The sequence below is a fragment of the Nocardia ignorata NBRC 108230 genome (assembly GCF_001612905.1).
GTDB lineage: Bacteria > Actinomycetota > Actinomycetes > Mycobacteriales > Mycobacteriaceae > Nocardia > Nocardia ignorata.
Map to the genome: position 1 here is coordinate 1 of NZ_BDBI01000036.1, position 41,744 is coordinate 41,744.

At 64.5% G+C, this 41,744-nt stretch carries 55 protein-coding genes, 7 tRNA genes and 1 pseudogene; 60 read left to right on the forward strand and 3 right to left on the reverse strand.

Going from position 1 to position 41,744, the window contains the following annotated elements:
- From NI2_RS27240 to NI2_RS27315, 19 genes are all read left to right on the forward strand, one after another.
- Positions 1–324: phosphatase domain-containing protein (locus NI2_RS27240; protein WP_443093648.1), on the forward strand; the 324-nt coding region annotated here is incomplete at its 5' end.
- A complete protein-coding gene (locus tag NI2_RS34040) occupies positions 311–712 on the forward strand; it encodes a hypothetical protein (protein WP_133734262.1) in 402 nt (133 codons plus the stop codon). The genes NI2_RS27240 and NI2_RS34040, both read left to right, overlap by 14 nt.
- Entirely contained in the window at positions 712–1,047 is a 336-nt protein-coding gene (locus tag NI2_RS27250) for a hypothetical protein (RefSeq protein WP_067496495.1), read from the forward strand. The genes NI2_RS34040 and NI2_RS27250 overlap by 1 nt, the downstream gene beginning before the upstream one ends.
- Complete coding sequence (locus tag NI2_RS27255; RefSeq protein WP_067496498.1) at positions 1,037–1,504, forward strand: hypothetical protein; 468 nt, start codon at positions 1,037–1,039, stop codon at positions 1,502–1,504. Before NI2_RS27250 ends, NI2_RS27255 begins: the two co-directional genes overlap by 11 nt.
- Positions 1,497–1,814, forward strand: a complete 318-nt coding sequence (locus NI2_RS27260) for a hypothetical protein (RefSeq protein WP_067496501.1) — start codon at positions 1,497–1,499, stop codon at positions 1,812–1,814. The genes NI2_RS27255 and NI2_RS27260 overlap by 8 nt, the downstream gene beginning before the upstream one ends.
- Entirely contained in the window at positions 1,814–2,146 is a 333-nt protein-coding gene (locus NI2_RS27265; RefSeq protein ID WP_067496502.1) for a hypothetical protein, read from the forward strand. Before NI2_RS27260 ends, NI2_RS27265 begins: the two co-directional genes overlap by 1 nt.
- On the forward strand, positions 2,139–2,360 hold the full coding sequence (locus NI2_RS27270) for a hypothetical protein (protein ID WP_067496505.1): 222 nt from the start codon (positions 2,139–2,141) through the stop codon (positions 2,358–2,360). Before NI2_RS27265 ends, NI2_RS27270 begins: the two co-directional genes overlap by 8 nt.
- The gene (locus NI2_RS27275) at positions 2,357–2,572 is read left to right on the forward strand and encodes a hypothetical protein (protein ID WP_067496508.1); all 216 of its coding nucleotides are present in this window, start codon (positions 2,357–2,359) and stop codon (positions 2,570–2,572) included. The genes NI2_RS27270 and NI2_RS27275 overlap by 4 nt, the downstream gene beginning before the upstream one ends.
- On the forward strand, positions 2,562–2,717 hold the full coding sequence (locus NI2_RS34045; RefSeq protein ID WP_157104684.1) for a hypothetical protein: 156 nt from the start codon (positions 2,562–2,564) through the stop codon (positions 2,715–2,717). The genes NI2_RS27275 and NI2_RS34045 overlap by 11 nt, the downstream gene beginning before the upstream one ends.
- Complete coding sequence (locus tag NI2_RS27280) at positions 2,710–3,642, forward strand: phage Gp37/Gp68 family protein (protein WP_067496510.1); 933 nt, start codon at positions 2,710–2,712, stop codon at positions 3,640–3,642. Before NI2_RS34045 ends, NI2_RS27280 begins: the two co-directional genes overlap by 8 nt.
- Positions 3,635–4,231 carry a hypothetical protein gene (locus tag NI2_RS27285; RefSeq protein WP_133734261.1) on the forward strand — a complete coding sequence of 199 codons (597 nt, stop codon included), beginning with the start codon at positions 3,635–3,637 and terminating at the stop codon, positions 4,229–4,231. Before NI2_RS27280 ends, NI2_RS27285 begins: the two co-directional genes overlap by 8 nt.
- Positions 4,228–4,779, forward strand: a complete 552-nt coding sequence (locus tag NI2_RS27290) for a hypothetical protein (RefSeq protein WP_067496516.1) — start codon at positions 4,228–4,230, stop codon at positions 4,777–4,779. Before NI2_RS27285 ends, NI2_RS27290 begins: the two co-directional genes overlap by 4 nt.
- Positions 4,776–4,910 carry a hypothetical protein gene (locus NI2_RS35345; RefSeq protein ID WP_255284042.1) on the forward strand — a complete coding sequence of 45 codons (135 nt, stop codon included), beginning with the start codon at positions 4,776–4,778 and terminating at the stop codon, positions 4,908–4,910. Before NI2_RS27290 ends, NI2_RS35345 begins: the two co-directional genes overlap by 4 nt.
- Before the next feature lie 219 nt (positions 4,911–5,129).
- Positions 5,130–5,744, forward strand: coding sequence for a pyrophosphohydrolase domain-containing protein (locus tag NI2_RS27295; protein ID WP_084476881.1), 615 nt, complete (start codon positions 5,130–5,132; stop codon positions 5,742–5,744).
- Between the two features lie 532 nt (positions 5,745–6,276).
- Positions 6,277–6,350 (forward strand) — tRNA-Leu (locus NI2_RS27300).
- Positions 6,351–6,714: 364 nt separating this feature from the next.
- Positions 6,715–6,788 (forward strand) — tRNA-Trp (locus tag NI2_RS34050).
- A 40-nt stretch (positions 6,789–6,828) separates the two neighbouring features.
- Positions 6,829–6,910: transfer RNA gene (locus NI2_RS27305), tRNA-Leu, on the forward strand.
- A 6-nt stretch (positions 6,911–6,916) separates the two neighbouring features.
- A tRNA-Met gene (locus NI2_RS27310) sits at positions 6,917–6,990 on the forward strand.
- Positions 6,991–7,228: 238 nt separating this feature from the next.
- Complete coding sequence (locus NI2_RS27315) at positions 7,229–7,423, forward strand: hypothetical protein (protein ID WP_067496523.1); 195 nt, start codon at positions 7,229–7,231, stop codon at positions 7,421–7,423.
- A 245-nt stretch (positions 7,424–7,668) separates the two neighbouring features.
- Here the strand turns inward: NI2_RS27315 and NI2_RS27325 are convergent, their stop codons facing one another.
- Positions 7,669–8,538: a hypothetical protein gene (locus NI2_RS27325; protein ID WP_067496529.1), complete on the reverse strand. Its 870-nt coding sequence runs from the start codon at positions 8,536–8,538 to the stop codon at positions 7,669–7,671.
- Positions 8,539–9,005: 467 nt separating this feature from the next.
- Between NI2_RS27325 and NI2_RS27330 the strand changes: the two genes are divergently transcribed.
- From NI2_RS27330 to NI2_RS27415, 21 genes are all read left to right on the forward strand, one after another.
- Positions 9,006–9,998: a lipase family protein gene (locus tag NI2_RS27330; RefSeq protein ID WP_067496531.1), complete on the forward strand. Its 993-nt coding sequence runs from the start codon at positions 9,006–9,008 to the stop codon at positions 9,996–9,998.
- Complete coding sequence (locus NI2_RS27335) at positions 9,995–10,189, forward strand: hypothetical protein (protein WP_067496534.1); 195 nt, start codon at positions 9,995–9,997, stop codon at positions 10,187–10,189. Before NI2_RS27330 ends, NI2_RS27335 begins: the two co-directional genes overlap by 4 nt.
- The gene (locus NI2_RS27340; RefSeq protein WP_067496537.1) at positions 10,183–10,431 is read left to right on the forward strand and encodes a glutaredoxin domain-containing protein; all 249 of its coding nucleotides are present in this window, start codon (positions 10,183–10,185) and stop codon (positions 10,429–10,431) included. Before NI2_RS27335 ends, NI2_RS27340 begins: the two co-directional genes overlap by 7 nt.
- A complete protein-coding gene (locus tag NI2_RS27345) occupies positions 10,415–10,696 on the forward strand; it encodes a hypothetical protein (protein ID WP_067496540.1) in 282 nt (93 codons plus the stop codon). Before NI2_RS27340 ends, NI2_RS27345 begins: the two co-directional genes overlap by 17 nt.
- 3 nt (positions 10,697–10,699) lie before the next feature.
- Positions 10,700–10,933 carry a DUF7427 family protein gene (locus NI2_RS27350; RefSeq protein ID WP_067496543.1) on the forward strand — a complete coding sequence of 78 codons (234 nt, stop codon included), beginning with the start codon at positions 10,700–10,702 and terminating at the stop codon, positions 10,931–10,933.
- Positions 10,930–11,100, forward strand: coding sequence for a hypothetical protein (locus NI2_RS34055; protein ID WP_157104685.1), 171 nt, complete (start codon positions 10,930–10,932; stop codon positions 11,098–11,100). The genes NI2_RS27350 and NI2_RS34055 overlap by 4 nt, the downstream gene beginning before the upstream one ends.
- Before the next feature lie 49 nt (positions 11,101–11,149).
- Positions 11,150–11,647: a sigma-70 region 4 domain-containing protein gene (locus tag NI2_RS27355; RefSeq protein ID WP_067496547.1), complete on the forward strand. Its 498-nt coding sequence runs from the start codon at positions 11,150–11,152 to the stop codon at positions 11,645–11,647.
- Positions 11,644–12,999: a PBSX family phage terminase large subunit gene (locus NI2_RS27360; protein WP_243750134.1), complete on the forward strand. Its 1,356-nt coding sequence runs from the start codon at positions 11,644–11,646 to the stop codon at positions 12,997–12,999. Before NI2_RS27355 ends, NI2_RS27360 begins: the two co-directional genes overlap by 4 nt.
- 83 nt (positions 13,000–13,082) lie before the next feature.
- A complete protein-coding gene (locus NI2_RS27365) occupies positions 13,083–13,310 on the forward strand; it encodes a hypothetical protein (protein WP_157104686.1) in 228 nt (75 codons plus the stop codon).
- Positions 13,307–15,241, forward strand: coding sequence for a Hint domain-containing protein (locus NI2_RS27370; RefSeq protein ID WP_067496553.1), 1,935 nt, complete (start codon positions 13,307–13,309; stop codon positions 15,239–15,241). The genes NI2_RS27365 and NI2_RS27370 overlap by 4 nt, the downstream gene beginning before the upstream one ends.
- A gap of 76 nt (positions 15,242–15,317) precedes the next feature.
- Entirely contained in the window at positions 15,318–16,937 is a 1,620-nt protein-coding gene (locus NI2_RS27375) for a phage portal protein (RefSeq protein ID WP_067496556.1), read from the forward strand.
- The gene (locus tag NI2_RS27380) at positions 16,937–18,673 is read left to right on the forward strand and encodes a phage minor capsid protein (RefSeq protein WP_067496559.1); all 1,737 of its coding nucleotides are present in this window, start codon (positions 16,937–16,939) and stop codon (positions 18,671–18,673) included. The genes NI2_RS27375 and NI2_RS27380 overlap by 1 nt, the downstream gene beginning before the upstream one ends.
- The gene (locus NI2_RS27385) at positions 18,670–18,939 is read left to right on the forward strand and encodes a hypothetical protein (RefSeq protein WP_067496562.1); all 270 of its coding nucleotides are present in this window, start codon (positions 18,670–18,672) and stop codon (positions 18,937–18,939) included. The genes NI2_RS27380 and NI2_RS27385 overlap by 4 nt, the downstream gene beginning before the upstream one ends.
- An 8-nt stretch (positions 18,940–18,947) precedes the next feature.
- Positions 18,948–19,021, forward strand: a tRNA-Gln gene (locus NI2_RS34060).
- Between the two features lies 1 nt (position 19,022).
- Positions 19,023–19,096 (forward strand) — tRNA-Gln (locus NI2_RS27390).
- Between the two features lies 1 nt (position 19,097).
- Positions 19,098–19,182 (forward strand) — tRNA-Ser (locus NI2_RS34065).
- A 145-nt stretch (positions 19,183–19,327) separates the two neighbouring features.
- A complete protein-coding gene (locus NI2_RS35765; protein ID WP_067496565.1) occupies positions 19,328–20,077 on the forward strand; it encodes a hypothetical protein in 750 nt (249 codons plus the stop codon).
- A gap of 14 nt (positions 20,078–20,091) precedes the next feature.
- Positions 20,092–21,012, forward strand: coding sequence for a major capsid protein (locus NI2_RS27400; protein WP_067496569.1), 921 nt, complete (start codon positions 20,092–20,094; stop codon positions 21,010–21,012).
- Between the two features lie 72 nt (positions 21,013–21,084).
- On the forward strand, positions 21,085–21,369 hold the full coding sequence (locus NI2_RS34690; protein WP_067496572.1) for a hypothetical protein: 285 nt from the start codon (positions 21,085–21,087) through the stop codon (positions 21,367–21,369).
- A 3-nt stretch (positions 21,370–21,372) separates the two neighbouring features.
- Positions 21,373–21,792, forward strand: coding sequence for a hypothetical protein (locus tag NI2_RS27410; RefSeq protein ID WP_067496574.1), 420 nt, complete (start codon positions 21,373–21,375; stop codon positions 21,790–21,792).
- Positions 21,792–22,157: a hypothetical protein gene (locus NI2_RS27415; RefSeq protein ID WP_067496577.1), complete on the forward strand. Its 366-nt coding sequence runs from the start codon at positions 21,792–21,794 to the stop codon at positions 22,155–22,157. The genes NI2_RS27410 and NI2_RS27415 overlap by 1 nt, the downstream gene beginning before the upstream one ends.
- Positions 22,158–22,160: 3 nt before the next feature.
- Here the strand turns inward: NI2_RS27415 and NI2_RS35770 are convergent, their stop codons facing one another.
- Positions 22,161–22,712: an endonuclease VII domain-containing protein gene (locus NI2_RS35770; RefSeq protein WP_208115423.1), complete on the reverse strand. Its 552-nt coding sequence runs from the start codon at positions 22,710–22,712 to the stop codon at positions 22,161–22,163.
- Between the two features lie 84 nt (positions 22,713–22,796).
- Here NI2_RS35770 and NI2_RS34080 point away from each other — a divergent pair, with 84 nt between their 5' ends.
- From NI2_RS34080 to NI2_RS27450, 8 genes are all read left to right on the forward strand, one after another.
- Positions 22,797–23,258 (forward strand): hypothetical protein, encoded by a 462-nt coding sequence (locus NI2_RS34080; RefSeq protein WP_133734259.1) that lies wholly within the window; start codon positions 22,797–22,799, stop codon positions 23,256–23,258.
- Positions 23,258–23,629, forward strand: a complete 372-nt coding sequence (locus NI2_RS27425; protein ID WP_067496580.1) for a phage tail termination protein — start codon at positions 23,258–23,260, stop codon at positions 23,627–23,629. The genes NI2_RS34080 and NI2_RS27425 overlap by 1 nt, the downstream gene beginning before the upstream one ends.
- 84 nt (positions 23,630–23,713) lie before the next feature.
- Positions 23,714–24,628: an IPT/TIG domain-containing protein gene (locus tag NI2_RS27430; protein WP_067496583.1), complete on the forward strand. Its 915-nt coding sequence runs from the start codon at positions 23,714–23,716 to the stop codon at positions 24,626–24,628.
- Positions 24,629–24,746: 118 nt separating this feature from the next.
- Positions 24,747–24,899, forward strand: coding sequence for a hypothetical protein (locus NI2_RS34085; RefSeq protein ID WP_157104687.1), 153 nt, complete (start codon positions 24,747–24,749; stop codon positions 24,897–24,899).
- A gap of 27 nt (positions 24,900–24,926) precedes the next feature.
- Entirely contained in the window at positions 24,927–25,313 is a 387-nt protein-coding gene (locus NI2_RS27435) for a hypothetical protein (RefSeq protein ID WP_067496586.1), read from the forward strand.
- A gap of 128 nt (positions 25,314–25,441) precedes the next feature.
- The gene (locus tag NI2_RS27440; RefSeq protein WP_067496589.1) at positions 25,442–25,750 is read left to right on the forward strand and encodes a hypothetical protein; all 309 of its coding nucleotides are present in this window, start codon (positions 25,442–25,444) and stop codon (positions 25,748–25,750) included.
- Between the two features lie 16 nt (positions 25,751–25,766).
- Positions 25,767–31,223, forward strand: a complete 5,457-nt coding sequence (locus NI2_RS27445) for a transglycosylase SLT domain-containing protein (protein ID WP_067496592.1) — start codon at positions 25,767–25,769, stop codon at positions 31,221–31,223.
- An 8-nt stretch (positions 31,224–31,231) separates the two neighbouring features.
- Positions 31,232–32,158, forward strand: a complete 927-nt coding sequence (locus tag NI2_RS27450) for a hypothetical protein (protein ID WP_067496595.1) — start codon at positions 31,232–31,234, stop codon at positions 32,156–32,158.
- Here NI2_RS27450 and NI2_RS33305 read toward each other — a convergent pair.
- Complete coding sequence (locus tag NI2_RS33305; RefSeq protein ID WP_084476885.1) at positions 32,155–32,721, reverse strand: NUMOD4 motif-containing HNH endonuclease; 567 nt, start codon at positions 32,719–32,721, stop codon at positions 32,155–32,157. The two genes, NI2_RS27450 and NI2_RS33305, sit on opposite strands and share 4 nt — an antisense overlap.
- Before the next feature lie 69 nt (positions 32,722–32,790).
- On the opposite strand from NI2_RS33305, the gene NI2_RS27455 reads away from it, so the two are divergent.
- From NI2_RS27455 to NI2_RS27510, 12 genes and pseudogenes are all read left to right on the forward strand, one after another.
- Entirely contained in the window at positions 32,791–34,497 is a 1,707-nt protein-coding gene (locus NI2_RS27455) for a Gp37-like protein (protein ID WP_133734258.1), read from the forward strand.
- Positions 34,498–34,512: 15 nt separating this feature from the next.
- Positions 34,513–35,232 (forward strand): phage gene 29 protein family protein, encoded by a 720-nt coding sequence (locus NI2_RS33310; protein ID WP_084476886.1) that lies wholly within the window; start codon positions 34,513–34,515, stop codon positions 35,230–35,232.
- A pseudogene (locus tag NI2_RS35355) lies at positions 35,229–35,879 on the forward strand (DUF1906 domain-containing protein); the annotation flags it as partial. The gene NI2_RS33310 and the pseudogene NI2_RS35355, both read left to right, overlap by 4 nt.
- A 57-nt stretch (positions 35,880–35,936) precedes the next feature.
- Complete coding sequence (locus NI2_RS35360; RefSeq protein WP_067496627.1) at positions 35,937–37,001, forward strand: N-acetylmuramoyl-L-alanine amidase; 1,065 nt, start codon at positions 35,937–35,939, stop codon at positions 36,999–37,001.
- Between the two features lie 40 nt (positions 37,002–37,041).
- Entirely contained in the window at positions 37,042–37,383 is a 342-nt protein-coding gene (locus NI2_RS27475) for a phage holin (RefSeq protein ID WP_067496602.1), read from the forward strand.
- 27 nt (positions 37,384–37,410) lie between these two features.
- A complete protein-coding gene (locus NI2_RS27480; protein ID WP_133734257.1) occupies positions 37,411–37,710 on the forward strand; it encodes a hypothetical protein in 300 nt (99 codons plus the stop codon).
- Positions 37,711–37,735: 25 nt separating this feature from the next.
- Positions 37,736–38,401: a hypothetical protein gene (locus NI2_RS27485; protein ID WP_067496607.1), complete on the forward strand. Its 666-nt coding sequence runs from the start codon at positions 37,736–37,738 to the stop codon at positions 38,399–38,401.
- A gap of 9 nt (positions 38,402–38,410) precedes the next feature.
- Positions 38,411–38,728 (forward strand): hypothetical protein, encoded by a 318-nt coding sequence (locus tag NI2_RS27490; RefSeq protein ID WP_067496610.1) that lies wholly within the window; start codon positions 38,411–38,413, stop codon positions 38,726–38,728.
- Positions 38,725–39,978, forward strand: coding sequence for a hypothetical protein (locus NI2_RS27495; protein WP_067496612.1), 1,254 nt, complete (start codon positions 38,725–38,727; stop codon positions 39,976–39,978). The genes NI2_RS27490 and NI2_RS27495 overlap by 4 nt, the downstream gene beginning before the upstream one ends.
- A 20-nt stretch (positions 39,979–39,998) precedes the next feature.
- Positions 39,999–40,307 carry an LtfC-like domain-containing protein gene (locus tag NI2_RS27500; RefSeq protein ID WP_067496615.1) on the forward strand — a complete coding sequence of 103 codons (309 nt, stop codon included), beginning with the start codon at positions 39,999–40,001 and terminating at the stop codon, positions 40,305–40,307.
- Positions 40,308–40,313: 6 nt separating this feature from the next.
- On the forward strand, positions 40,314–40,667 hold the full coding sequence (locus tag NI2_RS27505; protein WP_067496618.1) for a phage tail fiber protein: 354 nt from the start codon (positions 40,314–40,316) through the stop codon (positions 40,665–40,667).
- Position 40,668: 1 nt separating this feature from the next.
- Positions 40,669–41,739 (forward strand): hypothetical protein, encoded by a 1,071-nt coding sequence (locus tag NI2_RS27510; protein ID WP_067496620.1) that lies wholly within the window; start codon positions 40,669–40,671, stop codon positions 41,737–41,739.
- Positions 41,740–41,744 lie beyond the last annotated feature (5 nt).

A 41,744-nucleotide genomic window follows, 5' to 3' on the forward strand; every position in this document is an offset into this window, starting at 1 on the left:
CCGATCAAGCACACGATCGAGGTGGTGCGGAAGCTGGCGGAGGATTCGGCGATCATTGTCCTGTCCGGCCGTGATTCGGATTGCATGACCGAGACCGCTGACTGGTTGCTCAACCACGGCGTGACATTCACCGAACTGCACATGCGCAAAGCAGGCGACAAGCGGCCGGATTTCCGGGTGAAGTACGAGATTTTCGACGAGAAGATCCGCAACCGCTTTCATGTCCTCGGTGCCTTCGATGATCGGCTGCAGGTGTGCCGTCTGTGGCACCGGTTGGGCGTCCCGTTGCTGCGGTTGGGGGTGCCCGATCATGACGACTTCTGAGCTGGTTGGTTCCGAGTGGGAGTCGAAGGACGGTACGCGCGGGCTGGTCGTCCTGAGTGAGGAGCCAGCGTGGTGCGGTGAACGCCAGTTCATGGTGAAAGGCACTGTCGGGTCTACGCGTCGGCGGGTGATCGGGTACCGCGGTCTTCTCGCGAAGTACCGGCGGCTCGACGATCCGCCGCCGACTGTCGAAGCGTTGCAGGCGCGGGTCGCCGAGTTGGAAGCGTTCGTCACCGACCTCGCTGGGCATGGCCTCCGGTTCGACCTGAATCCGACGATGCAGATGGGTGACGTCGGGCAGCTGTACGTCGGGTTCGCCAATTACCTGGTCCGCGCGGACGAATCGATCCGGCAGCGCGCGGCCGAACTTCTTCCCGAGGAGTCCTGATGCAGTTCATGCGCTACACCGAGACCAACGACCATGAGGGTGAGACCTGGACTTTCTGGCTCCAGGTCGACGGCAACGAACAACCGTTGACTTGGCTGGCTGAGTTCCTGACCGCGATCAACGCGGAGGAACTGGACCCCCAGTACGAGTTGTTCCCCGCAGACGTGATCTCCGAAGAACACGTTGATGTGCTCGTGGAGTGGGGCGGTAGTGGCTATATGTCGTTGCACAACAAGGTCGTTGGGCGGCTGACGATCCCTGCGAAGTTCTCGCCCGGCGACCTGTACAAGGGACGCGTCAAGAACCTGTTCACGGTGGTGCCCGATGGCGAGTGACCGCGACCTGGTGGCCGATGCCCGCGCCATGACCGACCGCCTCCGCGCCGACGACATCGATCCCCGCGACCGTGTCGTCTCGGCAGCGCGCAACCTGCTGACCGCGCTGGCCGACGAGATCGAACGACTCCGCAACGAGGTGAACAAACTGGACGTGTCGTGCGCCGCCCACCGCCGCGAGTACCACGACCTCCACGTCAGCTGCGAACAGCGCGTGATGGAACGCAACGACGCCCGCGCCCAGCTCGACAAGGTGCGTGAGCACATCGATCAGCGGCCGGAATACGTCACCGCCTGTCGAGAAGCGGCCCCGAGCGCCGACCACGACTACTACCGCTGGCAGGGCGGCGCGGAAGCCCGCCGCCAGCTCGCCCAGAAGCTCGGCTGGACCGTGCCCTATGAGCCCGGCGAGAAGACCGGCCCGAAGCCCACCACCGAGGAGGCCCGCGATGAGTGACCGCGACACCCTGGCCGACATCCTGCGCCGCATCGTTGGCATCGACCTCTGCGCCGCCCGTGAGGGGGCCGAGCGAATTGTCCGCGCGGGCTGGCGTCCACCCGCCCGCGAGATCACCGACCGGGCCGAGCTGGACGCGCTGCCAGTCGGGTCGATCGTCGTGGACTTCTTCGAAGCCGGGTGCACACGGATCAGCACCGAGCCTCCGTACGGCTGGGTGCGGGCGTCCAGCGCACTCACGATGGGTCGCCAGTACGGCGTGCCACACCTCCCCGCCACCGTCCTGTACGTCCCCACCGAGGAGGCCTGATGGCGATCCGTGAAGTGACCATGCATCAAGGCGTGTGCGACGGCTGCGACAAGACCATGGCGGACATGGGCTCCGACTACTGGGCATGGACGGACGAGTCCAGCGTCCTGGAGGACATGGACTCGTCGGACTGGGTCACGCCTGGTGCGGGCCGAGCGGTCACGGTCGCGGGCCCGCACCTGTGCCCGTCGTGCGCTCCCGATGCCGACGAGGACCCCGACTGCCCGCACGACAGCCGTAGCGGTGATGCCGGCGGGCGGTGGCGGTGCGACCAGTGCGGTACCGACTGCGGACCGAACACCTACCTCAGCGAGGAGGAGAGCCGTGGCTGACCGCGTCGAGCATTGGACCGAGACCGCCGATCGGGTTTTCTGTGACACGCCGTTCCTGCTCGGAGAAGGCGAGGACGGCCGCTGGTACGTGCGGCAACTCCACGGGGGCCGCTACCGGCGCGTCAGCCGATGGCACCCGCTGTACTGGCTCGCCTATCTGGGATCGCGAGTCACGCACCGGTTGGTCTGGCTGGAGCAGGAGGCCGGTCGATGAGCATGAAGTACGTCCGCGACTACTACGCCGTACCAGCGAAGCGCGGCGGCCGTGTCCGGTACACGGGCGACGGAGCCCCGCGGCTCGGCACCATCACATCTGCTCGCCACGGCGGCCTCCGCATCCGCCTCGACGGCGACAAGCACCCGCTGCCCTTCCATCCGACATGGGAACTCGAATACCTGACCGAGGAGACCACCGATGCCCACTGACCCCCGACTCGCTGAACTGCTCGCGTCCGGTGACCCGTTCGCCGACATCGACATCCTCGTCGACCGCGACCCGCTCGCCGTCCGCGACCTCCTGGAAGCGGCCGTCTCGGAGCTCCTGACCAGAGATCGGTCCGACCGTGGGTAAGACCTCGATCGAATGGACCGACCAGACATGGAATCCGATCACTGGCTGCGACAAGGTCTCTCCGGGCTGCGACAACTGCTACGCGGAGGGGATCGCGCACCGGTTCGCGGGCACACCGCAGTTCCCGAACGGGTTCGGTGTGACGTTGCGCCCGGAGCGTTTGGGTGAGCCGTTGCGGTGGCGGAAGCCGCGGCGCGTGTTCGTGAATAGCATGTCGGACCTGTTCCACGCTGGCATCCCGGACGAGTTCATCGCGAAGGTGTTCGGGGTGATGGCGCACGCGGAGCAGCACACGTTCCAGGTGTTGACGAAGCGGCCCGGTCGGATGCGTTCACTGCTGGGATCGGATGCGTTCCGTGAGTTGGTGTTCAAGTCGGTTGAGCTTGAGTTGCCGGATGTGATGGGCGATGCCTGGCCTCTCCCGAACGTGTGGCTCGGCGTCTCCGCTGAGGACCAGAAGTGGGCAGACGTTCGAATCCCGGTCCTGCTCGACACACCTGCGGCTGTCCGGTTCGTTTCGGCTGAACCGCTTCTCGGGCCGATCGACCTTGCGCAGTACCTTGAGCCGCTGGAAGACCCAAGTGCCTGCGGCGACGAAGACCATTGCTCGCCATGGTCGCGAATCGAGTGCCTCGACTGGGTGATCGTCGGCGGCGAGTCAGGTCGGGGCGCCCGGCCGATGCACCCGGATTGGGTGCGCTCCCTCCGCGACCAGTGCGTTCAGTCCGAGGTCGCCCTTCTTTTCAAACAGTGGGGCGAGTACGTGACCCCCAACCAGATGACCGAGGACGCATTCCGGTCCTGGGACTGCTACCACGCGGGCGAAAGCCGCGACGAGTACTGGCGCCTCGGAAAGAAGGCCGCTGGCCGTGAACTCGACGAAGAGACGTGGGACGAATACCCGAAGGAGGCCGGTCGTGGCTGACCGATTCTCAGACCGTCATCTCGCGCAAGTCACTCGCGATCGCGACCGGGCCAATGTGGTCCTTGCGCACATCGTCGAAAGCCTTGGCGCATCGGAAGATACCGCTTGGGAGCATTTGCCAGAGGTTGTTCGTGCCTTGCGCGACCGCGCCGACGCGCTGGAAGCCGAACGCTCACAACTCGCTGGGCCCGACCTGTGTGTCGCCTGCGGCACAGCCCTGGACCAGCTTCGTGTAGCCGCTGAACGCGGCGTCGAGCCGCCCGGTGAAGTTCGCCCACCGATCACGCCGGAGGAGTGCGGTTCAGCCCACTACGGCGTGCATCTGTTCTCACACGAGGACGACTGGGGTTGGACCGCTTACGGTCACCCGGAGACCCGCCGCCTGGTCGCTGCGATCAGCGCTGAGGCTCGCGAGAACGGTGGGCGTGACGAACTGTGCGATTACGTGGGAGCCCTGCCCGATCTCATTGCTGGTGTTGAACGCAAGTGGGCTACCAACTTTCGAAGCGGCCCGTCGTTTGACATCGAGTGGGACTGGTGCGACGAGGGCACACCCGGTGCGGTGCCGATGACGCAGGTGATCCCGTGACCGACTCCTTCACCACCAAGCAGTTGGAGAACCTGGCCGCGACCCCGTTCCAGCCGGGCCGTGACACCATCGCGCGCCTCGCCGCCGAGCTGCTGACCGAACGTGCCCGCGTGGCCGACCTGGAGGGGTGGCAGTCACGGGCGTTCCAGCAGGCCCGTCGTGCAGCCGATGACACCGATCGGTGGAACGCCCTCTGGCAGGCTGCGGACGGTAAGTCCACGGAGTTGGCGGACATGATCGACGCCGTCCTCGATCAACGTGACGACGCCCGCGCTCGGGTCGACGAACTGGAGGCCGAGATCCGCGAACTGCGGACCGACTGCACCAATTACACGCAGGTCGTCGACGAACTGATCCGGGACCGGGACGCTGCCGAACGGGAGCCGCTCGGGTACGCCGCCCTCGTTCAAGCCAACAGCTACACGCAGCTCATTCCGATGGACCTGACCCGGGGGAAGGCGGAGCAGTCTGCGGATTGGCACAACGAACTCACACCCGGCATCGCCCGCGTGGTCGCGCTGCACGAACCGAACGAGGTGGCCGAGTGACCGCGGTGATGCTCGTGCTGTGGCTGCTCGTCGGCGTTGTGGTGCTCGGGTTCCTGATCGTGGGCGGGCTGGTCGTGTTCGGCCTGCTGCATCTCGTCCGGGAAGCGAACGCGGAGCGTGACCGTGGCTAACCCGAAACCTCCACGCTGCCAGAAACGCAAGTACCCCACCAAGACCGCCGCGACTCGTGCGCTACGAGGCCACAACCCGTCACTGGGTGGCCCGATCCGCGTGTACCGGTGCGGCAAACACAACAGCCCCACATGGCACCTCACCCACACAGCCCGGAAGTAGGACCTGATGCGGGCGATGACGTACCTGGATGACCAACTGACTGAGGAGGTTTCACGATGAGCGACCTATGGAACGACGTCCGACAGTTCAATGCCGCCTGTGGTGTGCGTCTGCGGGAGACGCCGGGCTGGGTGACCGACGACGAGATCGCGCTCGCTGTGCGACTGATCGAGGAAGAACGCGACGAACTCCTGTTCGCGCTCGCGGCCCGCAACCTAGTCGAGGCGGCCGACGCGATCGCCGACAGCTTGTACGTGCGCGCCGGCCTGCTGCTGCGGCTCGGCCTGGCCCGCACTTACATCCACGACCTGCTGCCGACCGCCGTCGACGGCCCGCATTGGGCTGATTTCGATGCGACACACACAATGGCCTACATCGGTGACGAGCTCGAGCGGGCAGACGAACGTATCCGCAAAGCCATCGTCGACCAGAATCTAATCGAGGTCGATGCCGCCACGCACCACTCGATGTACCAGCTGGCCGGTTTGGCGATCATGCTGCACCTGCCGATGGACCGCGTGTGGGCGGAGGTGCAGCGGTCGAACATGTCGAAGCTGGTCGACGGCAAAGTGATCCGCCGCGAGGACGGCAAAATACTCAAACCTGCGCATTGGGCGCCTCCGAATATCGCGGGTGCGCTCGGTGTGGATGTGATCGAGGACGCGGCATGAGTCGTGCGCAGGATGCTCGCCCGTTCGGTCAGTGTCGGTATTGCAACAAGCAGGCGTATCAGTCTCGGAAGGACGCGCGCCTCGCTGGGAAGCGGCGTTTCAAGGGCGAGCATATCCAGGCGTACAAATGCCCGCATATCCTTGGCGGCTGGCATATCGGTCATTCTGCTTCCGAGGTTGTTGCGGGTCAGTACACGCGTGATGAGTTCTATGGGCCGAATGGTGCGGGTAGGGCGATTCATCGGCGTAAGCCTGCTGAGCGTGTGAGGGATGCGGCGTGAATAGGCGTCGGCGAATGTTATCGAATTGTGATAATGAAAGCCGGAAACTGTGTCCGCCGGATGCTATTCTCAGTCTCGTGCATTTCGTGTGCCCAAAACCGGATCGGTAGCCCGATCGCGTAGCACACAACCTGCCCAGCCGAGATGCACCGGCTGGCGCTGACAACTGAACAGTCCTCGGCTAGCTCATCGTTAGAGCGCCCGCCCAAACGCGGGAGGAACCTGGTTCAATTCCAGGGCGCGGGGGCTTTGCCCTTCTGACCCAATTGGCAGAGGTGCCGGATTCAAACCCCGGATGTTGCTGGTTCGACCCCAGCGGAGGGCACAAAGCGTCGGTTTAGCGGCCGACGCTGGTGGTGACAGAGTGAGCGGCTACCGCGCGATCGGGCCGCGAATGTGTGCGATGTCGGCAACCTGACGGGCAAGTGCCTGAGGGAAGGCGTAGCTGCCGGAAACCGATGCCTCAGCGGGCAAATCGCAGCACCGGGTACTAATCCTTACGGTCCGTGCCCCGGTCGGAGTCTAGGCAACTCCCCACCCACTAACTTCGCCTCGGGCCTCGCGGGCTTCGGCCTCCTCCTGAGGACACGGGAATTGCCGCGCACAGGATGCGCGGAGCAGGGCGAAAGCCCCAGTACGCTTCGGCGGGCGACTACATGGCAGAACGCCCGGCAGGGCGCCTGCCGCATTGGGACGTGGGCTGTTGGTCGCCCAGGCGGTCTCCAAAACCGCTGTTTCGGGAGTTCGATTCTCCCCGTCCTGGCAATCGATCAGCCCGCCCTTTCGGGTACGGGCTGGTTTTCGCGCGAGTGGCGAAACTGGTATACGCACTGGATTTAGGTTCCAGCGGCTTCGGTCTTGTGAGTTCGACTCTCACCTCGCGCACGTCAATGCGGTGTGGTTGCAGTTGGTAGCACGCTGGGCTCATAACCCAGAGGCCGCCGGTTCGAGTCCGGCCACCGCATCTAGGACGGAAAGTTGCGTCGTCGAGACGTGGACGCCGTCCGCCCGCCCGCCCGTGGGGATCGGCTGCTGCCATCCGCCCACCCACGGATCCGCCCGTCAACGCGAGAAACGCGAAACCGCCGCCTGGCGCGACGAACACGGCCACGAAGACGACGCCGACGTGAATCTGGGCTGCGTCATCGACGGTTTGCGCTGCATGTGTCACGACCCCGTGTGCGAGACCCCGGAAGGCCCCTGGTGGAGAACATCTGGAAGCGCGAAGAACTGCCCGGAGTAACGATCCGCTGCGTCACGGAGGCGGTCGGAATCCACCTCAGTCTCGAAGACCCCGACCACATCGACGGGTTCGTGTCCGAGATCGACCGGACGCTCGCCCCGTTGTACCCAGACGTCGCGCTCGCCTACGCCCAGTACGTCGCCGAATCGACCTAACTGTGGCGCGGATGCTCGGCGCATCAGGTGGGCGGCCTACCGTGTACGGCCGCGGCACCCGAGCCACGAAGAAGTGCTTCGGCTGCCTCGAAGGCTGCGGCTACCAACCGGATAAGCAGACCCAGCGCACCCGCGAGAAGCGTGAATTGCTGCGCTGGGCCGACGAATACGAAGACCCCGCCGAGGTTGAAGACCGCGCGTGTCCGAAGGGTGGCACGGACTGCGGCTGCGGACGAGACGTCGACTTAGAGGCCTAGCCTTTCCAGTTCGTCAATGACAGATTCCACCGCCTCGTACATCCCTTGTAGGGTCTCGGTCAACGGGGGCTCACGCGGGATGGTCAATGGCTCACCAACGTGGAGATTGGTCTCCGGCACATAGTTCGGCAGACGCAGCACCAGTGGGAACTTGACGGTAAGTCCGGTCAAGAGGTTTTGGCGTTCAGCATCTGCGATCTCCCTCAGCTTTCGAAACGGGAGCCGCAAGATGGGCCGCCCGATCTCGACCTTCCCATTGTTATACTGCACGCGGTTCGCGATGAACTCGACGCAATTTTGAGTTGTGATCCCGGATACGTGCAGGTCAGCCATACCCGGTATGACAGCCTCGTGTTTGTCGTAGTTGACGAACTCGCGCAGGAGTGCCAGATGACGAATCTTGGGATCCGTTGACTGCCAGTCCTTCTCCAGGTCGTGGATACTCACTACGAAGGAATGAACTTTTGGTGCGAGGAATTTGGCACTCGCATCCAGGCTTTTTTGTGTTCTCGCGAGGGGAAAATAGAGGTTGCGGCGTTCCGTATCGGTTAGCGCTCGCTTCTTGTTCGACGCCAGTGTTGTGCATGCATGGCCGTACACCGAGTGATCGAGTGCGGCGCGCAGGTTCGTAAAACAGTCACCGAGCTTCGCAGGAAGGTCTGCGTTTGGTTCGCCCCACTTGGTGATGCTGATGGCGTAGACGAGTTCAGTCGGCGTCTCTTCGGCGGAGAGCCAGTCAGCCTTGATCCCATGCGGGTCGGACTGCTCGAAGGCCTCGACGTCAGCCATGACAGAGGTGATGTGGTGCTTTGCACGCTTGAGCTTCACCCGCGCGCTCGCGATTCCGGTGGTCCGCATCCCGGAATCCTACTGGCGCGACCCCTTGGCGAGCCACGGAATTTAGGGCTCGAGCAGATTGCCCACCCAGTCTTAACTGCGCGTATTGGCGTAGTGCGACCTCGCTGAGCGGGGTAACGCAATCGGTAGTCGGTGTCTGCCAGGAGAATCCCCACCGCAACGCTTACATGGCGAAGCCCCCGCGCGCTTGCTCGGCAGAGGCGACGCCGCATGCAGGGGCAGAGGCAGCGATAACACGGGGGCGTTCAGCTCCCGAATATAGCCGCCCGCCACAAATTTCGCCACCACCCTCGTGCCCCATTCCGCATCCGGGGCCGCCGCGCCATCTCACGAGCGCTGGCCGTAGGGCTTCTCAGGTGGCGGGGCCGCTGGCAGCGTTTACGCGCCGCGGCCCGCCCGCCGGACCGGTTTTCGCTACCTGGGAGTCCGGCGGGCCCAGCTTCACTACGAGCGGCCGGGAGGCCCCTATGTACACCGGCACCCGACTCGCCGCCACCCTGATCAGCGCCGCCACCGTATTCACGCTCGGCCCACTGGTATTCGCCACCGGCACAGCTTCGGCGGCACCAGACTGCCGTCCGATCGTGATCGGTGTCGGCGGCAACGGCGAACGCTACGCCGACAGCAAGGGCGCTGCGACGGTGATGGGGGAGATCCTCGCCGACCAGGCCGCCCAAGGCAACCGTGTTGTCGAAGCCGACTACACCTCGAGTGTGTGGCCGACCGGCCCCTGGGTCAAGGACTACAGCGTCCTCGACGGCCGCGCCGCCCTCGACCGCGAAATCGCTACTTACCGTGCCGAATGCCCCAACGGGCACGTGACCGTCATCGGCCACTCCCTCGGCGCCGAAGTCATCGACCACCCCGCCGCCGACCGCACCATCGTCCTCGGCGACCCCCGAACCAGCAACGGCATCTACTCAGCGCTCCCCGGGGTGTTCCCCGGCGCCGCGAACCCCGGTCCCCGCGACGCCGCGGCCGACGGAGTTGTGTCGGTGTGCCGCGAGTTCGACGCCATCTGCGATTCGCCCGCCCCCTGGTCCGATCCCGCGAAGTTCGTGCAGGGCGTCGCCGGTTTCCTCGGCGGCTACCACGGTATCTCCACCGACGAGGTCAACCAGTACGCTGACGCCGAGCCGGGGGAGTACATGATCGACGCCCCGCCGCCGATCCCGTGGCTACCCGAGTCAACCCCGACCGGCATCCCCGAAGCACCCGCGTGGAGCCTGCCCGAACTGCCGATCCCGGCACCGCTGCCATCGGCCGAGGACTTCTACCCGCTCGAGCAGCTCGGCCAGCCATACCAGCCGACCCCGCTCGCGGAATACGTGCCCGAATGGGTGGAACCCGTTGCACCGCAGGAAGTGCTGGCCTACGTGCCTCCGCCGCTGCCGGTGATCGAACTCCCGCCCGCGCCCGCCCTGCCACCGCTGCCCGACCTCGGGATCCGGCTCCCATGAGCAGCCGCATCGAAGAGGCAGAGAAGCGCGCAGCCGACGCCAGCCGACGTGTACGCGAAGCCCTCGTCGCGAGCGAAGCCGCCCGAGGCGACCTCGAAGCCGCCCGCGACAACATGAACCGCGCCCTCGACGACCTCGCCGCCGAACTCGGCATCGTCGACCACAACTCCATAGGACCTGACGAATCTTGATCACCGTGTACAGCCGCCCCGACTGCCAGCCCTGCAAAGCAACGAAACGAAAGCTGGAGCAGCTCGGCGCGGAGTACACGGTGATCGACGTCACCGAAGACCCGGACGCACTCACCCTGATCCGTGACCTCGGCTACCTGCAGGCACCCGTGATCGTGGTCCGCGACGGCGACGAGGAAACCCACTGGGGCGGATACGCACCCGACAAGCTGAGGTGGGCGGCGAATGCCACGAACCCCTGAACAGCGCGAAGCTGACGAAGCGCTCACGGCGGCTATCGATGCCGTCTGGGCTGCCTACATCGACGACGACGATCCCGGTTTACTCACCGACTACATGGTGATCGGGGTCCGCCGGGGCTACGACGACGAGGGCGACTCGTGGTCGCAGGTATGTCGATTCTCTCGCGACGATTCCGTCCCCGAGTACGTGCTCCTCGGCCTGCTCGAGCAGACCCGCAGCGCGATGACTCGCCCCGACATTGTGGTCGTCGACGACGAGGAGTGAACGGTGTGGCGGACAAGGATTCGGGCCGGGCACCTGTGGCTCGTGCTCGCCGGCGCGGTTACTGCGCTTGAAGTTGTCGCCCCCGAGGGCGAACTGCTCTCCGAGGGCGTTGACCGAGGTTTGGAGCAGCACCCGCTGCTCGTGCGCACCGCGATCATCATCACCGCCGCGCACCTACTGAACCTTCTCCCCGAGAAGATCGACCCGTACGCCCGACTCCCGAGAGTGTGGAAATGACCATCACCTCCGGCGACATCGTTCACCGAGTCGACCACCCCGGTACCTACCGGGTGCTCAACACACGCGGCGGGCTGGCATTGATCCAGCTCGCCGACAGCAAGAACGGCACCCGCGTGGTGCCGATTTCCCGGCTCGCCCAGGTGGCAGCCGTCCCCACCACCTAGAACGCGAGTCCGGCCAGGAGCCCGCCGCGCCCTGGAGGTCCTGCCGACTATGGCACGCAAGAAAACCACCCCCGTCGAAACCCTGGTCGAGACGCAGCAGAAACGTAACCGCGCGCTCGAACTTCGCATCGAAGGCAAATCCCAAGCTGAAATCGCCCAGGAACTGGGTGTATCCAGCTCCAGCGTCTCCCGCTACATCACCCAAGCGGTCAAGGACATCACCCGCGAGAACGCCGAAGAGTACCTGCAGCTCGAGCTGAACCGGCTCGACGCCATGCTCGCCGCGATCTGGCCCAAAATCATCCACGCCGAGGAAGGCCAGACCTGGTTCATCGACCGCGCCCTGGCCATCATGGACCAACGCGCCAAGCTCACCGGCAGCTACAAAGCCGCCGAGCTGAAAGCGATCGCCGAAGCCAAGGGCGGTGTGTCCGCCGAGGCCACCTCAATGGTCGGCAACTTCATGGGCCGCCTCGAAGAACTCGTCGCCGCGGACGCCCTCGCCGCCCGCACGGAGGACGAGGACGAGGACGGCGGCATCGAGTGAACGCCACGGCCAACCTGCTCGACGGGTTGCCACTGTCGCGCAAACAGATCGTCAGCATCGTCGAATCCCGCCGATACCGCATCTCAATCTGGTCCGGCGCCGTCCGCTCCGGCAAGACCATCGCGAGCATCCTCGCGTTCTACGACGCGGTCGCACACGCCCCCGACTCCGGTCTGATCGTGATCGCCGGCCGCACCCTGCAAACGATCGAACGCAACATCCTCGAGCCGATGCAAGACGAGACAGTGTTCGGGCCGTGGGCGAAGGAAGTGCACCACACACGCGGCTCGAACACCGCGGTCATCTTCGGCCGCATGGTCTGGCTGATCGGTGCGAGCGACGTCCGGTCCGAAGGCAAACTGCGCGGCCTCACAGCGTGTTTGGCGCTCGTCGACGAAGCAACCCTGCTCCCGGAATCGTTCTGGACGCAGCTGCTGGCCCGCCTGTCGGTGCCCGGCGCCCGCTGCCTCGCGACGACGAACCCAGACAACCCCGCACACTTTCTGAAGGTCAACTTCATCGACCGGGCCGACGACCCGGACATGGACCTGCGGGCATGGAACTTCACCCTCGACGACAACCCCACCCTGTCGCCCAAATACATCGCGTCGATCAAGGCCGAGTTCACCGGTCTCTTCTATTTGCGCAACATCCTGGGCCGCTGGGTCGCCGCCGACGGGGCAATCTTCGACATGTACGACCCGGAACGTCACGTAATTCCGTGGGCCGAGTTGCCGGAGATGCGGTGGATCACGGGTGTGGGTGTCGACCACGGCACGACCAACCCCACTCATGCGGTCATGGTCGGCCACGGTGTCGATGACGTCCTGTACTGCATGGACGAATGGCGGTACAAGGCGTCCGACAAATCAGCGCGGTGGACGAATGTGCAACTGTCGCAAGGGCTCCGGGATTGGATGGAACGCCCACACCACCCGAAAGACGGCGACGAAGGTTCCGGTTTCAACGGGTACGTGATCGTCGACTCCTCGGCCACCGACTACAGGATGCAGCTCAAGCAGGACGGCGTGAAGAACCTCGTCCTGGCCAAAAAGGACGTGCTGTACGGCATCCGCACTCTGACAGCACTGGTATCGGCTGGGCGGCTCAAAATCACCGACCGATGCCCGGAACTGCTCAAGGAAATACCCGGTTACGTGTGGGACACCAAAGCGACCGAAAAGGGCAAAGACGAGCCGATCAAACTGAACGACCACGGCATCGACGCCTTGCGGTACTGCATCATCACCACTGAACGTAAATGGCGGCGCCTGATCAAGCTCAACGAACTCCCGATCCGGGTCGACGAACAGACCGAAATCGAAGAAGTCGATGCCCGCTTCCCCGGCTAGAAACTGGCGGTTTGCCAACCTCAATACGATTGGTGTAACCGATCTTGGAGGCTGGAATGTCATTCGCTGATGACGCTTTCGAATTGCGGCAGCGAACCCGCAAATCCCGACCCTGCAACACGGGGGCTTGGCTGGCCTCGCTCGATGATCGCGATCGGCAGGCGCTCGACGCGCTCCTCGCGGACGGGCATCCCGTCGCGCACGTGTGGCGGCTCGCGGTGAAATACGGGCTCGATGCAGCCGAAACGCGCTTCCGAGTGCATTTCCGCCGCGACTGCGGATGCTTCGCCAACGTGGAGGTTGCTGCGTGACTCTCGCCGCCGACGCCGCTAACCTCACCAGCCGCGACCCGATCAACAAAGGCTCGATCGACGTCACCAGTGACGGCGCGACCGTCAACAACGTCGTCGTCGACGGGCCGATCAACGATGACTGGACCGCGGTGTTCGCGCTGTTCAATCTGAACGCGGCCGAATTCGAAGTCGTCGATGACACAGTCCGTATGTCGACGTGGCAGCAGTCCAAAGCCACCGAGGACGGCACCCGCGACGCCATCCAGCTGTACTCCTACAGCGCACGTTTTCGCCGCCGCAAGTCCAGCGACATCGCTCCGGAGACACTCACCGCCTGGCGTGACGCGCTACGCGCGCACCCGCTACCGACCCCCGCGCCGCGACGCCACGGCAGTACCTACGTGATCCTCGTGGCCGACCCCCAACTCGGGAAGAAGGGCACCGAGGAAGCGGTCGCGAACTGGCGCCGCGGCGTCGAAGCGCACCTGACGCTGGCGCGGTTCCTGGCACCCGAACTCGCCGCCGTGCATGTTGCGTTCATGGGCGACGAAACCGAAGGCGTCTGCAACAACTACTGCGTTGGCGCCGACGAGTTGGTTCTGACGAAGGACATGCGGTGGGTGCCCGCTGGAACGCTCCAAGCGGGCGATGAGCTGTACACCGTTGAAGAAGAACGGAAGTCGGCAGCCGGTCGCCGCTACGAGACTGGACGCGTGCTCGCTAACGAGGTCCGCGACCTCCCTAGCGTGCGCGTGCATTTCTCCGATGGCACTTCGCTCCTGTGCACCGCCGAGCATCCTGTTCTCGCCCGCACGGGCAAGTCAGGGCGTTGGAAGTGGGTCCGAGCGGACCGGCTGATGGACTACGACTACGAAGTGTCGAAGCTCGCCGATCCGTGGGAAACTGCCGAGTCGTTCGAAGCTGGCTGGATGTCAGGGCTTTTCGACGGCGAAGGCTGTCTGCAGGCTGCGGCAGGACGTGAACCCTGGCACTTGAACGTCTCACAGCTCCCCGGCCCCGTGCTTGAGAAGGCCAAGCGCATCCTGAGCGACCACAAGTTCGCGTTCCGCGAGGACACGAACTCAAAATCTCAGGTCGCGACGCTGCACCTTCTCGGCGGCTATGCCGAGGTTCTGCGTGCGCTCGGAACGTTCCAGCCGGTTCGGCTACTGCCGAAGGTTGGGCATCCGTACGTGCGGACCATGAACAACGTTCAGGTGATGAGCGTCGAAGAGGCCGGAGTCCTGCCGATCGCGGTGATGGGCACGACGTCTCGGACCTACATTGCGAACGGCATCGTGTCTCATAACACGAACCAGCCGCACACGGTCGAACTGAACATGTCGCGCCAGCTCGAGCTGGACTTCGACCTGCGCGTGTGGACGATCAAGGAAGCCGCCTCGCTCGGCTTGCCACTGTCGGTGTCCTCGGTGATCTCCAATCATGGTGAGTGGACCCGCAACGGCTCCAAAGACCCTGTAACAACGCAGGGCGACAACGCATCCACCCACATCGCCCGCCAAACGCGGAAGCTGTTCGACGAGCTCGCCGAACACGGCGCCGCCCCTGCCATCGACTGGCACATCGGCGCCGGCGACCCTGCCGTGACGCTGCGCCTGTCCGGTGTGGATTGCTATTTCAGCCACGGCTACATCGAGAAGGGTCGCGGCTCCTCATCGGAGACCCGCACCCGCAACGCGATCGAACGCCAAATCCTCGGCCGAACCGGAGAACTCGGCGCGACGTCGCTGTTCTTCACCGCCCACTACCACCACTTCTACTCCCAGGAATTCGAAGGCCGAACCCTTTTCGGTTGCCCGGCCCTGGAAGCGGAACGCTCGTCGGAATACATGCTGAACCAGTACGGCGTGTGGTCTCCGGCCGGAATGCTCGGCCTGATGGTCGGCGCACACAATTCGCGCGGCTGGTCGAACGTCAACGTGTTCTGACCGTTCCCTCCGCAACTCCCTCAACTTCATAGCGTTCGCCCGAGATTCGGCGCGCTGACACCCATTTGGAGGTGGCATGCCGCTGCCCGAATTCGCTGGCCAATTCCCGCCGAAACCCTGGGACACCGCCCAAGAGGGCTATGCGACTCACAGCGCTTGGTGGGAAGGCAACCCCGAAGCGCTGGAAGAGATCTACCGGCACACCGCGTTGGCACCGACCCCACGGGCATCACAACTGCGCGGTGGAATCGTCGGCCGTCTGGCTCGGTTCTGGTGGGGACGCCCTGTCATGCAGGACACCAAACGCCTGCACATCCCCGCACCCGCTGACGTTGCCACCACCAGCGCTGACCTGTTGTTCGGGCAACCGCCGAGCTGGTTGTTCAACGACGGCGACGCCACCAATCTCGAAGCGGCGCAGGACAGGCTGAATCAACTCCTCGACGGCGCTGATGTCGTCGCGACCTTTCTCGAGGCCGCCGAGATTCAGGCCGCGCTCGGTGGGGTTTTCCTGCGCCTGTGGTGGGACCAAGACGCCACCGACAAGGTGATGATCGGCGCGGTCGCCCCCGATTGCGCCATCCCGCAATGGCGGTACGGCGAACTCGCCGCGGTCACGTTCTGGACCATCGTCGGCAAGGACAAACGCGGCACCTGGCGCCACCTCGAGCACCACGAACCCGGTCGCATCGAGCACGCCCTGTTCTGCGGTGACGACTCCGACATCGGCCGCCGCATGCCGCTGGCCGAGATGGACGCCACCGCCTGGGCCGCTGAACTCGTCGACGAAGAGTCCTCGATCGCCACCGGCGTGACCGGGCTGACCGCCTGCTACATCCCGAACGTCCGACCAGCACGCAGGTGGCGCAACGTCCCCACCCTGTCCCCGTTGGGACGCAGCGACTTCGAAGGCGTCGAGCACCTCTTCGACGCGCTCGATGAAGCGTGGTCGTCGTGGATGCGTGACCTCGACCTCGCCAAAGGCCGCCTGTTCGTCTCGAACGAACTCCTCGACGACCACGGCCCCGGCCGCGGTGCATCCTTCGACCGGGAACGCGACATCTTCACCGGTGTCCCCGCCGACACGATGGACGAGCAAACCCGCCCGCTGGTGCAGGCCGAACAGTTCGAAATCCGCGTCGAGGAACACGCCAAGACCTGCGAGAAACTGCTCAAGCAGATCCTGCGCGCCTGCGGCTACAGCGCGGCTGACTTCGACGACGGCGAAGCTGTCGCTATCACCGCCACCGAGGTCTCGGCCCGCAAAGACAAGTCCAACCAGACCCGCAACCGCAAAATCCTGTACTGGCAGTCCGCAGTGCAGCCGCTCGCCCGCACGATGCTCGAGCTCGACCGGATCATCTACCCCGGCACCAGCTTCGAGCTCCTCGCCGAGCCGGAGATGAAGTTCCCCGTCCGCGTCGACCAGGACCCCGTCCAACTGTCAACCGCGATCGCGAACATGCGCGCCGCACAGGTCATGTCCCGCGAAACCGCTGTCCGGGAACGACACCCGAACTGGTCCAACGATGAAGTCGCCGACGAAGTGCAACGCCTCGCCGACGAATTCGACGTCCTCGTGCCCGATCACACCGGCGACTTCGGCCCCGCGATCGACAGCGAGGACGCACACAGCGACCTGCAGCAGGACAACCCCGCCCCGACGAAGAAGCCGGACGACGACGCGGAGGTCTGATGCCTCTCACCCCGTCCAACGGTGACCGCCACGCCATGCCGCTCGTCCGCCTCTACAAGGCGCTCGAGCTGGCTTTGTGGCGGTGGATCGCGAAGGTACTCGGCCTCGACGGCTTCGGCCGCCGATGGCTGATGCGGATCCTGATGAACATCCCGAAGTTCCGGGCCGGGGTCAGCAAACTCGTCGACGACGCCGGCGACCGCGCGCCCGCCCTGGTGCGGGAAGCGATCACCCGAGGATGGGCCGACGGCACCGCCGCAGCCCGCACCGATACCGGCAGCCACCGGTCACACACCGACGACCGGATCACCAACCGCCTGGTCGACCGTGTCCTCGACGCACTCGACGCCGCGAACAGTGGTCTACCCGCCGCCACCGAGGCAGTCCTCCGCCGCGCCGTCGACCACACCACGACAGCGGAAACCGCCCAGCAGCACCGGGAAGCGCTCGAACGGTCCCTGCAGCGCGACGCCCGACAAGGGTTCACCGCGCTGGTCGACACCCACGGCCGCCGCCGCGAGCTCGTCGCCTACGTCGAAGCACAGATACGCAACGCCGTATCCACTGCCGAAATCGAGGGCTACACACAGCAACTCGCCACCGACGGGCACGACCTGTTCGTCGTCTCCGATGTCCCCGGCTCCTGCGAAACGTGCCGACCGTTCGAAGGCAAAGTCATCTCGATCAGCGGTTCCACCGTCGGCGCGATCACCCGCAACACCAGCACCGGGAACACTGTCGCCGTCCACGTGATGTGCTCGCTGCGCGAAGCTCTCGACCGTGGCCTGTTCCACCCGAACTGCCGCCACACCATCCGAGTATGGACACCGGACAATCCGGCGCCACCGCGCGCCGTCCGCGTCAGCGAAACACGCCGCACTGCCCGCCGGGCAGCCGCTGCACAGCAGCGTGCCAACCGCGTACGCCAGCGCGTCGCGGTCGCGGCTGGTCGCACAGCCGAGGTGCCGCGCATGGCGCGCCGCGGCGACAGCAGCAACCCGCAACCCCAACCGGGCCCACGGACCCCACCATCGCCATTCGACAACGCCACCACACCTCTGGAAGTCGGCCAGATACTGCAACTGCGACACGGCCTTCCGGTAGAGGGATTCGATCTGCCCGGCCTGTCACTGGAAGTGGTGCAGGAATACGCACGAGCCGTCGACGACATGATGACCCGCTACCCGCAGATGCGCCCGAACCGCATCCTCATCGGCCCCGTCATGTCCCCGGACCCAGACCGAGTGTTCGGCGAAGCACCGAACCGTAAGCCCAAGGGGCAGCCGAGGACCGTCGACCATGTCGTCCTCAACTACCTGCACGCAGGCAACCCGGCCGTGTACCGGGAAGCGATGGAAGCTGACGTCGCAGACCACTACCACTCACCAGGGTTCGAGCAGCGCCCCGTCTACGCGGTCATCGTGCACGAGTTCGGCCACGTCCTCGACGTCGCCGGGCAACTCGAAGGCCGACGCGCAGCCGACGACGCACTCGACGCACACTTCCGAACGCACTACCCGAGGCGCACCGGCGAATCCCACGACGACTTCGCTGCTCGCTACGACAGCTGGCTACGCCAGCTGCCCGGCTACTGCTTCGACCTGGACGGCAACTTCTTCGCCCGCGAGGCGATCGCCGAAGCGTTTGCCGAGGTAGAGCTGCGCGGCGACAATGCCAGTGAACCCGCGAAAGTGCTGCACAAGCTGCTAGTAGACAAGTCGAGGAGTGCCCCGTGAGGACAGGCGCCCGCCGGCCCACCGATGACGAGCTCCGTACCCGATTTGAGTACGCGCTCGCCGCAGCCCGCGACCAGGGTGTCGACCTCACCGATCACCCCCTCGATACAGACACCGCGGACGCCCTGTCGGCCGTGGCAGAGGCGTACCCAAACCCGCCGGCTGAACTGATCGATGCGGCCGAGCGTGCGTTCCAGGGTTTGCTCGACGGCACCAACGGTGCCCGGCGGGCCGCATCGGCGCGAGCCAGGTTGCTCGGCGACTGACAATTCGTAGGCTCGTGATGTAACGACAGCATTCCGGATTTTGGCTCCGGGCGTTCAGGTTTGAATCCTGGCGAGCCTGCCACCGGCCTGTAGTGCAACGGCAGCACGTCTGACTCTGGTTCAGAAGGTTCAGGTTCGAATCCTGGCAGGCCAGCCAAGGAGATTTAACCGCCATGGTGGCGGGACCGCCTTGAAAGCGGCGCGGCCCCTCACGGGGCAGGGGTTCGATTCCTCAAATCTCCGCTCAAATAATTGAAGACTTCCCGCCCATTTTGCGCGGGTGCAAATAACCCCCAGTTCCGGCCATCTGGCCCTGGGGGTTTCGTCATTCCAACACCCCGTTCGGCCTGGTGCCACGGGTGTTTTCACGTGTCCAGGAGGCACATTCATGGCCGACGAAGCCAACACCCCCGCAACACCCACAACTGAAAACAGCACCCCCGTCGACACGGCACCCGCCGTCACCGACACCACCCCGGCTCCCGGTGACTCTGTACAGGCCACCGAGACCACCACCCCGGCCGCTGACACCGAACCAGCACCGGAAAAGCCCGCGAAAACCTACGACGAAGCCTACGTCAAGAAGCTTCGCGAGGAAGCCGCGGCGAACCGCGTCAAGGGCGACGAAAAGGCTAAGCAGGCAGCCCAGGAGGCCGCTGCTGAAGCCCAGCGAACCCTGACCGAACAAATCGCACGCACGCTCGGCCTGATCAAGGACGACACCCCACCCGACCCCGCCGACCTGCTGAAGCAGGCGCAGGACCGGGAAACCCAGCTCGCCGCCGAACGCGACTCGGTCGCCAAGGAACTCCGCGCACTCCGCATCGAAAAGGCACTCAACGATGCGGCCGAAAAATGCGACGGCGACACCAGCATTCTCGCCCCATACCTCGCCGGTACCGGTGCGCTGAACAAACTCGACCTCGCCGCAGACGATTTCGCTTCCCAGATGGAAGCCATTGTCGCCGCAGCCGTCGAATCCAATCCAAAGCTGAAGAAGACGACTGCCCAGGTGGCGGCTCCTCGCAGCGGCGGAGACCTCTCCGGGGGCAACGCAGCACCAAAGGTGCGCGGCCCCAAATCCGTTGAAGAAATCCGCCTCGAAATGCGCGCTAAGCGCGAAAACGGCGGGCTCTAACCTAGGAGCCACAATTGGCTAACACCTTTCTGACGCCCGATGTCATCGCGCGTCAGGTCCTCGCGAACCTGTACGAAAACCTGGTCATGCTGCCACTGGTCCACACCGGCTACTCCGGTGAGTTCCAGGCCAAGGTCGGCGACACCGTCAACGTGCGCAAGCCGGCGGTCCTGAACGCCGCGCTGTTCGACCGCACCGCCGGCATCCAGGTCCAGAACGCCACCGAGACCTCGGTGCCGGTCAAGCTGGACAAGATCGCCGACATCTCGCTCGAGATCACCGACGAGTCCGCGCTACTCGAGCTGGAGTCGATGGACGCCCAGATCGCCGTCCCCGCGGCCGAGGGCCTCGCCCAGTTCGTCGACCGGGCGATCATCGCCCACATGAAGGCCAACACCACTGCCTTCGCCGGTGTCACCCCTGCCGGTCATGAGTGGGACAAGCCTGAGGTCCTGATCGAGGCCGGTCGCCAGCTCGATATCCAGAAGGTCCCGAGCATGCGGCGCCACGCCGTCGTCGGCCCCACCGCCAAGGCCAAGTGGCTGAACTCGGATCTGCTGAAGCGCTACGACCAGAGCGGCTCGACCGAGGCCCTGCGTCGCGGCTCGATCGGTGACAACCTGTTCAACTTCGACGCCTACATGACCCAGAACATCGTGCAGCCTTCGGGTTCGCCGGCGTCGGGTCAGCCCACCACCGAGGTTGGTCTGGCGTTCCACGAGACCGCGTTCACGTTCACTTCGGTGCCGCTGCCTCGTCCGCTGTCTGCAGGCACCTCGTACGCGATCGAGACCTACAAGGGCATCAGCCTGCGTACCACGATCGACCGCGACCACGTGCACAAGCAGGACATCATCAGCTTCGACATCCTCTACGGTGTCGCGACGCTGGATGCCAACCGCTCCGTGCTGCTGCGCGGCCCGCTGCAGGCGTGACCTCCACCCCGCGCCACCTCAACCGGGTGGCGCTGGGGAGTGGTTGCCTACCAACACTTTTGGAGAGCCGCAGTGCCCCATTTTTACCGATACCTCCACGACCCCGCGTGGGTCATCGAGTCCGAGGACCCGCGCCCGGACCTGCTCGACTGGGCTTGGTGGACCGAGGTCGCCCCACCGGCCAAGCCGAAGCCCGAACCGGAACCTGCCCCCGAGCCCGAGCCCGAGCCCGAGCCCGAGCCTGAACCGGAACCTGCCCCCGAGCCCGAGCCCGAGCCCGAGCCCGAGCCTGAACCGGAACCCGAGGCAGCGCCCAAGCCTGCAGTCAAGTCGACCCGGCGCACCAAGGCAGCGTGACCGATGGCTGTGCTGATCTACGCCCAACCCGACGACCTCATCGCCGGCGGATGGTTGACCGGCACGGCCCCCGCCAACGCCGCGCTGCTGCTGCGGTTCGCGTCGATCCTGGTCCGCCGCGTCACCATGTGCGACCACTACGACGTCGACACCGCCGGGCTCCCCACCGACACCGCGATCGCTGAAGCGTTCCGGGACGCAACCTGCGCCCAAGCTGCCATGTGGTCACTGGCCGGGCTCAACCCGGTCGCCGGCACTGTCGGCCGTGAACTCGCGGTCGCATCCCAGACCGCCGACGGCGGGTCGGTCGTCTACGGAGACTCCATCACCGGCGCCGAAGTCGAACGTGCCCTCAAGCAGCTGCATTCGGCCGCGCTGCTGATCCTTCGCAACGCCGGGCTTGCATCCACGAGGCCGGACTGATGGTGAATTACGCGCACCCGACCTACCCCGCCGGGACCATGCTCACCGTCATTCGTGGCGCCGCCCGCAACTGGGAAGGCGACCCCGTCAACTCGACGGTGGTCGAGCACCAGATCGGGCCCTGCGATCTCAAATGGGCGACAGACACTGAGGACTCGACCCACGGTGAGCAACGCATGTTGGTCGCCCAGGTCACTGCTCCACACGGTTCGGACGTCCTAGAGACAGACCGAATCCGGCTGGGCACAAGGGAATTCGTCATCGACGGGCAAGTCCGCGAAACCCCGAACCCGTTCACCGGCTGGTCGACAGGTGTGCGGTTCAAGATCGCGAAGGACGGCAACAGTGGAATACGACGGGTCTGATGCCTACGCGCTCCGCAGCGTTCGAGTCGACGCCTGCCGCAAATAGGCTGCCGCCGCCTCCAAGATCGCCGGATCGTCGTCTACCAATCCGATAGCTCGATTGCAGCCAGAACATAGCAGGCCGCGAACTTGGCCTGTTGCATGGCAGTGGTCGATGGCGAGATCGATGAGTCGACCATCAGAATAGCGCTTCTGCGGTAGGCGGCAAATAGCGCACTTCCCGTCCTGAGCCTTCCACATACGCTCGTAGTCGTCGACCGTAAGTCCGTACTTGTAGACCCTGCGTTTACGTAGCTTCGGAAGGCGATTCCACTCCTCGGCCCGGCATGTTTTGCAGTGATACTTGACTCCGCGACGGTTCAGCCTTCCTTTTCCGAAGTCAGACAGAGGTTTCGCTGTAGAGCACGCAACGCATACTGCGACCCTCTCCACGCAGGTGTCGCACAGGTATTTCGATCTGGTGTTATGGACTTTAAGGCGACCATCCACCATTCGGCGCGCATCGGTCATGAAGGTCGCGTTACAGCCTGCGCAGTCCAGCAGCTTGAGCGTCATGTGGTTTCGGCACGGAATGCAACACGAATCAAGCCCATTTGCCCTGGATGGCCACGGTGCGAACTGGGATATTAGGCGTGCTCGGTGGCATCGGTAACACCAATGATGGTACGGCAAGCAATTGTCGCAGAAGTGTGCGCGCGGTTCTCGCCCGCGCGGGCCAACGGTGGAATAGCTGGAATCGCAAACGCGACAACGATAGTCAGTCATTTCGATTTCAAGTCTAGCAAATTCAAGCAGGTGATGCCATTGGAATACGACGGCTCAAGCATGGATATGGACGCATTCTTTCGAGGTTCTCCAGAGCTTGCCGAATTCCTCCAAGAAGTGGCGGAACAAGGGGCCGATAGATGGGCCATGCGCTCAAAATGGAGAACGGGCTACAACGCCACCCATACCGAAGCATTCACCGAACTAGACGCCACCGGGAAACAGCAAGGTGTCACCTACGCGTCCGGTTACTACGCCCGCTTCCGTGAACACGGCACCCGCTGGAACCGCCCCGAGCACGTGATGCGCGACTTCATCCGAGACGTGGAGGGTTAGTGCTTCCCTACCCAGATTTCGACGACGTGATGAAAGCGCTCCTCGACGACATCGCCCCCGTAGTCACCTTCGAGTCCGATGAGATCGACCCGCCCTACATCTACGTCACCCGCGTCGGCGGTCGGGAAGACGGCGTCGCCGACAACCCCGTGATCGACGTCGAGTACGTCGCCGCCACGCGCGCCGAATCCAAGACCCTGAAAACCGCAGGCCAAGAACGGATCCTGGCCGCCGGGAACACCGCGCCAGGCGGGTTCTTGATCGACGTTGCCGAGGAAGCGACCGGCGGCCAATACATCCCGCCGGAACGCCGCGACGCCCGCGGTGTGTCCGCGACGGTCCGCCTCTCCTACCGCAGGCCCCGCGCCTAGCCTCCGCCTCTCTCTTCTTCACACCACCCCGGGCCGCTCGATGGCTGGCGGGGTTCTCGGTGTGCCCAAATCAAGGAAACCTTCATGCCTGCTGTCACTTTCGAACAGCTCGCGGCCTGGAAGCCGGAGCTGATTCGCCGCCCGAACAAGGGCTTCGTGCTCATCGGCGACGACGACGCAACCATCCCCGCCGCGTTCACCTCCGGCGTCTCGGCTGAATTCCAGTCCCTCACCGATTTCGAGTCGCTCGGCTTTACCGCCAAGGACGCACCACCCACGTTCCGCCCCGAGGTCGAATCCAACGACATCGAAGCGTGGGGCGCGCTCGAGCCGCCTCGCACCGACATCATCTCCCGCAAGGTGACGGTGTCGACCACCCTGCTGCAGACCCAGCGGCGTTCGCTTGAGCTGTACTCCGGCATGGATCTGTCCGCGGTCACCGCCGACGCGACGACCAACGAAATCCAGTACAACGACCCCACCAGCCCGTCGACCCGCTACCACCGGTTGATCTTCGGCATGGTCGACGGCGACGGCGCCGACGCGATCTACATCCTGCGTATCCTGCCGCGTGCGATCGTCACCGAGGTCGGTGAGCAGTCCTGGTCGCAGGACGGCGCCCTGAACTACAACATCACCTGGGCGGGCAAGATCGACTCGACTCTTGGCTACTCGCTGAAGAACGTCATCTGCGGTCCTGGCGTCGCGAATCTCGTTGCGTCGATGGGCTTCTCCGCGACCGCCGCTGTTCCGACGGTCACCTCGCACCTGCCTGCGGGTTCGCTCGCCGCGGCCGGTGGCGAATCGGTGGTGCTCAAGGGCAACCACTTCACGGGCGTCTCCGCCGTCACTGTGGGTGGTACCGCCGCGACCGACTACACGCTGGTCGACGACAACACACTGGCGATCACCACCCCAGCCAAGACGGCGGGTTCTCACAACGTGATCGTCACCAACGCGACCGGCCCGTCGACCGCCTACGCGGTCACCTACGCCTGATCGCCCCCTGAACCGTCGCCCCGCGCGTGATTCCTGGCCGCGCGCGGGGCGACCCCTTTCCGCAACTTTCGCCAGGACCTCAGCCAGGAGAACACCTATGGCTTTCACCCCGATTCGCATGGTCTCTCCGGACGGCCGCGAATGCCTGGTCGGCTCGCCCACCGAGCGCGAAAACCTGCACGCACAGGGCTACCGCGCCGTCACCGAACCGGCCCCCACGCGCACCGCTGACCCCAAGCCAGCGACGCCGCGCCCCGCCCCTAAGAAGTAACCCTCCACTCCCGCCAGGAGAACGAAAATGGCTTCCAAGAAGACCACCGCTGTAACCGAGACCGCCCCCATGTCGCGATGGGCGAAGATGCGCGCCGACGCCGAGCAGGCTCGCGAGAAGACCGAACCGTACATGTTCGACGGCACCAACCCGCCCACCCCGGTGCATGAACCGGTGACTTCCGAGCAGGTGCTGGCCTTCGCCGAACTGATCGACAAACGCGGCAGCGTCGACCCCGCCAACCTCCCACGCCTGATCAAGGCTGTGCTCGGCGACTCCTACGACGCGGTCTGGGACGTGGTGCGAACCGTTGACGCCAACGTCATCCTCCCACTGCTCGAGGACATCAACGCCCACTTCCACTCCCTGCCGACCGAAGCCGGTGATCTGCCGGGGGGCGCCTCGGCCTCGTAATCCTCATCGAGGATTTCGGGGAAGAAATCGAATACGACCTGGCCGACCGGTTCGGTTGGGACCTGCTCGACTACTTCCGTGGTGTACGCCCGTGGCCACAGCTGTACCGACTGCTGCGCCGTCTCCCGATGGACAGCTGGTATCAGGCCGCGGTCGCCGCCGACGAACGGATCGGGTTCGAGCGAGCCCAGCAGCCGCTCTCCGATGAACAACAACCATTGTCGTTCGTCGGCTACTCGCTGCCAGTCCTTCTGCAGCTCAGACAGATTGACCTGCTCAAGGAGCTGATGCGGGTCATCCCGGGGTCGCTGACAGGGAAACTGCCGCCCCCCATGCCCGCCGAACCGCGACCGCGCACAGCGGAAGCCATTGCGCGGGAAAAGCTCGACCAAATCAGCGTTATGGACGCCCTGAAAAAGCTGGGCGTCAACATCTGAATAGAGGCGGTGCCCTATGGCCACCTTCGGTGCGTACAACGCTGGCTCGGCCCGCATCTACCTCCGCCCGGCACTCGCGAGCAATTTCCGGGCATCGGTGAAAGCCCTTCTCAAACCGATCGACGAGTCGCTGAATGTGACTCTGAAACCGGTCCTGGCGAAGGGCTTCAACGCCGACGTCAAGACGAAGGCGAAAGACGCCGCCGAAAAGGCTGGCGCGAAGATCGAATTCGGGTACAAGCTGGCGCCCCGGTTCCGCACCGAACTGAAAGCAGCGGCGAAAACCGAAGCCCGCGAAGCCGGTACGAAGATCCTGTTCTCGCCGGACCTGGCGAAAGGATTCCGCACCACCCTGCGCGGCAAAGTCAATGAAGCCGCCGCCGGCGTCGAAGCCACCGTCACCCTGCGCCTGTCCGAAGCAGGACTCCGGCAGAAGATTCGCGGCCTGAAATCGACTTTGCCCGAGGCCGAGTTGCGGATGAAGCTCGACCTGAGCGAAGCCGTCCGGCAGATCGAGGACTTCCGCATCGCGGTCGCCGCCAGCCCGCTGTCGATGAACGTCAACGTCGACACCACCGCGGCAGTCGCTCAGCTGATGGCGCTGCGGTCTCTCGCCGCGTCCGTCGGGGACGACGTCGGAGCGATCGGCGCCAACGGTGCCGCCCGCAATGCGTTGCGGGGCCGCCGTGGCGGGATCTTCTCCCAGACCGTGCGCGCGATCCGCCTCCAGGTGGAGGTCGACCGGGCCTCGGTGGCACGCGCGGAAGCCGAGCTGGCCAACGTCCTCGCCCGCCTGGAGAACGCCCGCCGCCAACAGGGCGACACCCTCGACCGGCTCAACCTCGCCGAGCAACGCCACGCCGAGGTGCTGGCCAATAGCAATGCGTCCGCGTCGCAGCGGATCGCGTCCGAACAACGCCTCGCCCGCGCCCGACGCGACCATGCCGACGCCACCGGCCGCCTCAGCTCCCTCATGAACCAAGAGGCCGACGCCCACGACCGCGTCGACCGTGCCCGCAACCGGCAAGGTTCCATCGGCAGCGCCCTCGGTGCTGGGCTCAGTGCATTCAACGCCGCCTCCGACCTCGCGATCCGTAACCTGTTCAGCTTCACGAACCTGGTCGGCGTCGCCAAAGTCGCGCTCATCGCGCTCGCCGCGGTGTCATTGGTCCCGCTGCTCGGGCAACTCACCCAAGCCGCCGGCGTCGTCGCGCTCCTGCCTGCAGCGTTTGCCGGATTCGCCTCCGTCATCGCCACCATCGTGGTCGGCACCCGCGGCATCACCGATGCGTTCAAAGCTGCCGAGAAGGCCCGCGAAGGCGCCGCAAAGCAGGCAGAGGCGCAGGCGAAAGCCGTTGCATCCGCCCAGAAACAAGCTACCGCGGCAGCGCGTGGTGTTGCGTCCGCTGAACGTGGTGTGGCCTCTGCTGAGCGTGGTGTGCAGTCGGCGCAGAAGGCTTCTGCCACTGCGCAGAAGGCGCTGACGAAGGCCCGCGAGGACGCCACCAAGGAACTCGAAGACCTTAACCGGCAACTCGGCCGAACCTCGCTGAACGAGGAAGGCGCCGCCATCGCGGTCGCCGAAGCCTGGGAAGCGATGCAGGAAACCTTCAAGGATTCCGACGCATCTGCCACCGACCGGCGCCGCGCCGTATACAACTACAACCAGGCGTTGGCTGATCAGCAGGACACCCTGCGTGAGTCCCGTGAACTGCAACAGCAGGTCAACGAGGCCAACGTCAAGGGCGTCGAGGGCTCTGACCAGGTCGTCGCGGCGCAGGAACGTGTCGCCGAAGCCGCACAGGCTGAGACCGACGCGAACCAAACGCTTACTGATGCGCATCAGTCCCTCACTGACGCCAAATCCCAACTGGCGGAGGCGCAGCAGGCGGTCGTTGAGGCGTTGAATGACGGCGGCGATGCCGCCGACGAATTCGCCCGCAAGATGGCGAGCCTGTCACCGGCCGCACGCGCGCTGGTGCAAACCATGCTGGACCTGAAACCAGCATTGGGTGAACTCCGTTCGTTCGTGCAGGAAAAGCTGCTCGACAAAATGGGCGACTCCATCGGCAGCCTCGTCCGCAAATGGATCCCCGATCTGAAAACCGGGCTCGGCGGCATCGCTACCGAGATCAATGGCGGCCTGCGTCGGGCGTTCGCCGACCTGGAAACCGAATCATCGCGGTCGAAGTTCGCCCGCATCTTCGAGAACACTCGCAAGTCGATCGGCCCGCTGCTTGACGGCATCAACGACCTGCTCCAGGCGATGCTGTCCCTCGCAGGGGTCGGCTCCGACTTCATGCCATCAGGTGCGGAACGATTCGCGAACTTGATGAAGGACTTCCGCGAATGGGCGGAATCCGAAGAGGGACAGAACAAATTCAAAGGGTTCCTTCGCGAATCGCTCGACACCTTCAACGAAATCTGGGAGATCGTCAAGCAAATCGGCGGGGTCATCAACAGCCTCTTCCGGGGCAGCGACGAAACCGGCGAATCCTGGCTCGACAGCATCAAAACAACGCTGTCCGAATGGAACGACTTCCTGAAGACCCCCGAAGGTCAGCAGGCGGTGAAGGACTTCTTCGCCGACATCAAGGCGACCGTCCAAGCCATCGTCGACCTGATGAAGACGGCGTACCAAATCGCCGACGACCTCGGGCTACTCCCCGAACCAGAACCAACCGGGCAGAAGCCCCCGGAGCAGGCGCCGGAAGACCGCACCGGCCCAGACGGTGGCGGACTGAACGGGTTCGACGAAACCCCATCGAACCCGCCGATCCTGTCCCCCCAAGGCAGCGATGGCGCCGGGCTCGACGGCTTCAACGAAACCCGACCGCGTCTCCCCACCGAGATCGATCCATCCAGGACCAAGAAGAACTTCTGGATGGGGGACGAGTACTACAACTACGACGGCGAGCGCGTCGACAAGCACGGCAACAAACTCGACCATACGGGCGGGTTCTTCCCCGGCGTCAAAGAAGGCAGCCTCGGCGACAAGATCCTCGATTCGCCGCTCACTCGGAGCGCTACCGGTCTCGGTGGGCTGTGGCAGTGGCTGGCCGAAGACGACGACGAGGCTAACGCCAAGATCACCGGGCTGTCTGAGAACTTCCAGGGTCTGGCTACTTCGGCCGAGACGAACTCGAACTCGGCTGGCACCTCCTGGTTGAACTTCGGCACGAAGCTGCACGGAATCATCAGCGGCCTCACCGGTTCCGGTGGCGCTTTGCCAACCTTGTCGACAGGGCAGAAGCAGGTCGCCCTCGACTCCGACGAACACGTCGACCAGGAAGCCGGAGCCTCCTGGGCCAGCATGGGCAGCAAAGTCAAGACCGTCGTCGAAACGCTCGTCGGCAGCACAGTACTGGGCAACCTGACCAGCAGTTTCACCGGGCTGCCATCGTTCTTCGACGGCATCACCGGCGGTATCGGCACCTCCTGGGGCACCCTGCCGGGCAAACTGCAGGGCCCGATCAACGCGGTCATCGACATCCTCAACACCTTCGGTGAACTGTGGAACAAGGTCGCCTCGAAACTCGGCCTCCCGACCTGGGATCCGATCGACAAGGTCGGCACCGGAACCGGTGACTTCTTCGCAGGCCGCCCAACCCGCCCCGAACCGGGCGGGCACGTCGGCGGCCGTTGGATGGGTGGTCCCGGCGGCCCTGTGAAGGGCCCCGGCGGACCAAAGGACGACAAGGCCGGGCTGTACCGGCTGTCCAACGGCGAACACGTCTGGACGGCCGACGAGGTCAAAGCCGCGGGCGGGCACGAAGCCATGTACAAGATGCGTGGCGCGGTCTTGCAAGGCGGTGGTCTGCAGTCCAAGCCGCAAGGTGATGGCCCCCAGGGTTACGCCGACGGCGGTGGTGTCGTCCAGACCAGCGACCCGCTCGACCCGATCCAGGCTCAACTGTGGGATCTGGTGCGCACCGCGATCCCCGATGCGGTGCTGACTTCGGGCAAGCGCTTCACCGACGTAGGCAGTGGCTACGACCTGCATATGCAGGGCAAGGCCATCGACCTCGGCGGCCCGATGCAGGAAATCGCCCGCTGGATCTACAACACCTACCCACAGTCAGCGGAGCTGATCCACTGGCCACTCAACGGGTGGCAGAACCTCGACGAAGGTCAGCCGCACGACTTCGGCGCAACCACGAACGCCCAGCACATGGACCATGTCCATTGGGGCGCAAACGATTTCCTCGGCAACCTGTCCGATGAAGAGAAGGCGTCGATCTTCTCCCGCATCGGGTCAGTCCTCGGCGGCGCGGTCCGCAGTGGCCGAAACGCGCTCGCGAACACCCTCCTGCTGAACCCACTTCGCAACGTCGCGAACTCCGTTCCTGACATCGAAGGCCTGGGGGAGGCCGGGAAGATCCCGAAGGCGTTCGCCCAGAAGATGGTCGAAGCGCTCGCCACCAAAGTGTTGGGCTCCGGCTCATCCGGTGGTGGGGGAGCGAACTACAACCCCACCGACGGCGTCGAGCAGTGGCGTGACCTCGCCATGGAAGCGATGCGCCGCGAAGGGTTCAACGCCGACGACCCGGCACAGGTCAACGCCATGATGGCGCAGATCCAGTCCGAGTCCGGTGGCAACCCGTCGATCATCCAACAGGTCCAGGACGTCAACTCCGGCGGCAACGAAGCCCAGGGTCTCCTGCAGATCATTCCTGGCACATTCGCGGCTCACCGCGACCCGTCGCTACCGAATGACCGCACAGACCCGCTGGCGAACATGGTCGCAGCGTTGCGCTACTACCGGTCCCGGTACGGCAACGACCTGACCACCGACTGGGGCAAGGGCCACGGTTACGACCAGGGCGGCATCTTCGAGAACAACACCTTCGGGTGGAACACCTCGGGCCTGCCCGAAGCGGTCCTGACCAACCCCCAGTGGTTGATGTTCCGGCAGTTCATCGACAACATGCAAGCCCAAAAGGCTGGCGTCGCTGAAAACCCGCAGGCCCAGACGATCCCGGAACCACTCAACACCGACACCGTCACCTCACCGACCCCGTCCACGACGCCGACCACATCCGACTCGGGCGTAGAGACGTTCGAGCAGGTCGGCGTGAACGCGCAGTCGCGGTTCACATCCGCCTTGTCGACCGGGTTCGAGGACTTGGTATCGAGCACGCTCGATCCGCTCGGCCTCCCGGATCCACGGGACCTGATCCCTTCTGCGGTCACCGATTACGGGGAGACCTTGTCGACGTGGCAGCAGGCACGGTCGGCATCAACGCAGGCATCCCAAACCTTGGCTCAGTCCGGGTACCAGGCCGCCTCAGTGCCGGCGACCGGCACCGCTAACCGAGTCCTCAAGGGCAACGGGGAAAGCGGCTCGCTGACCACCATCGACAACTCGACCACCATCAATTTGACAACGCCGAACGTCGATGAGGCGTACCGCAAGGCCGAGTTGATTCGCGATATGCGTGCGCTTCAGCACACGGCAACTGCAAGGGGCTAACGCCATTGATGCTTGAGTCCGCCCGGATCGACATCTACGGACCGGACGGCTCGCACTTCCTGATCAACGGCGCGGGCGCGTCGGAAAAACTCTTCTTGGCACCAAACATCAAGGGTATTTTCGACGCGCCTGTCACCACGTTGAGGAAGTCGAGCGTCTTCCAAAAAGGTGCGACCTACGAGGGCAAACGATACAAACAACGTGACATCACGTTCGCCGTAAACATTCACGGTGAAACCCCCGAAGAATGGCAGGACCTCCAGAGCCGGTGGAACGCCGCCTGGGACTACGAAGCCGACCGATGGGATCCGACATCAACCCTGACGAAAATGTCGGTCACGACACCATCGTCAGGGACGCGCAGCCTGTGGTTGGCGAAGAACGACACGGTCGAATTCGAATCGAAACACGACCCGCGGCTGACCCGGTCATCGGTTCAGCCGATGGCGGTTGTCGCTGATCAACCATTCTGGTTCGAAGACAAGTACGAGAACACCCCGTACGACTACTTCCAAACCGGGTCCACCGGCACCTCGGAAGGGTTCGTCACCATTTCGAACCCGACCGATCAACCGATGTGGCTGCAATGGGTAGTCACACGTGGAATCTGGACCCTCCCGGACTACACGTGGACCGGGAAGAAGCACCACCGAATCCCAGGCGGGCAATGGCCTAACCGGAAGATCACCCTCCCGGAACTGACCGCGCTCGAGGGTGGCGCCCGAATCACCCTGTACCGCGACAAGCTCCAGGTGCGTGACTTCGCGGGCACCAACCTCGCGGGCCGCATGAACGGTATTTCGTTCCTGCACCAGATCCCACCGAAAACACCGGAAACGAACCTGCCGGTGAAAGTTGAGGGCGCCCCCGTTGGTGGTGCCCGAGTCGACGTGTATTGCCAGCGGCGATGGTCGCATGTTTGGGAGAGCCGCTAAGCGGCGCGCTGCTCGCGTTGGGCAGCGCGCACGCGGCGCATCCGGTTTCGGCTCTGCTCGCGGCGGCATGCGCGGCATCGGCGATCCGTTTCGCCACTGGGGCGGGTGTACACCAGGGTGTTTATCTCGTCGTACGGGTGGCCTTGCGGGCAGTGAGTCTTTATCGCCTCGTGGTGGGTTCCGTGACGTACGCGGTCAAACGTGTTCTCACTGCGCGTTCCGTAGCGAAGGTTCGACAGGCGGTTGTCGCCGGGATCGCCGTTGTTGTGGCAGACCTCAAGACCCGGCGGACGGGCCCCAATGAAGGACTCCGTTACAAGCTGGTGAACGAAACGCTGAGGCGTTCGATCCGGCTCGTAATTGATCGTCACCTTCTTTCGGCCAATCGGACACGTGATGAGGGTCAGGATTCGCTCCCTGACTGTGTAGCTGGTGCCGTTGCTTCGGGTCAGCATCCTGGCTTCGGTCCTCACTCGTCCGTGATTTGAAACCGAGTACTTACCTTCGGCGCCAACTACTGGACGCCAAATTTCGCTGGGGGCTTCGGTGTTGTTTGTCGACACCCCCTATTCAACCTCTGTGCGCTGGCTTTAATTCCAGATGATCGCAGAATCTTTGGGATGTGACGAATATTGCCTGAACTCGTTGAACTGAGTCTCGAAGAGCAATGCAAGGCTATCTGGGACGCGACTGTCGCCGCTGAGGAAGCGGACCGCCGAGCGCGACTCGAGCCGCCCCTGATGAGGGTCTGGTCGGGAGATTTCAATCTGGTGGGAACGCTCGACAGCGAATATTCGGCCAGCTTCACTTGGCTGGACAACGAAGTCGGCCCAGGACTGACCGAGATCCCGCTCGACGACCCGCTTGCAAAATGGATCTGGCAAGTCTCCGCGCGTATCCAACGCGGCGAGAAACGCAACGTCTACATCACCGTCGACAAAGACGGCGCCCGCTGGTCCGGACGTATCCACGACCACACGGTTGAAAAAAGAGAAGACGGCACCCGTGTTTTGGTAGTCCGATGGCTCCACGATCTAAGTATCCTGGAGTACTACCTCGCATGGTGTAACCCGTTCCTGCCCGATTTCGTGCAGTTCCCGCGCGTGTTCTTCCTGGCAGGACCCAGTATTTGGGCGTTGAAGACAGCGCTGTTCCTGAACGTGATGCGCGAGCAGGACAACTGGTGGGGGCTCCCCGACGACCCCATGGACCAGAACTCCAGCGCACCCGGAATGGGCAACTGGTCGGTCGTCGTCAAACCCACCACATTCGCCGAAGACATGATGGCCGGAACCCTCTGGTCAGTGCCGAACTCACGTTTCAAACGCTGGGTCGACATGGCGAAAGACATCCTCGAAGACGCCGAACTGTCGATCCAGGTCCGCCGTTTCATTGCGGCCGATGATGAACAGCCGATCGACGGTCAAATCCTCCGCAACGGGGCGCTCGTCGTCGACATCGTCGACAAGTCCGGGTACTACTCCGACACCTCCAACGGTGGCGACCCATTCCTCGGTTTGAAACGCACCGTCGCGAAATTCGTCGAAGACTTCATCGACCCCATTGTCGAAGACATCGTCGACCCCGCGATCCCCGGATCCTACAAAATCCCAGGGCTCCGCCTCACTGACAAGTCATGCCCGTACGTGATTTACCTCGAAGGTGAAGAAACGGGCATCGAATCGTCGAAGTTCATCTTCACCCCGTCGACCGCCGTTCAGGTCGTGGCCGGTGGCCATTCGTTTCCTTTTGTTAACGAATTGATCTCAGCGGCCATTCAAACGGCAGGCGATCTGTTGGCCGCCGCAATCGTCGTGCCCCCCATTGGCGGTGCCGTGGATGCCGTCGCTCAAGTTTTCTACTGGGACACCATCGCCGCCTGGATGCGGATAGCAAGTCCGGGCCGAATCGCGAATTCTGGATGGGCGCGACCATTCGAAGTCCTAGCCTCCGGATCGGACCGCGCATACACCCTCGAAGCATTGCTATCGCTTCGAAAGGCACTGCACGAAACACGCTCCTGGTTCAGCCATGAGATCAATATTCGCGACGGCGCACCGTGGTTTATCGGTGACCAAGGCAAAGGCCACTTCTTCATCGGTGATCGAATCGGCGCACAGGTTATCGGAGACTTCGCCTCCACCCTCTACGTCGACGATCACATCATCTACGTCGACCGCGTCCGCGAACTCACCCTCGCCTGGGACCGGGAATCACCCCCGGAATGGGTGCCCGTCATCGGTGAGAAGGAAAAGAACAAGGACCGCGGCCAACGAGCCCTGTCACTGATCGCGGACCTCGGTTCGCTCGTCCAGCAGCTCGCCGTCCACGGCCGATAGCCAGGAGCACATCGAATGTCGAAGAAGTCGGCGCGCGTCCAAGAGCCGCAAGAGGTCGATACCTCACCGTGGTTGAAGGCCGGGGACTTCCCGACCTTCGAAAACTGCAACCCCAACTGCCCCGAAGAAGCCTTCCTGTGGATGTATTCGGGGCTCCCGGGGATGAAGGGCGCGCCGCTGCCTTTCCCGATCGAGTACCTCCGCGAGGTCTCTCGGCGGCAATGGGATTGCGGTGCACGCCCACCCGGTTCGACCATTCCGTCCGAGCGGAAGATCAAATACCAGCGGCCACGGCAAACCGACCCACATTGGCTGGTGTCACCGGGCGTCTGGGAACCGATCGATGCCCCTGACCGGTCGCAGTTCGACCTGAAGGAGTTCGTCGCGTCGCTGCCCCAGGACGCGAAACGTGCACTCGCGGAGGCGATGGGCTTCGACCCGCAAGGCGCTGTGCCGTCGGACGACCGCATCGTCGAGGGCGTCGAAGGCAGCGGCACCGGCAAGGTGAAGGGCTCACCACAGTACGGGCGCCCATCCAGCGACGGCGCTTACGTGACAAACGTGCCAGTGCGCGACCCCGGCTGGAACCCCTGCCTGCACACGGTCGACGAGGTCCTCGAGTACCTCGAAGCCGTTGATGCCGACGAACGTGACCGGGTGTTGGCGATCGAACGCTACCTGTCCAAGAAGCCACGCAAGACCATCATCGACCGCTACCCGGGGGTGGGCGTATGAGCACCGCAGTGGATTTCGCTGCCCGCCTGATCGACCCGGCCGCTATCAAAGCCGCCGGGCACGCCGGGGTAGTCGCCTACGTCAGCCCGCCGCGGCCTGGCGCCGAATGGATGCGGGCGAAACCGGTCACCAAGGACTACACCGACCGCTGCCGCGCCGCCGGCATCGACATCGCGTCGGTGTGGCAGTACGGCAAACCTGGCAACCCGTCCGCTCCGTCGGACTGGACCACCGGCTACGAGGGTGGCCGGCGGATGGCGCAGGAGGCCGCCGACCGGCACCGCGCCGCGGGCGGCCCCGATAAGGCGCCCATCTTCTTCGCCGTCGACGAGGACATCAGCCTCGACGCCTGGAACGGCACCGCCGTGCACTTCTTCCGGGGCGTGAACTCGATCCTCGGTGTGGAGCGCACCGGCATCTACGGGCACGCCCGCGTGTGCGCGTGGGCGGCCGAAGACGGCGTCATCGGCGCCGCACCAGGCGGGAAGTTCTGGGCGTGGCAAACCCGCGCCTGGTCCGGTGCCCTGATCGGCCCCGAAGCCGTTCTGTACCAGCGGGTCATCGACACCCCCAGCAATCCCGGCCCGCTGATCGACGGCACCGCGGTCGACGTCAACGACATCCTCGCCCCGAACTACGGGCAGTGGGCGCACTTCACCCAACCGACCCCACCGCCGGGAGGCCCCGCCGTGCACAACCCGCCCATGGTCGAAGAAGACCAAACCGGCAACTCCCCGAACTCCCACAGTCGCAACGGCACCCGCGTCCGCCTTGGCGTCCTGCACACCCAGGAAGGCAACGGCACCGCCCAGTCGCTCACCGACTACCTGAAACGGTCCACCTCGGGCGTCTCCTACCACTACGTGGTCGACAACGAACGCTGCATCGCCGTCGTCGACACCGACCGGGCCAGCTGGAGCGTGCTCGACGCCAACCCCTACACCGTGAATTTGTGCTTCGCCGGTAGCCGCGCGAGCATGACCCGCGACGAATGGCTCACCAAGTTCGGCCGCGGCATCGACATGGCCGCCTGGATCATGGTCCGCGACGCCCGCCACTACGGGTTCGACCCCCGAGTGATCGGCTGGGAGGAACTCGGCGCCGGGCGTGACGGATTCACCGACCACGCAGGCATCACCTACGGCCTCGGCATCGGCGACCACACCGACGTCGGCCCGAACTTCCCCTGGGACATCTACGTCGAACGAGTCAACTACTGGGCCACCGCCGACATCGCCCCACTCGTCAACGCGATCGACGCGAAGGCCGCCGAAACCCCTTGGCTCGGTGCGCGTCTCACCGACGGTGAGAACACCTGCCCCGACGGGGTAGGGAAGTGGGCGCACTTCGAACACGGCTACATCTACTGGCACCCCGCCACCGGCGCACACCCGATCTCCGACCCGGTGTTCGAGAAGTTCGCCGAACTCGGTTGGGAAGCGGGCCAACTCGGCTACCCAGCCAACGACCACACCGTCCTCAAGGACCCGTCCGGCGCCGAATGGGGTGTCGTGCAGGGCTTCCAGGGCGGCGCCGTCTACCGCCGCCACGGCCAACCCGCATTCTGGGTCCACGGCGCCATCCGCGACCACTGGAACCGCAGCGGCTTCGAAAACGGCCCCTACGGGTGGCCGGTCTCCGACGAGCAGCCGTTCGACGGTGCAGCGTTCCAGGACTTCGAACACGGCCGCATCTACTGGACCCCCAAGCCCACGCTCGGCGTGCTCGCCCAGGGTCCGATCGACAACCCCCTCGCCGACGCCGCCTAACCCGGCGCCCGTCAAACCCGACTACCCATCGAGGTACCCCATGTCCTTTGACACCCTCCGCGACCTCTCCGCAGATGTACGCGGACGCCTGTACGCGCTCCTCGCGCCCGTACAGGTCCTGCTCGTCACCCTCGGCCTGCTCAACGACTCCAACGCCGCACTGTGGGGCTCCGTCGCCGCAGCCATCCTCGGCTTCGGCGTCGCCGGCGCCAACTCGACCGCGACCTGGCGCACCTGGCTGTACGGCATCCTCGGTGTCGCCCAGCCGGTCCTGATCGCCTACGGCGTTGCGACCGACTCCCAGGTCTCCGCGATCGTGGCAGTCGTAGCAACCGCTCTCGGCCTCGGTGTCGCCGCGGCCAAGACTCCATCCCTGGGGTAGCCCGTGTGGTCCGTCATCATCCCGGCGGTGACGGGCGTCCTGAGCTTGTTCGTGGGATTCCTGATCCCACGATCACGCTCGCTGGAATCGCAGCGCGCCGACTTCACGGCGGTCCTCGCACCGCTGCGCGACGAGCAGGCGAGCCTGCGTGACCGGATCGCAAAGCTGGAGTCCCAGCACGAAGCCGATGTCAAGCAGCACTACCTCGACGTACGCCGCATCGACATCCTCGTCGACCACGTTCGCGATCTGCGCGCGTTCATCGCCCAGTACGTGCCGTCTCCGCCGCCGCCCCCGATCCCGCCCGAAATCTCCAACGACATCTGAATACCTGCGAAGGGGGTGATCCTCGGTGACCGCCCCCAACGAGCCGATTCCCAATGGCTCCATAGAACCCGGCGACTTCACCGCCTTCCAGGCGATGACACCTGAGGACGTTCAAACGTCGCTCAAAGCGGGCGCGAAGGTCTCCTACAGCAACGCCCACGGCACCCACGGCACCGAAGTCAGGTCCCGCATCAACGGCGCCTACGACGCGATCACCGTGGTCGAGGGGTACGCCGACCAAGCGGTCAATGACGCACAGGCAGCGGCGAATGCTGCCGCCAATGCTGTCGACATCGCCGACAAGGCATACCTGAACTCGTCGTTCTGGATCATCGAGTGCGTAGTCGCCTCCGCCGCGGTCGTGCTCGGCGACAACGAACTTCTCCTCGGCCCGGTGCTCAACGTGCCCGACGACCAAGACGCCTTCCTCACCGACGTCCACATCGCGCTGCTGTCCCAGCCCGCGGGCATGACGATCGACTGCAAGAAGTGGAACGCCACCGGCACGTCGTTCGCCACGTACACGTCAGCCGTGATCGGTGCGAACGTGACCCGCTACAACATCCCGCTCCTCGAAGTCCAAGTCTTCGACAAGGAGCGCTTCTTCTACACCGTGCCGACCATCACCGGCTCCACCGCACCGCAGGTCCTGCAGATCGCGGTCGCTGGCGTATTCACGCCGAAGCCATAGGAGGCCACTGTGCTGATCTTCCACTGCATCGGCGCCACGGGCACGATCGAATCCGCGCCCAGGGTGCAACCGAACCGTGAAGCGTTGTGGGCCGCGGCTTTCGAGGTCGACTCGGTCGAGGGCTTGTTCGACATGACCCCCGCTGACCGTGCCATCGAGATCCTCGACGCCGCGATCGCACGCTTTAACACCGTTCCCGACGAACTGCGTGAGCACCTCGATCCCACCGACCGGCTCGGGTTGCGCGGTAACCGGTTGGCGCTAGCCGGGATTCGTGCGTTCCTCGCTGACCACGGCGGCACGATCTCGGGGGCATTCGAAGAGTGAGCTTCCTCGTCCGCCGCAACGTGCCACGAGCCTGGGCCGGATACCAAGACAACTTCACCACCTACCCCGAGGGCGACGTCATTGGCCAAACCTACTGGCCGTGGGTGCACCTCGGCGGCGGACGCAGCTACATCAACAACCTCGATGAGCTCGTCGTCACCGAACAGGTTGTGAACGACGACGGACGCGGCCCCAGCTACGCGTGGCAGCCGTTCACCCCGAATTGGGGTTTCGAATGCGAAGTCTGGTACCCCGTCGAAGGTATCGATAACCAGCATTTCTTCGTGGTTTTCACTGATTCGTGGTCGAAGGTCGCACCCACCAAATTCCAAAAGGCTGCTGCTGTCGGGTTCAAGCATGAGCTTGGCGGCGCGGACAATATGGCCTACGCCGAATTCCCGGACATGTTCACCCCTTTTGGGAACCTGCACACGTGGGCCCCGCCAGGCGGGGCATTTTTCGGTCGCACACTGAACCTTCGCGTGTGGTGCGAAAACGACGAATGGCTCCGCATCTGGCTAAACGGAACCTATGTCGGTTCAGCAATGCCGTCGGCGCAATACAAACTCGGCCCGACCCGACGCGCTGTCCGGCTCGTCAACCGCTCTTACTGCAACGCGTGGGTGCGGAAGATCGACCACTACGACCGCCCCTCGACCATTCCGCCAATGTCGGTGTGGTCGTCGATCTTCTACGACGACTTCAACCGCGCCGACGGGGCGGTCGCCAACGGGTGGACCCAGCTCGGCACCGACGCGGCCATCGTCAGCGGCCACTACAAGAACACCGCCACCACCACTGATGTCAACCGGTCGGTGGGTTTGATCCGCGACGTCGGCAACCTCGACGGCCGGGCCCGCATCGAAGCCGTCGTACGCAACGCCACCTCCACCGCTGACGGCAGCCTGATGCTGTTCTGCAACGCCGCTGGCACTCAAGCGCTGGTCGCGAACATCTACAGCAACCACATCTACCTCGGCCGCATGACGTCCGCCGTCAACGGCACACCGTCATTCTTCGATTTCCAAGACCGCGCAGCTGTCGTCAACAACGGCGACAAAATCGCATTCACCGTCTACGACGAAATCTGCTGGCTCGAAATCAACGGCACGAAAGTCGTTTACGCGGGCAACGTCCACAACGTGGTGCCACGAACCAACCCATACGCGGGGCTGCGCGTGAGCCGCGACGGCACAGCGACCAGCGTCCAATTCGACGACGTCCGAATCTATTCCGGCGTCGGCCTCTAACCCTAATCCGGGAGGCCCGGATGCTCGGCAACGAGCCCATCACCGAAACGCTCCTGCTCGTCACCGGGCAAGACTTCATCCACCAAATCACCGTGCCCGAAGGGAATTTCATTCCCGTCGGCACCACCTGCTCCCTCGTCATCTACGACCCCGCAGGAACCACACTCGCCACCTGGTCCGCGACCGTCACCACCGCATGGGTGCAGTGGCACATCCAGTCCGAGGTTTCCGACACCATCACCATCCCAGCACATTTCCGTGTCTACATCCATTTCGCGGATGGCAAAGATTATTGCTGGTACCGCGGCCAAGTGGCCCGACAGGATTGATTCAAAATGGCAATTGCTGTAGCCGCAACGCGGCAAGTCCTCGCCGATGCATACAAGGGCATCAATGGCGGCTCCACCGTCTGGGTGTCCCTCCACACCGCTGATCCCGGCACCACCGGCACTGATGAAGCCTCCGGCGGCTCCTACGCCCGCGTCCAAGGCACCTGGACATCCGGCAGCGGTGGCTCACTGTCCATGGCCGAGCTGACCTTCAACGCACCCGCAGGCAACTTCACCCACGCCGGACTGTGGTCCGCGAGCTCGGCGGGCACCTTCCACGACAAATGTGCCCTCGCACCGTCAATCACCCTCGGCAGCGCCGGCACCATCAAGGTCACCCCCTCCTTCTCGGTGAGCTGACATGCGCGCCCCGCTCCCCACCGGCACACGATGGGTAGCGGCCCTGCCAGACGGCGGCACCACACAGGCGGCCCTGCCAACCGGCACCCGCGCCCGCCTCCCCGGCCGCTTCTACATCCCACCACCCATCGCCGCATCCACCGCCGAAGGCACCCTTACCGCCCAAGCCGCCCCAGTGACCACCGCAGCGTTCACCGCAACCGGATCGCTCACCGGCACACAGGCACCCGCCCCGGCCGCCGACTTCGTTGGCGTCGGCACCTTCCAGGTCCCGACCGACCGCCTACTCGCCGACGGCACCGCGACCGGCCTGTTCGAGGCGACAGCCGCACCCGTCACTCTCGCGCAGTTCACCGCCGAAGGTCTCCTCGAGGGCATTCAGGTGGCGGCACCCGCAGCCGCATTCACCGCTGAAGGTGAGATGGTCATCCCGACCAGCGCGGCTATCGCCCCGTTGTCTACGGAAGGGCACCTCGAAGCGACCGCCGCCCCAGTTACGCTGGCGCAGTTCACGGCCACGGCCGACCTGCTAGGCGCCACCTACGGGTCGACAGCGGCACAGTTCAGCGCTGCAGGCTCTGCTGCGGCACCGCTAGTCGCGTCCACGACCGCACCGTTCACGAGCACCGGCACCCTAGGCGCCGCCGCTGTCACGTTCCAGCCGTCGGGAATGAACAAGTCCGCCGGCACGACGATCGGCACCAGTTACGCCGTCGTCCCGAACTGGACCGCAGAGACCGCCACCTACCCTGGCTCGACGCTGTCCGGTCACGGCCTCGTGGTCATCGGCTCCACCGCGAATGGCCGGGTCGAAGTCAGCCTGGTGGTGGCGAACGGATCGTTCTCCCAGGTCGCTACCGTCACTCTTCGGTTCCACCTCAACGGCAACGCAACACCGTTCCACACCAGCGCGGGTACCAACGTCCCGGCGAATGGATCCGCAACTGTGACCACGTTCGTCACCGGCGTGACACTCGCAGGCGGAGACGTCATCACCGTCCAAGCCATCTCTACCGCGGCCACCAACGCCCGCACCATCAACTCCGGCTGGCTACGAATCACGCAGCCCTGACTAGC

Excerpts from the sequence above, each read along its gene's own strand:
- NI2_RS27410 (WP_067496574.1), top strand. The coding sequence starts at position 21,373 with ATGGCTGTGCTGATCTACGCCCAACCCGACGACCTCATCGCCGGCGGA.
- NI2_RS34045 (WP_157104684.1), top strand. The coding sequence starts at position 2,562 with ATGCCCACTGACCCCCGACTCGCTGAACTGCTCGCGTCCGGTGACCCG.
- NI2_RS33310 (WP_084476886.1), top strand. The coding sequence starts at position 34,513 with ATGTCGAAGAAGTCGGCGCGCGTCCAAGAGCCGCAAGAGGTCGATACC.
- NI2_RS27380 (WP_067496559.1), top strand. The coding sequence starts at position 16,937 with ATGCCTCTCACCCCGTCCAACGGTGACCGCCACGCCATGCCGCTCGTC.
- NI2_RS27500 (WP_067496615.1), top strand. The coding sequence starts at position 39,999 with ATGCTCGGCAACGAGCCCATCACCGAAACGCTCCTGCTCGTCACCGGG.
- NI2_RS27330 (WP_067496531.1), top strand. The coding sequence starts at position 9,006 with ATGTACACCGGCACCCGACTCGCCGCCACCCTGATCAGCGCCGCCACC.
- NI2_RS34055 (WP_157104685.1), top strand. The coding sequence starts at position 10,930 with ATGACCATCACCTCCGGCGACATCGTTCACCGAGTCGACCACCCCGGT.
- NI2_RS35770 (WP_208115423.1), bottom strand. The coding sequence starts at position 22,712 with ATGACGCTCAAGCTGCTGGACTGCGCAGGCTGTAACGCGACCTTCATG.
- NI2_RS27260 (WP_067496501.1), top strand. The coding sequence starts at position 1,497 with ATGAGTGACCGCGACACCCTGGCCGACATCCTGCGCCGCATCGTTGGC.
- NI2_RS27345 (WP_067496540.1), top strand. The coding sequence starts at position 10,415 with ATGCCACGAACCCCTGAACAGCGCGAAGCTGACGAAGCGCTCACGGCG.
- NI2_RS27435 (WP_067496586.1), top strand. The coding sequence starts at position 24,927 with ATGGCTTCCAAGAAGACCACCGCTGTAACCGAGACCGCCCCCATGTCG.
- NI2_RS27375 (WP_067496556.1), top strand. The coding sequence starts at position 15,318 with ATGCCGCTGCCCGAATTCGCTGGCCAATTCCCGCCGAAACCCTGGGAC.
- NI2_RS35360 (WP_067496627.1), top strand. The coding sequence starts at position 35,937 with ATGGTCGAAGAAGACCAAACCGGCAACTCCCCGAACTCCCACAGTCGC.
- NI2_RS27250 (WP_067496495.1), top strand. The coding sequence starts at position 712 with ATGCAGTTCATGCGCTACACCGAGACCAACGACCATGAGGGTGAGACC.
- NI2_RS27445 (WP_067496592.1), top strand. The coding sequence starts at position 25,767 with ATGGCCACCTTCGGTGCGTACAACGCTGGCTCGGCCCGCATCTACCTC.
- NI2_RS27510 (WP_067496620.1), top strand. The coding sequence starts at position 40,669 with ATGCGCGCCCCGCTCCCCACCGGCACACGATGGGTAGCGGCCCTGCCA.
- NI2_RS34085 (WP_157104687.1), top strand. The coding sequence starts at position 24,747 with ATGGTCTCTCCGGACGGCCGCGAATGCCTGGTCGGCTCGCCCACCGAG.
- NI2_RS27265 (WP_067496502.1), top strand. The coding sequence starts at position 1,814 with ATGGCGATCCGTGAAGTGACCATGCATCAAGGCGTGTGCGACGGCTGC.
- NI2_RS27440 (WP_067496589.1), top strand. The coding sequence starts at position 25,442 with ATGGACAGCTGGTATCAGGCCGCGGTCGCCGCCGACGAACGGATCGGG.
- NI2_RS27325 (WP_067496529.1), bottom strand. The coding sequence starts at position 8,538 with ATGCGGACCACCGGAATCGCGAGCGCGCGGGTGAAGCTCAAGCGTGCA.
- NI2_RS27430 (WP_067496583.1), top strand. The coding sequence starts at position 23,714 with ATGCCTGCTGTCACTTTCGAACAGCTCGCGGCCTGGAAGCCGGAGCTG.
- NI2_RS27275 (WP_067496508.1), top strand. The coding sequence starts at position 2,357 with ATGAGCATGAAGTACGTCCGCGACTACTACGCCGTACCAGCGAAGCGC.
- NI2_RS27355 (WP_067496547.1), top strand. The coding sequence starts at position 11,150 with ATGGCACGCAAGAAAACCACCCCCGTCGAAACCCTGGTCGAGACGCAG.
- NI2_RS27335 (WP_067496534.1), top strand. The coding sequence starts at position 9,995 with ATGAGCAGCCGCATCGAAGAGGCAGAGAAGCGCGCAGCCGACGCCAGC.
- NI2_RS27505 (WP_067496618.1), top strand. The coding sequence starts at position 40,314 with ATGGCAATTGCTGTAGCCGCAACGCGGCAAGTCCTCGCCGATGCATAC.
- NI2_RS27255 (WP_067496498.1), top strand. The coding sequence starts at position 1,037 with ATGGCGAGTGACCGCGACCTGGTGGCCGATGCCCGCGCCATGACCGAC.
- NI2_RS35765 (WP_067496565.1), top strand. The coding sequence starts at position 19,328 with ATGGCCGACGAAGCCAACACCCCCGCAACACCCACAACTGAAAACAGC.
- NI2_RS27450 (WP_067496595.1), top strand. The coding sequence starts at position 31,232 with ATGCTTGAGTCCGCCCGGATCGACATCTACGGACCGGACGGCTCGCAC.
- NI2_RS27295 (WP_084476881.1), top strand. The coding sequence starts at position 5,130 with ATGAGCGACCTATGGAACGACGTCCGACAGTTCAATGCCGCCTGTGGT.
- NI2_RS34040 (WP_133734262.1), top strand. The coding sequence starts at position 311 with ATGACGACTTCTGAGCTGGTTGGTTCCGAGTGGGAGTCGAAGGACGGT.
- NI2_RS27475 (WP_067496602.1), top strand. The coding sequence starts at position 37,042 with ATGTCCTTTGACACCCTCCGCGACCTCTCCGCAGATGTACGCGGACGC.
- NI2_RS27415 (WP_067496577.1), top strand. The coding sequence starts at position 21,792 with ATGGTGAATTACGCGCACCCGACCTACCCCGCCGGGACCATGCTCACC.